Annotated in this window: 59 protein-coding genes and 1 tRNA gene (2 of these 60 cut by a window edge); 35 read left to right on the forward strand and 25 right to left on the reverse strand. The window is 70.9% G+C overall.

The genetic code is table 11. The features are described from left to right. From HD595_RS47105 to HD595_RS26805, 4 genes are all read left to right on the forward strand, one after another. Window positions 1-168, forward strand: partial view of a phosphotriesterase family protein gene (locus HD595_RS47105; RefSeq protein WP_337960024.1) — the 3' portion only. It extends 33 nt beyond the left edge of the window; the window shows 168 of its 201 coding nt (coding positions 34-201); its start codon lies beyond the left edge, outside the window; the stop codon is at window positions 166-168. A 41-nt stretch (window positions 169-209) separates the two neighbouring features. Next, a complete protein-coding gene (locus tag HD595_RS26795) occupies window positions 210-596 on the forward strand; it encodes an STAS domain-containing protein (protein WP_253773637.1) in 387 nt (128 codons plus the stop codon). Between the two features lie 10 nt (window positions 597-606). Next, window positions 607-1,521: a sigma-70 family RNA polymerase sigma factor gene (locus HD595_RS26800; protein ID WP_253773638.1), complete on the forward strand. Its 915-nt coding sequence runs from the start codon at window positions 607-609 to the stop codon at window positions 1,519-1,521. Between the two features lie 137 nt (window positions 1,522-1,658). Beyond that, complete coding sequence (locus HD595_RS26805) at window positions 1,659-2,078, forward strand: hypothetical protein (RefSeq protein ID WP_253773640.1); 420 nt, start codon at window positions 1,659-1,661, stop codon at window positions 2,076-2,078. A gap of 56 nt (window positions 2,079-2,134) precedes the next feature. Here HD595_RS26805 and HD595_RS26810 read toward each other — a convergent pair whose 3' ends face one another. Continuing rightward, a complete protein-coding gene (locus tag HD595_RS26810) occupies window positions 2,135-2,278 on the reverse strand; it encodes a hypothetical protein (RefSeq protein WP_217708112.1) in 144 nt (47 codons plus the stop codon). 52 nt (window positions 2,279-2,330) lie between these two features. Next, window positions 2,331-3,344 carry a hypothetical protein gene (locus HD595_RS26815; RefSeq protein ID WP_253781476.1) on the reverse strand — a complete coding sequence of 338 codons (1,014 nt, stop codon included), beginning with the start codon at window positions 3,342-3,344 and terminating at the stop codon, window positions 2,331-2,333. 98 nt (window positions 3,345-3,442) lie between these two features. Between HD595_RS26815 and HD595_RS26820 the strand changes: the two genes are divergently transcribed. Both HD595_RS26820 and HD595_RS26825 read left to right on the forward strand, forming a co-directional pair. Continuing rightward, window positions 3,443-4,288 carry an alpha/beta fold hydrolase gene (locus tag HD595_RS26820; RefSeq protein WP_253773642.1) on the forward strand — a complete coding sequence of 282 codons (846 nt, stop codon included), beginning with the start codon at window positions 3,443-3,445 and terminating at the stop codon, window positions 4,286-4,288. 23 nt (window positions 4,289-4,311) lie between these two features. Next, window positions 4,312-5,097 (forward strand): MerR family transcriptional regulator, encoded by a 786-nt coding sequence (locus HD595_RS26825; RefSeq protein ID WP_253773644.1) that lies wholly within the window; start codon window positions 4,312-4,314, stop codon window positions 5,095-5,097. On the opposite strand, the gene HD595_RS26830 is transcribed toward HD595_RS26825, so the two are convergent. Beyond that, window positions 5,087-5,983: an alpha/beta hydrolase gene (locus HD595_RS26830; protein ID WP_253773646.1), complete on the reverse strand. Its 897-nt coding sequence runs from the start codon at window positions 5,981-5,983 to the stop codon at window positions 5,087-5,089. The two genes, HD595_RS26825 and HD595_RS26830, sit on opposite strands and share 11 nt — an antisense overlap. A 50-nt stretch (window positions 5,984-6,033) precedes the next feature. Continuing rightward, on the reverse strand, window positions 6,034-6,615 hold the full coding sequence (locus HD595_RS26835) for a GNAT family N-acetyltransferase (RefSeq protein ID WP_253773648.1): 582 nt from the start codon (window positions 6,613-6,615) through the stop codon (window positions 6,034-6,036). Window positions 6,616-6,744: 129 nt separating this feature from the next. Between HD595_RS26835 and HD595_RS26840 the strand changes: the two genes are divergently transcribed. Beyond that, window positions 6,745-7,758, forward strand: a complete 1,014-nt coding sequence (locus tag HD595_RS26840; RefSeq protein ID WP_253773650.1) for a GntR family transcriptional regulator — start codon at window positions 6,745-6,747, stop codon at window positions 7,756-7,758. A gap of 130 nt (window positions 7,759-7,888) precedes the next feature. Here the strand turns inward: HD595_RS26840 and HD595_RS26845 are convergent, their stop codons facing one another. Next, window positions 7,889-10,450, reverse strand: a complete 2,562-nt coding sequence (locus HD595_RS26845; protein ID WP_253773652.1) for a Tex family protein — start codon at window positions 10,448-10,450, stop codon at window positions 7,889-7,891. Window positions 10,451-10,629: 179 nt separating this feature from the next. On the opposite strand from HD595_RS26845, the gene HD595_RS26850 reads away from it, so the two are divergent. The 8 genes from HD595_RS26850 (at window position 10,630) to HD595_RS26885 (ending at window position 18,902) form a co-directional block, all read left to right on the forward strand. Then, window positions 10,630-11,064 carry an RpiB/LacA/LacB family sugar-phosphate isomerase gene (locus tag HD595_RS26850; RefSeq protein WP_253773653.1) on the forward strand — a complete coding sequence of 145 codons (435 nt, stop codon included), beginning with the start codon at window positions 10,630-10,632 and terminating at the stop codon, window positions 11,062-11,064. Window positions 11,065-11,133: 69 nt separating this feature from the next. After that, complete coding sequence (locus HD595_RS26855) at window positions 11,134-12,204, forward strand: DUF917 domain-containing protein (protein WP_253773655.1); 1,071 nt, start codon at window positions 11,134-11,136, stop codon at window positions 12,202-12,204. After that, window positions 12,197-13,756 (forward strand): hydantoinase/oxoprolinase family protein, encoded by a 1,560-nt coding sequence (locus tag HD595_RS26860; RefSeq protein WP_253773657.1) that lies wholly within the window; start codon window positions 12,197-12,199, stop codon window positions 13,754-13,756. The genes HD595_RS26855 and HD595_RS26860 overlap by 8 nt, the downstream gene beginning before the upstream one ends. A gap of 25 nt (window positions 13,757-13,781) precedes the next feature. Next, the gene (locus HD595_RS26865) at window positions 13,782-15,419 is read left to right on the forward strand and encodes an ABC transporter substrate-binding protein (RefSeq protein ID WP_253773659.1); all 1,638 of its coding nucleotides are present in this window, start codon (window positions 13,782-13,784) and stop codon (window positions 15,417-15,419) included. A gap of 3 nt (window positions 15,420-15,422) precedes the next feature. Beyond that, window positions 15,423-16,439 (forward strand): ABC transporter permease, encoded by a 1,017-nt coding sequence (locus HD595_RS26870; protein ID WP_253773661.1) that lies wholly within the window; start codon window positions 15,423-15,425, stop codon window positions 16,437-16,439. Beyond that, window positions 16,436-17,287, forward strand: a complete 852-nt coding sequence (locus HD595_RS26875; RefSeq protein ID WP_253773663.1) for an ABC transporter permease — start codon at window positions 16,436-16,438, stop codon at window positions 17,285-17,287. The genes HD595_RS26870 and HD595_RS26875 overlap by 4 nt, the downstream gene beginning before the upstream one ends. Continuing rightward, window positions 17,284-18,021 carry an ATP-binding cassette domain-containing protein gene (locus HD595_RS26880; protein WP_253773665.1) on the forward strand — a complete coding sequence of 246 codons (738 nt, stop codon included), beginning with the start codon at window positions 17,284-17,286 and terminating at the stop codon, window positions 18,019-18,021. The genes HD595_RS26875 and HD595_RS26880 overlap by 4 nt, the downstream gene beginning before the upstream one ends. Next, window positions 18,018-18,902, forward strand: coding sequence for an ABC transporter ATP-binding protein (locus HD595_RS26885; protein ID WP_253773667.1), 885 nt, complete (start codon window positions 18,018-18,020; stop codon window positions 18,900-18,902). Before HD595_RS26880 ends, HD595_RS26885 begins: the two co-directional genes overlap by 4 nt. A 12-nt stretch (window positions 18,903-18,914) precedes the next feature. On the opposite strand, the gene HD595_RS26890 is transcribed toward HD595_RS26885, so the two are convergent. Then, a complete protein-coding gene (locus tag HD595_RS26890) occupies window positions 18,915-19,403 on the reverse strand; it encodes a MarR family winged helix-turn-helix transcriptional regulator (protein WP_253773668.1) in 489 nt (162 codons plus the stop codon). A 70-nt stretch (window positions 19,404-19,473) separates the two neighbouring features. Between HD595_RS26890 and HD595_RS26895 the strand changes: the two genes are divergently transcribed. Further along, the gene (locus HD595_RS26895) at window positions 19,474-20,880 is read left to right on the forward strand and encodes an MFS transporter (protein WP_253773670.1); all 1,407 of its coding nucleotides are present in this window, start codon (window positions 19,474-19,476) and stop codon (window positions 20,878-20,880) included. Here HD595_RS26895 and HD595_RS26900 read toward each other — a convergent pair. Both HD595_RS26900 and HD595_RS26905 read right to left on the reverse strand, forming a co-directional pair. Further along, window positions 20,858-21,214 carry a DUF742 domain-containing protein gene (locus HD595_RS26900; protein WP_253773672.1) on the reverse strand — a complete coding sequence of 119 codons (357 nt, stop codon included), beginning with the start codon at window positions 21,212-21,214 and terminating at the stop codon, window positions 20,858-20,860. The two genes, HD595_RS26895 and HD595_RS26900, sit on opposite strands and share 23 nt — an antisense overlap. Then, window positions 21,207-23,123: a sensor histidine kinase gene (locus tag HD595_RS26905; RefSeq protein WP_253773674.1), complete on the reverse strand. Its 1,917-nt coding sequence runs from the start codon at window positions 23,121-23,123 to the stop codon at window positions 21,207-21,209. Before HD595_RS26905 ends, HD595_RS26900 begins: the two co-directional genes overlap by 8 nt. Window positions 23,124-23,286: 163 nt before the next feature. Here HD595_RS26905 and HD595_RS26910 point away from each other — a divergent pair, with 163 nt between their 5' ends. Next, complete coding sequence (locus HD595_RS26910; RefSeq protein WP_253773676.1) at window positions 23,287-24,867, forward strand: ABC transporter substrate-binding protein; 1,581 nt, start codon at window positions 23,287-23,289, stop codon at window positions 24,865-24,867. 58 nt (window positions 24,868-24,925) lie between these two features. Here HD595_RS26910 and HD595_RS26915 read toward each other — a convergent pair whose 3' ends face one another. Then, entirely contained in the window at window positions 24,926-25,078 is a 153-nt protein-coding gene (locus HD595_RS26915; protein ID WP_253773678.1) for a hypothetical protein, read from the reverse strand. Between the two features lie 20 nt (window positions 25,079-25,098). Here HD595_RS26915 and HD595_RS26920 point away from each other — a divergent pair, with 20 nt between their 5' ends. Beyond that, the gene (locus tag HD595_RS26920) at window positions 25,099-25,740 is read left to right on the forward strand and encodes a hypothetical protein (protein ID WP_253781323.1); all 642 of its coding nucleotides are present in this window, start codon (window positions 25,099-25,101) and stop codon (window positions 25,738-25,740) included. A gap of 159 nt (window positions 25,741-25,899) precedes the next feature. Then, window positions 25,900-26,136, forward strand: a complete 237-nt coding sequence (locus HD595_RS26925; protein WP_253773680.1) for a hypothetical protein — start codon at window positions 25,900-25,902, stop codon at window positions 26,134-26,136. A 30-nt stretch (window positions 26,137-26,166) separates the two neighbouring features. Here the strand turns inward: HD595_RS26925 and HD595_RS26930 are convergent, their stop codons facing one another. Then, the gene (locus HD595_RS26930; protein WP_253773682.1) at window positions 26,167-27,117 is read right to left on the reverse strand and encodes a cobalamin biosynthesis protein; all 951 of its coding nucleotides are present in this window, start codon (window positions 27,115-27,117) and stop codon (window positions 26,167-26,169) included. Then, window positions 27,101-27,883 carry a phosphotransferase gene (locus HD595_RS26935; RefSeq protein WP_253773684.1) on the reverse strand — a complete coding sequence of 261 codons (783 nt, stop codon included), beginning with the start codon at window positions 27,881-27,883 and terminating at the stop codon, window positions 27,101-27,103. Before HD595_RS26935 ends, HD595_RS26930 begins: the two co-directional genes overlap by 17 nt. Before the next feature lie 142 nt (window positions 27,884-28,025). On the opposite strand from HD595_RS26935, the gene HD595_RS26940 reads away from it, so the two are divergent. Continuing rightward, window positions 28,026-28,099 (forward strand) — tRNA-Arg (locus HD595_RS26940). Window positions 28,100-28,321: 222 nt separating this feature from the next. Here HD595_RS26940 and HD595_RS26945 read toward each other — a convergent pair. The 6 genes from HD595_RS26945 to HD595_RS26970 form a co-directional block, all read right to left on the reverse strand. Then, window positions 28,322-29,704, reverse strand: a complete 1,383-nt coding sequence (locus tag HD595_RS26945; RefSeq protein WP_253773686.1) for a tyrosine-type recombinase/integrase — start codon at window positions 29,702-29,704, stop codon at window positions 28,322-28,324. Next, complete coding sequence (locus tag HD595_RS26950) at window positions 29,701-29,892, reverse strand: helix-turn-helix transcriptional regulator (protein ID WP_253773688.1); 192 nt, start codon at window positions 29,890-29,892, stop codon at window positions 29,701-29,703. The genes HD595_RS26945 and HD595_RS26950 overlap by 4 nt, the downstream gene beginning before the upstream one ends. Next, complete coding sequence (locus HD595_RS26955; protein ID WP_253773690.1) at window positions 29,889-31,490, reverse strand: helitron helicase-like domain-containing protein; 1,602 nt, start codon at window positions 31,488-31,490, stop codon at window positions 29,889-29,891. Before HD595_RS26955 ends, HD595_RS26950 begins: the two co-directional genes overlap by 4 nt. After that, on the reverse strand, window positions 31,487-32,941 hold the full coding sequence (locus HD595_RS26960) for an FtsK/SpoIIIE domain-containing protein (RefSeq protein WP_253773692.1): 1,455 nt from the start codon (window positions 32,939-32,941) through the stop codon (window positions 31,487-31,489). Before HD595_RS26960 ends, HD595_RS26955 begins: the two co-directional genes overlap by 4 nt. Before the next feature lie 86 nt (window positions 32,942-33,027). Beyond that, window positions 33,028-33,321 (reverse strand): hypothetical protein, encoded by a 294-nt coding sequence (locus HD595_RS26965; RefSeq protein WP_253773694.1) that lies wholly within the window; start codon window positions 33,319-33,321, stop codon window positions 33,028-33,030. Beyond that, a complete protein-coding gene (locus tag HD595_RS26970; RefSeq protein ID WP_253773695.1) occupies window positions 33,321-33,764 on the reverse strand; it encodes a plasmid replication, integration and excision activator in 444 nt (147 codons plus the stop codon). The genes HD595_RS26965 and HD595_RS26970 overlap by 1 nt, the downstream gene beginning before the upstream one ends. Before the next feature lie 200 nt (window positions 33,765-33,964). On the opposite strand from HD595_RS26970, the gene HD595_RS26975 reads away from it, so the two are divergent. Then, window positions 33,965-34,270, forward strand: coding sequence for a hypothetical protein (locus HD595_RS26975; RefSeq protein ID WP_253773697.1), 306 nt, complete (start codon window positions 33,965-33,967; stop codon window positions 34,268-34,270). A gap of 13 nt (window positions 34,271-34,283) precedes the next feature. On the opposite strand, the gene HD595_RS26980 is transcribed toward HD595_RS26975, so the two are convergent. Both HD595_RS26980 and HD595_RS26985 read right to left on the reverse strand, forming a co-directional pair. Next, a complete protein-coding gene (locus HD595_RS26980; protein WP_253773698.1) occupies window positions 34,284-35,015 on the reverse strand; it encodes a GntR family transcriptional regulator in 732 nt (243 codons plus the stop codon). Between the two features lie 257 nt (window positions 35,016-35,272). Continuing rightward, complete coding sequence (locus HD595_RS26985) at window positions 35,273-35,554, reverse strand: hypothetical protein (RefSeq protein ID WP_253773700.1); 282 nt, start codon at window positions 35,552-35,554, stop codon at window positions 35,273-35,275. Between the two features lie 347 nt (window positions 35,555-35,901). On the opposite strand from HD595_RS26985, the gene HD595_RS26990 reads away from it, so the two are divergent. From HD595_RS26990 to HD595_RS27000, 3 genes are read left to right on the forward strand one after another with little or no spacing between them, the layout of a single operon-like run. Next, window positions 35,902-37,365, forward strand: a complete 1,464-nt coding sequence (locus HD595_RS26990) for a helix-turn-helix transcriptional regulator (RefSeq protein WP_253773702.1) — start codon at window positions 35,902-35,904, stop codon at window positions 37,363-37,365. 37 nt (window positions 37,366-37,402) lie between these two features. After that, entirely contained in the window at window positions 37,403-38,092 is a 690-nt protein-coding gene (locus HD595_RS26995) for a RibD family protein (protein WP_253773704.1), read from the forward strand. Further along, entirely contained in the window at window positions 38,089-38,562 is a 474-nt protein-coding gene (locus HD595_RS27000) for a cytidine/deoxycytidylate deaminase family protein (RefSeq protein ID WP_253773706.1), read from the forward strand. The genes HD595_RS26995 and HD595_RS27000 overlap by 4 nt, the downstream gene beginning before the upstream one ends. A 140-nt stretch (window positions 38,563-38,702) precedes the next feature. Here the strand turns inward: HD595_RS27000 and HD595_RS27005 are convergent, their stop codons facing one another. After that, on the reverse strand, window positions 38,703-39,080 hold the full coding sequence (locus tag HD595_RS27005; protein WP_253773707.1) for a hypothetical protein: 378 nt from the start codon (window positions 39,078-39,080) through the stop codon (window positions 38,703-38,705). Between the two features lie 662 nt (window positions 39,081-39,742). Here HD595_RS27005 and HD595_RS27010 point away from each other — a divergent pair. The 7 genes from HD595_RS27010 to HD595_RS27040 all read left to right on the forward strand — a co-directional run bounded on the left by HD595_RS27010 (window position 39,743) and on the right by HD595_RS27040 (window position 46,260). Next, a complete protein-coding gene (locus HD595_RS27010; RefSeq protein WP_253773709.1) occupies window positions 39,743-39,997 on the forward strand; it encodes a hypothetical protein in 255 nt (84 codons plus the stop codon). Between the two features lie 1,062 nt (window positions 39,998-41,059). After that, window positions 41,060-41,572: a flavin reductase family protein gene (locus HD595_RS27015; protein ID WP_253773711.1), complete on the forward strand. Its 513-nt coding sequence runs from the start codon at window positions 41,060-41,062 to the stop codon at window positions 41,570-41,572. A 15-nt stretch (window positions 41,573-41,587) separates the two neighbouring features. Beyond that, complete coding sequence (locus HD595_RS27020) at window positions 41,588-42,499, forward strand: glutathione S-transferase C-terminal domain-containing protein (protein WP_253773713.1); 912 nt, start codon at window positions 41,588-41,590, stop codon at window positions 42,497-42,499. Further along, the gene (locus HD595_RS27025) at window positions 42,496-43,815 is read left to right on the forward strand and encodes an NtaA/DmoA family FMN-dependent monooxygenase (protein ID WP_253773715.1); all 1,320 of its coding nucleotides are present in this window, start codon (window positions 42,496-42,498) and stop codon (window positions 43,813-43,815) included. The genes HD595_RS27020 and HD595_RS27025 overlap by 4 nt, the downstream gene beginning before the upstream one ends. Then, entirely contained in the window at window positions 43,812-44,984 is a 1,173-nt protein-coding gene (locus tag HD595_RS27030; protein ID WP_253773717.1) for an LLM class flavin-dependent oxidoreductase, read from the forward strand. Before HD595_RS27025 ends, HD595_RS27030 begins: the two co-directional genes overlap by 4 nt. Continuing rightward, complete coding sequence (locus tag HD595_RS27035; protein WP_253773719.1) at window positions 44,981-45,175, forward strand: LLM class flavin-dependent oxidoreductase; 195 nt, start codon at window positions 44,981-44,983, stop codon at window positions 45,173-45,175. The genes HD595_RS27030 and HD595_RS27035 overlap by 4 nt, the downstream gene beginning before the upstream one ends. Next, window positions 45,172-46,260, forward strand: coding sequence for an MsnO8 family LLM class oxidoreductase (locus HD595_RS27040; RefSeq protein WP_253773721.1), 1,089 nt, complete (start codon window positions 45,172-45,174; stop codon window positions 46,258-46,260). Before HD595_RS27035 ends, HD595_RS27040 begins: the two co-directional genes overlap by 4 nt. A gap of 129 nt (window positions 46,261-46,389) precedes the next feature. On the opposite strand, the gene HD595_RS27045 is transcribed toward HD595_RS27040, so the two are convergent. The 3 genes from HD595_RS27045 to HD595_RS47275 form a co-directional block, all read right to left on the reverse strand. Next, window positions 46,390-47,409 carry an LLM class flavin-dependent oxidoreductase gene (locus HD595_RS27045; RefSeq protein ID WP_253773723.1) on the reverse strand — a complete coding sequence of 340 codons (1,020 nt, stop codon included), beginning with the start codon at window positions 47,407-47,409 and terminating at the stop codon, window positions 46,390-46,392. 287 nt (window positions 47,410-47,696) lie between these two features. After that, window positions 47,697-48,653 (reverse strand): TauD/TfdA dioxygenase family protein, encoded by a 957-nt coding sequence (locus HD595_RS27050; RefSeq protein ID WP_253773725.1) that lies wholly within the window; start codon window positions 48,651-48,653, stop codon window positions 47,697-47,699. Between the two features lie 65 nt (window positions 48,654-48,718). Continuing rightward, window positions 48,719-48,799, reverse strand: coding sequence for a putative leader peptide (locus HD595_RS47275; protein ID WP_355451062.1), 81 nt, complete (start codon window positions 48,797-48,799; stop codon window positions 48,719-48,721). Window positions 48,800-48,881: 82 nt separating this feature from the next. Between HD595_RS47275 and HD595_RS27055 the strand changes: the two genes are divergently transcribed. The 4 genes from HD595_RS27055 to HD595_RS27070 all read left to right on the forward strand — a co-directional run bounded on the left by HD595_RS27055 (window position 48,882) and on the right by HD595_RS27070 (window position 52,748). Beyond that, window positions 48,882-50,465, forward strand: a complete 1,584-nt coding sequence (locus tag HD595_RS27055; protein WP_253773727.1) for an FAD-dependent oxidoreductase — start codon at window positions 48,882-48,884, stop codon at window positions 50,463-50,465. Continuing rightward, window positions 50,462-50,806, forward strand: coding sequence for a 4Fe-4S binding protein (locus HD595_RS27060; RefSeq protein ID WP_253773729.1), 345 nt, complete (start codon window positions 50,462-50,464; stop codon window positions 50,804-50,806). Before HD595_RS27055 ends, HD595_RS27060 begins: the two co-directional genes overlap by 4 nt. A gap of 104 nt (window positions 50,807-50,910) precedes the next feature. Then, the gene (locus tag HD595_RS27065; protein ID WP_253773731.1) at window positions 50,911-52,023 is read left to right on the forward strand and encodes an LLM class flavin-dependent oxidoreductase; all 1,113 of its coding nucleotides are present in this window, start codon (window positions 50,911-50,913) and stop codon (window positions 52,021-52,023) included. Next, on the forward strand, window positions 52,020-52,748 hold the full coding sequence (locus HD595_RS27070) for a GNAT family N-acetyltransferase (protein WP_253773733.1): 729 nt from the start codon (window positions 52,020-52,022) through the stop codon (window positions 52,746-52,748). The genes HD595_RS27065 and HD595_RS27070 overlap by 4 nt, the downstream gene beginning before the upstream one ends. 100 nt (window positions 52,749-52,848) lie before the next feature. On the opposite strand, the gene HD595_RS27075 is transcribed toward HD595_RS27070, so the two are convergent. After that, on the reverse strand, window positions 52,849-53,103 hold the full coding sequence (locus tag HD595_RS27075) for a phosphatase PAP2 family protein (protein WP_253773735.1): 255 nt from the start codon (window positions 53,101-53,103) through the stop codon (window positions 52,849-52,851). Beyond that, window positions 53,100-53,842: the 3' portion of an LLM class flavin-dependent oxidoreductase gene (locus HD595_RS27080; RefSeq protein ID WP_253773737.1), read on the reverse strand. Its footprint extends 316 nt past the window's final position; 743 of the gene's 1,059 nt are visible here — the last part of the coding sequence; its start codon lies beyond the right edge, outside the window; it ends in the stop codon at window positions 53,100-53,102. The genes HD595_RS27075 and HD595_RS27080 overlap by 4 nt, the downstream gene beginning before the upstream one ends.

Consider the following 53,842-nt stretch of genomic DNA (forward strand, 5'->3'; position numbering starts at 1 on the left):
GTCAAGGACTACTTCGGCGGGGGGGATGACGCCCTCGCCGTCTTCGCGCCTGACTGGCGATACGATCACATTCACGACCAAGTCCTTGCAATGTTGCTCGATTCGGGCGTGGCGCAGGCGCATATCGACCAGATGCTGGTGTATAACCCGAGAAGCTACTTTGCGTAAAGTAGTGGGATCAGTACTGCAACACAGGTAGGTGGAGCTGGGTGACTTCGGAGCAAGCCTTGTCGATCAGCTTGGGGCTCCAGGGCCCGTGCGTCATCGCGAGGCTCACAGGAGACTTCGATTTCGCCTCAGCCGCCGAAGTGCGTGATCGCGTCACCAAGGCGCTCGATCTCACGCAGCCGCCCATGCTGGTCATCGACATGCAGGGCGTCGAGGTGTGCGACTCGTCGGGGCTGTCGGTGCTCGTGTACGTGCACAAGGCCGTCACCGCGTCCGGCGGCCGGCTGCTGCTCGCCGGGCTGAACGGCAGGTGCAAGCACCTGTTCGCGATCACCGCGCTGGACAAGTTCTTCGACATCCGCAGCACGGCCGAGCTGGCCATCGCCGAACTCTCCGAACCGGGGAATTCACCGCCGTTCCCGGGGTAGTCGCGAGGGCATGCCGGCTCACGAGCCCGACCTCCTGGGTGTCTACCTGAAGCAGATCGGCGACATCCCCCTGCTGTCCGCCGCCGACGAGGTGGAGCTCGCGCGGCGCGTCGAGGCCGGCCTGTACGCCGGCCACCTGATCGCCCGAGCCCCCGACGGCGACCGGGACGCGGCGAGCCTCGCCGAGCTGCGCGAGATCCGCGACGAGGGGCGGCGCGCCAAGGAGCTGCTCATCAGGTCGAACCTGCGCCTCGTGGTCTCCGCCGCCCGGCGCTACGCCCAGCGCGGGCTGCCTCTGCTCGACGTCATCCAGGAGGGCAACCTCGGGCTGATGCGGGCCGTGGAGAAGTTCGACTACAAGCGCGGCTACAAGTTCTCCACGTACGGGATGTGGTGGATCCGCCAGGCCATCGAGCGCGGCATCCACGACAAGAGCCGCACGGTGCGGCTGCCCACGCACGTCGGCGAGGAGCTGTCGCGCCTGGCCAGGACGGGCCGGCGGCTCGCCGCCGAGCTGGGCCGCGAGCCGCGCGACGCGGAGCTGGCCGAGGCGGCCGGGCGCACGGTCGCGGAGGTCACCGGGCTGCGCCGGCTCGCCCAGGACACGGTCAGCCTCGACCTGCCGGTCGGCGAGCACGGCGAGAGCAACCTCGGCGACCTGATCGCCGACGAGGACGGCCCGCAGGTGCACGAGCTCACCGAGCAGCGGGCCATGAGCGCCGAGCTGCGCGCGCTCGTCACCGGGCTCCCGCCGCGCGAGGCGTTCATCATCAGGCAGCGGTACGGCCTGGCGGGCCGCGAGGTCGCGACGTACGGGACGATCGCCGACCACATGGGCCTGACCCGCGAGCGCGTACGGCAACTGGAGCGGCAGGCGCTGAAGCGGCTCAGAGGCGGGACGCCGGTGGTGGCGTGGGCGTCCTGAGCCGTTGACCGGGCGGGGATCGTGACGGTTAATCGAAGAACCTGAGTCGCTTTCGAGGGGGGAAGCGAGGGTTCGTCGCCTTTGGGGGCATCATGGGTAACCGCCGCTCCGTCACGCCCTTACGCAGCTTGTCGGCCTTGTCCGTCGTCACGGCCACCGTCCTGGCCGCCACACCCCTCCCGGCCGTGGCCGCCGCACCGCTCCCGCCCGCGCCCGCCGTCATGGGGAAGCCGGCCGCCGCCGACGGCGCGCAGCTGATCCGCTACAAGATCGTCCTCGGTCGCTGCAAGGACACCTGCCGGATCAAGGTCAAGATCACCAACATCTCGCGCAAGACCCTGTACGACGTCTCGCTCAACGCCCGCCTCAAGGTCAACAGGACCAAGGCCGGATCGTGCTACGACTACGTGGGCACCATCCGGGCCAAGCGGCAGCGCTGGGCGGGTTGCACGGTGCGCTCCAGCAGGCTGGCGTCGCTGTGGAACCGGTGGCTCGACGGCGAGATCCGCTGGGACACCCACGTCAGCACGGTCGTCCACTACGAGTACTACCGCTGACCGTCACAGGAGAGCCAGGGGCGCGAGCGTCGCCGCCCGCCCCCTGGCCGCCGGCGTCAGGAAGTGACGAGAAGGGCCAGGCCGATCAGCACCACGATCGGTACCACCCAGACCACGGCCTCGGCAGCGAACTCCTTGTACATCTCGCGGATCTCCCTCGTCACGCCCCGGAGGGCGGCGTACACGTCACTGCGCAGCATAGCCGCCCGCGCCCGGCACTCCGTCCAGCCCCGGCCTCCCGTGGGGAGCGGCTCAGTCCTCGTCCGGGGAGTGGAGGCGGCTCAGGGCCAGGCGCTTGCCGAACCCGGCCAGCGACTCGTCGGCCATCAGCTCCGGCAGGCGAGGGGCGTCGGCGTCCACCTGGCGCAGCACGTCCGGGTCGGCGCCGGCGAAGCGGCTCCACGCGCGCACCACGTCCGGCATGGCGGAGATCGCCTCCGGCGACAGGACCGCCTCGCGGGGCAGCCACGACGTGAGGAACTGGGACACCCTCGCCGGGCTCCACCACAGAGGACGATCCCCGATGAACTCCGCCAGCTTCGCGAACGCCTCCTCCGCCCCCTCCGTGGCCGGCAGGTCGTGGAAGCGGGACAGCGTGTCGTCGGGGGCCGGCCGTACGGGATCGGGAACGGTCAGGGCGCGCGCCAGCGCGAACGGCCGCACGGCCGGGTACGTGTCGGCGACCGCCGCCCCCATGACGCGGTCGGTGAGCTCCAGGGCGTCCAGGATCCGCCCCGCCACCACCCGGGGCTCGGCCGCCTCCAGGCTCAGGTCGTCGAGGAACTTGGGCTCCTCCACCAGCGCGTCCACCGCCAGGCCGCCGTTGACCTGGTCGACGGCGACGATCAGGACATGCGGCTCCTTGCCGTCGCGATAGCGGAACGACAGGGCGGCGAGCGCCTGCTGCCCGTGGCGGTCGGCCTTGCCGTACCAGGCTCCGTCGCAGTCCACCTGCCCCATCCGCCGCACCCATACGGGCAACGCGTCCCGCGCCTCCGCGCCGTGAGCCGTGTAGAGGTCCGAGGGGACGTCGGCGTCAGGCTCCGTGCCCGCGGCCGTGGTGACGGCCAGGGCGGACAGGGCGGCCAGCGTGAGCCGGGTCTCGGGCCTGCCGGCCGCCACCAGCTCCTGGACGAACCCGCGCGCCTCCGCGGGTTCCAGCCCCGCCATGAGCCGTGACGCCCACAGCTCGGTGCGCAGAGGTGAACGCCACCTCAGCAGGTCGCGGGCCTGGGTGATCGCCGTCGTCAACGCTGGAGTGCTCACCCTCCGACCGTAGTCCACGAGGACCGGCGGGGCGCGCCGGTGACCCGCCCCCGCGGGGGTTGGCACTGACGCAGGGTCAACCTCCCAGCATGGACCGCATGACCACGAACACGCACGACGACGGCGAACGGCGCGACAGCACGTTGCGGCACTTCACGGTCCACCACGACGGCGTCACGATCCCGGTGTCCCGGGGCGGCCGGGGACGACCGCTCGTCCTCTGCCCGGGGCTGAGCTCCACGCAGGCCGATCTGCGCGAGCTGATCGAGCTGCTGCGGCGCGACCACGACGTGGTGACCTTCGACCTCAGGGGCCACGGCCTCACCTCGGCCGCCGACCGGTACTCCTTCGAGGCGTTCCTCGGCGATCTGGCCGCCGTGCTGGCGGAGGTGCGGCGCCTCGGCCCGCCCGCGCCTCCCGTGCTCGTGGGCTACTCGCTGGGCGCGGACCTGGCCCTGCACCACGCCTCGGAGCACCCGGGGACCGTCGCCGAGCTCGTGCTCGTCGACGGGGCGAACCCGGTGCCCGAACCGTTCGTCACGGAGGCCGACCTGGCGATGTTCCGCGCGATGTGGGAGGACCTGGCCGCCTCGCAGGAGGCCCTGCGCGGCACCGCGCGCCAGGTGTCGCTCACCGCCCGGGACATCCTCGACCTGAACGTCGAGATCGACCAGGCCCGCTCCGCGATCCTCGACCGGTACCGGACGATCGACTGCCCGATCCGCATGATCATGTCGACCGCGATGGCCGGCCGCGACGGCGAGGGGCCGGCGGCGCGGTTCAACCGCAACTGGCGTGCGGGCGTCGAGCGGCTCGTCCGCGAGCGGCCGCGCGTCTCCACGTCCTGGCTCGACGCCGACCATGGGCTGGTCTTCACCCACGCCGCACAGATCGCCGAGATCATCCGGCGTCCGCGGGACCCGGCCCGTCAGCCGGCCTCCTGAACGGCCCTTGGGAGACTGGTCCGATGCTGACCATCGGCGAGCTGGCGTCGTACGCCGGAGTGACGGTGCGCGCGGTGCGCCACTACCACGCCAAGGGACTGCTGCCGGAGCCGGAGCGCGACCCCCTCGGCTACCGCCGGTACGGCGGCGACGCCGTGATCGAGCTGATCAGGATCCGGACCCTCGCCGACGCCGGGGTCCCGCTGGCGCGGGTCCGGGAGCTGCTGCGGGCCGGCGAGGCGGAGTTCGCCGCCGCCGTCGCGGACATCGACCGGCGGCTGCGGGCCGAGATCCGGGAACGCGAGCGGAACCGGGAACGGATCGCCCGGCTCGCCGCCGGGGACGACCTCGCGCTGCCGCCCGAGGTGGTCGAGCTCCTGCACCGGCTGCGGGAGCTCGGGGTCGACGAACGGATCATCCGGGTCGAACGCGACGGCTGGATCCCGCTCGCCGCGCGCTCACCCGAACGGGTGCCGGAGTGGACGGCGCGCAAGCGGGAGCAGCTCGCCGACCCCCGGTTCGCCGGCTTCTACCTCACCCTCGGCCAGGCCCTCGACTGGACCGTCGACGACCCGCGCCTGGCCGGGCTGGCCGACGAGCTGGCCGCCTACCTCACGCGCATGGCCGACGAGCAGGGCGAGGACTCCATGGGAGACACCGGCGTCGAGCCGCGCTTCGCCGAGCTGATGGACGCCCTCGCGTTCGACACCGCGCCCCCGGCCCGCCGGCTGATCGAGCTGCTGGAGGAGCGCGGCTGGACCGGCTGGACCAGGCTCGAACGCGTCGGCCGGGGCCGGGTCAGCGGCTGAGCAGCTCGGCGAAAATGTCCACCACCTCGGGCCGGTCGAAGGGACCGACGTGGGGCGCCGCGACGCTGCGCACGTCGGTCGGGTTGTCCGGCGTCAGGCGGTCGGCCTCGGCGATGAACCGGTCCTGCAACGCCAGGGGGATCAGCCGGTCGAGGGTGAAACGGACATAGGTCCGGGGAACGCGGCCCCAGGTGCGCGCCTCGCCCCGGCCGTCGGCCAGCGGGATGCCGGCGCTCTCGTCCGGTTCGAGCATGGTGAGCAGCCGGCGCACCCCCTCGTCGGTGAAGTCGGCGGCCAGGCACTCCTTGACCGCGTGGAACACCGCCGGGTCGGCCGAGCGCCAGTTGACCCGGGTCACGCCCAGGGCCGCCGGGTCGGCGACCAGCGCCGCCTGGATCAGCGGGAGCAGGCTGTCGCCGTTCTCCGGCGTGGCGAGATAGGCGGCCAGGCTCGGCAGGTCCACGCAGCAGTACGCCGCGACGTAGACGACCCGGTCGAGCAGGTCCGGGACGGCGTTGCCGACCCTGCTCACGGTGACGCCGCCCTGGCTGGCGCCGGCCAGGATCACCGGCCCGTGGCGGCGGGCGCGCCGCACCACGTCCACCACGCGTTCGACGTAGTCGTCGATGGTGATGCCGGCGAGCGGCGACGGCTCGGTCGCCAGCGCCTGGAGGTCCTGCGGGTTCTGGTACGACCGGGGGTAGAACGCCTCCCGGCCGTGTCCGGGCAGGTCGACGGCCACGCATCGGTGGCCGCGCAGGGTGAGCTCGGTCATCAGCCCGGAGCCCCAGGCTGCCGAGGAGTTGGTGCCGTGGACGAACACCAGGGTCGGCGCTCGCCGGTCGCGGTCGGCTGCTGTGGGAGCGGGTTCGTGGGTCGTGGTCATCGTCGTGGTCTTCCTGTCGGTGTCTCGCTGGTGGGGTGGGTCGGCCGGGGTCAGCCGCGTGGGCGGCGCCACATCGGCCACAGGGGCGGGCCGCCGGCCACGCGGACCGGCTCGCCGAGATCCTCGAATCCGTGCCGCAGGTAGAGGGCGCGGCTCCGGGGCGAACTCGCCTCCAGGTAGGCGGGGAGCCCGCCGGAGTCCGCCCGCTCCAGACCGTGGCGCATCATCGCCGAGCCGAGCCCGGCGCCCTGCCGCCCGCCGACCACGCCCATGCACGGCAGGTAGAGGTGCGGTTCGCCGTCGGGGTGCCGCCGGGCCAGCGCCTCACCGAGAGCCCGCAACCGCGCGCCGCCCTGACCGGGGGCCTGCTCATGTGGCTGACCCGGGGCGGCGGCCAGGGTCAGCCACACCGCCGCGCCCTCGCGATCGCCGATCAGGTACGCCTCGGCGGCGGGGTGGTCGAGCAGGGAGCGGTAGAAGTGCCTCTGCCGCAGACCGCGCTCGCCCGGGCCGGGGTAGAGCCAGCAGACGAGGGGGTCGGTCATGAACGCCTCGGTGAGGATGTCCAGCACCGCGTTCCGGTCTGCGCCGTCCGCCTGCCGTACGGATGCGTACGGCGTATCAACTGTCATGCGTACAGAGTATTGAGATCCCCGATCCAGCAGCGCTTTCAGGAGGAAGAAGTGTACTGGTTCCGAGAGAAGTGAACTAGTACACTTGGCCGGCGGGAAACGATCTCATCCAGTGCATCGGGGGCTCTCATGGCGTCGGGGACACAGCGGCCGGATCCGCCGTACCAGCGGATCGTCGCGGAGATCCGCGCCCGGATCCTGACCGGCGAGCTGCGCCCCGGCGAGCGGATGCCGTCCGTCCGGCAGATCGCCCAACGCTGGGGCGTGGCGGTCGCCACCGCGACCAAGGTGATGGCGGCGCTGCGCGACGAGGGGCTGGTCGAGACGAAGGTCGGCTCGGGCGCGGTGGTCGGCGCCCACGCGAGTGCGGAGCGGCACCCGGTCGGCCCGGCCGCGTCCCCCGGGGTCGACCGGCCGTCGTTCAACGCCCGGCAGGCGCCGATCCCCACCAGGCAGGCGCCGGCCCCCGTCCGGCAGGCGTTGAACCGCGGGCAGGTGCTCCGCACCGCCATCGCGATCGCCGACGTCGAAGGGCTCGACGCCGTGTCCATGCGGCGGCTGGCGGCCGAGCTGGGCGTGGGTCCGATGTCCCTCTACCGGCACGTGGAGAACAAGGACGAACTGGTGACCCGGATGGTCGACGAGGTGTTCGGCCGTTTGGAGCTCCCTGTCCCGGGGCCGGAGGGGTGGCGGCCCAAGCTCGAACTGATCGCCCGCCGGCAATGGCGGCTCGGCCGTCAACACCTCTGGATGCCCAGGGCTGTCTCGTTCACCCGCCCGCTGCTGGTGCCGAACATGATGGCGCACACCGAATGGACCCTGCGCGCGCTCGACGGGCTGGGGCTGTCCATGGAGATCCGGATCCGCGAGGCGCTCACGCTGCACGCGCTCGTCGTCAACGCCGCGCTGTCCATGGCGGACGAGATCGAGGCGGAGCAGGAGACCGGGGTGACGCTCGACCGGTGGTGGCTGGCGCAGCGCGAGCGGGCCGGCGGGCTCCTCGACAGCGGACGGTTCCCGCTGCTGGCCGCGATTCCGGAGGAGGCGGTGTCGGACCTGGACGGGCTGTTCGAGTACAGCCTCGCGCGCCACCTCGACGGCTTCGCCGCCCTGGTGGAGGCGCACACCCGGACGCCCTCATGAGGGCCGCCCTCCGAGAAGGGGCCCGGCGCGGGCTCGGAGCGTACCCGAGCCCGACCCGGACCCCTGTCCGGCAGGACCTCGCCGGAGGTCTACCGCCGACGCCACCTCGGAGCGGAGCCCCAGCGCGACCTCAGCGGGAGTCGCCCGTGAGGCCCGCCTTGCGCAGGGCCTCGGCCATGGCGCCCGACGGGGCGGGGCGGTCCTGGCGCTGGCCGCCGCGGCCGCGCTGACCGGCGCCGTCGCGACCCCTCCCGCCGCCGTCACGAGCGTCACGAGCGTCACGACCACCCGCGCCACGCCCGCCGTCACCACGAGAGCCGTCACCACGAGAGCCGTCACCACGCGACCCGTCGCCACGGGAACCACGCGCGCCGTCGCCACGGGAACCACGCGCGCCGTCGCCACGGGAGCCGCGCCCGCCGTCACCCCGGCCCCGCTCGCCCCGCGCGCCGCCGCCGTCGCGGGCGCCCTCGGCGCGGCCCCGGCCGCCCCGCTCGCCGCCCTGGCGGGAGCCCCGCGCGTCACCGGAGCCCGAGCCGGAGCCGGAGGCGGTCGTCTCGTCCTCCAGCCGCAGCGTCAGCGAGATGCGCTTGCGCGGGATGTCCACGTCGAGCACCTTGACCCGCACGATGTCGCCCGGCTTGACCACGTCGCGCGGGTCCTTGACGAACGTGCGCGACATGGCCGAGACGTGGACCAGGCCGTCCTGGTGCACGCCGACGTCGACGAACGCGCCGAACGCCGCCACGTTGGTGACCACGCCCTCCAGGATCATGCCCGCCTGGAGGTCGGAGATCTTCTCGACGCCCTCCTTGAAGGTGGCCGTGCGGAAGGCCGGTCGCGGGTCGCGGCCGGGCTTCTCCAGCTCGCGCAGGATGTCGGTGACGGTCGGCAGGCCGAAGGTGTCGTCGGTGAACTCCTGCGGCTTGATCGAGCGCAGCACCGCCGTGTTGCCGATCAGCGACGGGAGGTCGGCCTGGACCGACCCGAGGATGCGCCGCACCACGGGGTAGGCCTCGGGGTGGACGCTGGAGGCGTCGAGCGGGTCGTCGCCCCCGGGGATGCGCAGGAAGCCGGCGCACTGCTCGAACGCCTTGGGCCCGAGGCGGGCGACGTCCTTCAGGGCCGTGCGGCTGCGGAAGGGGCCGTTGGCGTCGCGGTGGCGCACGATGCTCTCGGCCAGCGTGGAGCCGATGCCGGACACGCGGGTCAGCAGCGGCGCCGAGGCGGTGTTGACGTCGACGCCCACGGCGTTGACGCAGTCCTCGACGACCGCGTCGAGCGAGCGCGACAGCTTGGACTCGGCCAGGTCGTGCTGGTACTGGCCGACGCCGATCGACTTCGGGTCGATCTTGACCAGCTCGGCCAGCGGGTCCTGCAGGCGGCGGGCGATCGAGACGGCGCCGCGCAGCGAGACGTCGAGGTCGGGCAGCTCCTGCGAGGCGTACGCGGAGGCCGAGTAGACCGACGCGCCCGCCTCGGAGACCACGACCTTGGTCACCGACGGCATGTGCTTGACCAGCTCGCCGGCCAGCTTGTCGGTCTCGCGGGAGGCCGTGCCGTTGCCGATGGCGATGAGCTCGACGCCGTGGCGCTGCACCAGCGCGCCGAGCACCGCGAGCGACTGGTCCCACTGCCGCTTGGGCTCGTGCGGGTAGACGGTGGTGGTCTCGACGACCTTGCCGGTGGCGTCGACGACGGCGACCTTGACGCCGGTGCGCAGCCCCGGGTCGAGGCCCATCGTGGCGCGCGTGCCGGCGGGGGCGGCGAGCAGCAGGTCGCGCAGGTTGGCGGCGAACACCCGCACCGCCTCGTCCTCGGCCGCCTGCCACAGCCGCATCCGCAGGTCGAGGCCCAGGTGGACGAGGATGCGGGTGCGCCACGCCCAGCGCACGGTCTCGGCCAGCCAGCGGTCGGCCGGCCGGCCCTGGTCGGAGACGCCGAAGCGGGCGGCGATGCGCTCCTCGTAGGGGCCGTCGTCGGGCTCCAGCGTGACGCTGAGCACCTCCTCCTTCTCGCCCCGGAACATCGCGAGGATCCGGTGGGAGGGCAGCTTGGTGAACGGCTCGCCGAACTCGAAGTAGTCGGAGAACTTCGCCCCCGCCTCCTCCTTGCCCTCGCGGACCTTGGACACCAGCCGGCCACCGTTCCAGAGCTGCTCGCGCAGGGTGCCGATCAGGTCGGCGTCCTCGGCGAAGCGCTCGATCAGGATCGCCCGCGCGCCCTCCAGCGCCGCCCCGGCGTCGGCGACGCCCTCGGTGACGAACGCCTCGGCCTCGGCCGCCGGGTCGAGCGACGGGTCGCCGAGCAGCCGGTCGGCCAGCGGCTCCAGGCCCAGCTCGCGGGCGATCTGCGCCTTGGTGCGCCGCTTGGGCTTGTAGGGCAGATAGATGTCCTCGAGGCGGGCCTTGGTCTCGGCCGCCATGATCTGGGCGCGCAGCTCGTCGTCGAGCTTGCCCTGCGACTCGACGGACTCCAGGATGGCCGCCCGCCGCTCCTCCAGCTCGCGGAGGTAGCGCAGCCGCTCCTCCAGCGTGCGCAGCTGCGCGTCGTCGAGGGCGCCGGTGACCTCCTTGCGGTATCGGGCGATGAACGGCACCGTGGCGCCGCCGTCGAGCAGCTCGACGGCCGCGAGCACCTGCCCGTCGCGCACGCCGAGCTCAGCCGCGATCCGCTGGTGAATAGAGAGCACTTGCCTGCCTTTCGATGGTCCCGCCGGTCAATTGTGCAGGAACGGGCCGTCCCGCGAGACCGCGCGGGGCACTGGGGACACGCCGGTCGTCGTCCAGCACCCTAGAGGCAGGCACCGACGATTTCGCGCGGATCGGCGGTGAGCCGAATCGAAGGCGCCCGTGGTGGTAGACCTGGGGGATGCGGATCGCGGTGGCGGCGGACAGCCTGGACGGCGTGGCGGAGCGGGTGGTGGAGGAGCTGCGCGGGCGCGGGCACGAGGTGATCCTCCACGGGGCGCTCGACCCCACGGCGCGCGACGACTGGGCGTGGGCGTCGGAGGCGGCGGCCCGCGACGTCGGCGAGGGGCGGGCCGACCAGGCCGTGGTGTGCTGCTGGACCGGCACGGGCGCGTCCATCGCGGCCAACAAGGTGCCGGGCGTGCGGGCGGCGCTGTGCGCCGACGCGTACACCGCCGACGGGGCGCGCCGCTGGAACGACGCGAACGTGCTGGCCCTCAGCCTGCGCCTGACCTCCGAGGTGGTGCTCGGCGAGATCCTGGAGGCGTGGTTCGCGGGCGAGCCGAGCACGGACGACGCCGACCGCGCGAACGTCGCCCACCTCGACGCGATCTGAACAATCCTCACGGACAGGGCGATTCGGACTGGCGTCGGCGTGGCGGCATGTGCTTGGTTGTGACGCCATATGAAGATTCAAGCAAGCGATGTCGCCGCCCTCGCCCGGGGTTGCGCCGTGCTGGGCACCGGTGGCGGGGGCGACGTGCGCACCGGGGCGCTGGCGGCGCGGCGGGCCATCCAGGAGTACGGCGAGGTGCCGCTGGTCCGGCTGGCGGACTTACCCGGGGACGCGCTGGTGGTCCCGCTGTCCGGCATCGGCGCGCCCACGGTCAGCCACGAGATGATCCACGGCGAGGACGAGCCCAGGCGGATCGCCGAGGAGATCGAGCGGATCTTCGGCCGGCCGCCCTCGGCGGTCATGTCGTCGGAGATCGGCGGGGCGAACGGCGTCGCGCCCGTCGCCTGGGCCGCGCAGCTCGGGCTGCCGCTGCTCGACGCCGACGGCATGGGCCGGGCGTTCCCCGAGGTGCAGATGGTCTCGATGTACGTGGCCGGGCTGCCGGCCGACCTCGTGATCATGTCGGACGTCGCGGGCAACGTGGTCACGATCCGGCCAGTGGACGGCCTGTGGTCGGAGCGGCTCGCCCGGGCGGTGTGCGTCGCGGCCGGGTCGCACGCGCTCATGGCCGACTACGTGCTCACCGCCGCCGGGGCGCGGGGCGCGGTCATCGAGGGCACGGTCACGCGCGCCCTCGCCGTCGGCCGGGCCACGGAGGGCGCGGCCGACCCTCTCACAGCGCTCAGGACCGAGCTCGGCGCGTACGAGCTGATCACCGGCAAGCTGGCGGACGTGGAGCGGCGCACCACGGGCGGGTTCGTGCGGGGCACGGCGACGGTCGAGGGCACCGGGGCCGACAAAGGCAGGGTCTTGACCTTGGAGCTGCAGAACGAGAACCTCGTCGCCATGGCCGGCGGCCGGATCCTGGCCATGGTGCCCGACCTCATCACGGTGGTCGACACCGAGACGGCCGCCGCCATCCAGACCGAGAGCCTGCGGTACGGCCAGCGCGTCACGGCGCTGGCCTGGCCGTGCGACCCGCTCTGGCGCACGCCGAAGGGCCTGGAGACGGCGGGGCCGCGGGCCTTCGGCTACGACCTCGACTACGTCCCGGTGGAGGAGTTGGCCGCGCATGAGTGACAACGCCCTGAGGATCGGGATCGACGTGGGCGGGACGAACACCGACGCGGTGGTGCTCGACGCCGCCGACCGGGTCGTCGCCAAGGCCAAGCGGCCCACCACGCCCGACGTGACCGGCGGCCTGCTGGCGGCGCTCGGCGCGGTCCTGGCCGAGCTGGACCGTTCCGGCACGCCCCGGAACGTGTCCCGCGTCATGCTGGGCACCACGCACGCCACGAACGCCGTCCTGGAACGCCGCGGCCTCGGCCGGGTGGCCGTGCTGCGGCTCGGCGCGCCGGCCACGACGTCCGTGCCGCCGCTGTCCGACTGGCCGGCGAGCCTGCGCGCCGCCGTCTCCGCCGGCGAGGCCGTGCTGCCCGGCGGTCACTACGTGGACGGCCGGGAGATCGGCCCGCTCGACCGCGACGCGGTCCGCCGGTTCCTCGACGGGGTGGAGGCGGACGCGGTGGCGGTGACCGGCGTGTTCAGCCCGGCCACCGCCGAGCACGAGCGGGCGGTCGCCGAGCTGGTGGCGGGCGAGTACGGGCTGCCGGTGTCGGTCAGCCACGAGATCGGCTCGCTCGGCCTGCTGGAGCGCGAGAACGCGACCGTGCTCAACGCCGCCCTGTACGGCGTGGCCGGCAGCGTCACCGGGGCCCTGGCCGGGGCACTGGCCGAGCACGGGCTGACCGCGACGCCGTACCTCGCGCAGAACGACGGCACGCTCATGACGACGGAGCACGCGGCGCGCCTGCCGGTGTCGACCATCGGCTCCGGCCCGGCCAACTCGCTGCGCGGCGCCGCGTTCCTGTCGGGCGTGCCCGACGCGGTCGTGGCCGACGTCGGCGGCACGTCCACGGACCTCGGCGTGCTGACCGGCGGGTTCCCGAGGGAGTCGGCGGCGGCCGTGGAGATCGGCGGCGTGCTCACCAACTTCCGCATGCCCGACATCCTGGCCATCGCCCTGGGCGGCGGCACGGTGGTCAGGGAGCACGCGGTCGGTCCCGACTCCGTGGGATACCGCATCACCGAGGAGGCGCTGGTCTTCGGCGGGTCCACGGTGACGATGACCGACGCCGCGGTGGCCGCCGGGCGCGTGCCGCCGGGGGGCGAGGACTGGCGCGACAGGCTGGGCGACAGGTCGGAAGGTTTTCGCGACACCTTGGAAAGGGCCGTGGCGGCGGCCGACGCGATGCTCGCCGACGCCGTGGACCGCATGGCGCTGGGCCGCGCCGACCGGCCGCTGGTGGCGGTGGGGGGCGGCGCCTTCCTGCTGCCGCCGCGCGTCCCGGGCGTGAGCGGCGTGGTACGGCCCCGCCACGCCGAGGTGGCCAACGCCGTCGGGGCCGCGATCGCGCTGGCGAGCGGCAGAGTGGATACGATCTTGCCTGCGGGCGAAAGCCGGTCGAAGGCGATCGAAAGGGTCAAGGAGGAGGCTGCCGCGCGAGCCGTGGCCGCGGGCGCGGACTCCGCACAGGTCGAGATCGTGGACCTGCTGGAGGTGCCCCTGAGCTACCTCTCCGAACCCGCCGTGCGGGTACACGTCAAAGCCGCCGGACCTCTCGCCCGGTGACGTAACCGAAAGGAATCCCCCCACCATGCGCTGGCACAAGCGTCTGCTCGTCGCCGGAGTCGCCGGCGTCGTCGCCATGACAGCGTCCGCGTGCGCGGGCGGCCAGGTGCGCGGCGCCGGCCGGACCCCGCAGCCGAGCACCGATACCAGTACCGGCACCAGCACCGGCGCCGCCGAGGCGCCGGCCGCCAAGGCGAACGACGCCACCTTCGTCTACGCCCCCAACCTGGACGTGGTCACCGACTGGGACCCGGCGAGCTCGTACTCCAACGAGATCATCGCCATGTCCAACATCTACGAGGGCCTGACCCGCTACGACGCCGGGGCGCGCAAGCCGATGCCGCGCCTGGCCACGGAGTGGTCCTCGGCGGCCGGCGGCAAGGAGTGGACGTTCAAGCTGCGGCAGGGCGTGAAGTTCCACACCGGCGCGCCCCTCGACGCCGAGGCGGCCAAGAAGGCCATCGAGCGCACCATGAAGCTCAACGCCGGTGCCGCCTACATCTGGGGCGCGGTCAAGACGATCGAGGCGGTGGACGCCTCGACGCTGAAGTTCACGCTCAAGTACGCCGCCCCGCTCGACCTCGTCGCCTCCTCCGGCTACGCCGCCTACATCTACGACACGGCCGCCGCCGACAAGCTCAAGGACGGCGAGAGCGACGCCGGGACCGGCCCGTACACGATCGACACCTGGCAGAAGGGCAAGGAGACCGAGCTCACGCTCAAGGCGTTCGACGGCTACTGGGGCGGCTGGAAGCCCGAGCAGTACCGGAAGGTCGCCTTCCGCGTCACCCCGGAGATCACCACGGCGTGGCAGCTCCTGCAGAAGGGCGAGGTCAACTTCGTCCCGCGGCTCAACCCGCAGCTCTTCGCGCAGGCCGGCACGACCGAGGGCGTGCAGACCTCGCAGAAGCCGTCGTTCCAGAACCTGCTCGTGCTCTTCAACACCGCGACCGGCCCCACCAAGGACGTCAAGGTCCGGCAGGCGCTCCAGCTCGCGATCGACTACGACGGCCTGGTGGCCGCGCTCAAGGGCGCCGGCACGAAGGCGTCGGGCCTGGTGCCCGAGGGCCTGCTCGGCCACGTCCAGGGCATGGAGCCCAAGCAGGACCTGGCCCGGGCGGCGGAGCTGCTCAACGCCGCGGGCTACGGCCAGGACCTGGAGGAGCTCAAGCTCACGATGACGTACGCGCAGGGCGACGAGGACCAGAAGCTGCTGGTCACGCTGCTCAGCTCCACGCTCAAGAAGCTCAACGTCACCCTCCAGGCCAAGCCGATGGCCTGGAACGCCCAGTGGGACCTCGGCAAGAAGAAGGGCCAGGACATCTTCGTCATGTACTGGTACCCGGACTACCCCGACGCCTACTCGTGGTTCCTCAACGTGTTCAAGAGCGCCGACAAGCCGCAGTTCAACCTGTCGTACCTGAAGAACGCGGAGATCGACAAGGCCATCGACGCGCTGCCGCAGCTCTCGGCCACCGACGCGCTCGCCGCCGACCAGGCGTACGCCGACCTGCAGAAGAAGATCATCCAGGAGCAGGCCGCGGTGGCGGCCCCGTACGTGCAGACCTACCAGCGCGCGCTGTCGGCCACCGTGCAGGGCTACACGGACAACCCGGCCTACCCGAACGTGGTCTTCTTCTACGACCTCAAGCCCGCCGGCTGACCCGTGCCGCGCTACGTGGCCCGCCGGCTCGGCCAGGCGTTCCTGGTCGTGGCCGGCGTGGTCGTGCTCACCTTCGTCGTGACGCGGCTGCTGCCGGGCGACCCGGCGGTGGCGTTCGCCGGGCCGAAGGCGACGCCGCAGCAGCTCGCCGAGGCGCGGGCGCGCTTCGGCCTCGACGACCCGCTGCCGGTCCAGCTCTGGAACTACGTCAGGGACCTCCTGACGGGCGACTGGGGCACCAGCCTGCGGACGCGCCGGCCGGTGCTGTCCGACCTGTACCTGGCCTTCCCGGCCTCGCTGGAGCTGGTCGGGTCGGCGCTGCTGCTCGCCGTGCTCGCCGGGATCCCGGCGGGGGTGCTCGCCGCCCGCCACCGGACCCGGCTGCCCGACTTCGGGGTGCGGGTGGGCGGCATGCTGGCGGTCTCGGTGCCGGTGTTCTGGCTCGCGCTGGCGCTGCAGACGGTCTTCGCCGGCAACCTCGACTGGTTCCCGGTCGCGGGCGAGTACGACACGGCGCTGGACACCACCAGCCCGCTCACCCTCTGGACGAACATCACGCTCGTGGACGCGCTCATCACCGGCAACTGGCCCATCCTCACCAGCACCCTGCGGCACCTGGTGCTGCCGGCGATCGTCGTGGCCGCGTACCCGACGGGCGTGATCGCCCAGATGACGCGGGCCGCGCTGATCGAGGAGGCCGGCCAGGACCACATCCGGCTGGAGCGGGCGCTGGGCTTCGGCGAGACGTCCATCCTGGTCAGGTTCGCGCTGCGGCCGGCGCTCAACCCGCTGCTGTCGCTGATCGCGCTGGTCTTCGCGTACGCGATCGTCAACGGGTTCCTCGTCGAGGCGGTGTTCAACTGGCCCGGGCTCGGCCGCTACGCCGTGGACGCCATCAGCTACTCCGACGTCCCGGCCATCGCCGGGGTCGCGCTGCTCGTCGCGCTGGTGTACGTGCTGGCCAACCTCGTCGTGGACCTGCTCCAGGGCGTGGTGGACCCGAGGGCGAGACAGCGGTGACCGTCCTTCCCCTCAGCAGGCCCGTGCGGCGGCCGGGGCGGGTGGACCGGCTGGCGATGCTCGGCGGCGCGCTCATCGTGCTCGTGGCGCTGTCGGCCGTGCTCGCGCCGTGGCTGGCCCCGTACGAGGAGAACACGCCGGACCCCCTCCACAGCCTCGACCCGCCGAGCGGCGCGCACTGGTTCGGCACCGACCTCGCCGGCCGGGACGTGCTCACCCAGATCCTCTACGGCGGGCGGACCTCGCTGACCATCGTCGTCGCCGTGCTGACCGTCTCGTCGGTGATCGGGGTGACGCTGGGCGTCGTGGCCGGGTACGCGGGCGGCCCGGTCCGCGACGTGATCATGCGGATCACGGACGTGTTCCTCGCCTTCCCGGCGCTGCTGCTGTCGCTGGCCCTCGCGGTCGTGCTCGGGCCGAGCGTCACCACGGCGATCGTGGCCATCGCCGCCACCTGGTGGCCCTGGTACGCGCGGCTGGCCGCCTCCGTCGCCGCCTCGGTCGCCACCCGCCCGTACGTGGACGCCGCCCGCTGCCTGGGCGTGCCGGCGCCGCTCGTCGTGCTGCGGCACGTGCTGCCGAACTCCCTCACCCCCGTCCTGGTCCAGGTCTCGCTGGACGCGGGCGGCGTCATCCTCACCGCCGCCGCCCTGTCCTACCTGGGGCTCGGGGCGCGGGAGCCGGTGGCCGAGTGGGGGCTGATGGTGCAGCAGGGCCAGACGTACTTCACCACCAACTGGTGGGTCGTCACGTTCCCGGGGCTGGCGATCCTCGTGACGGCGTTCGCCTTCAACCTGCTGGGTGAGGGGCTGCGCGCGGCCCTGGATCCGCGAAGGGTGATCAAGTGATCGAGGTGCGGGACCTGCGGGTCAGGTACGGCACGCGCACCGTCGCCCACGTGCCGGAGCTGGACGTCGGGGCGGGGGAGTGCGTGGCCGTGGTGGGGGAGAGCGGGTCGGGGAAGTCCACGACGCTGATGGCGCTGCTCGGGCTGACCGAGGGCGCCGAGGTGTCCGGGTACGTCCGGGTCTGCGGGGTGGACGTGCTCACCGCCCCGGCGCGCCGGCTGCGGGAGATCCGGGGCGCCCGGGTGGCGCTCGTCATGCAGTCGCCGGAGGCCGCGCTCAGCCCCACCACGCGCCTGGGCGTCCTCATGCGGCGCGCGCTCGTCCTGCACGGCGTGGACGCGGGCGAGCGGGCCATGGCCGAGGCCGTCGAGGCCGTGCTGCTGGACCCGGCGATCCTGCGCCGCTACCCGCACGAGGTGTCGGGCGGGCAGGCGCAGCGGTTCGCGATCGCGCTGGCGCTGGCGCTGGGGGCCGAGGTGGTGCTGGCCGACGAGCCGACCAGCGCGCTGGACGTGACCGTGCAGGCCGAGGTGGTCGGCGTGCTGCGGCGGCTGCGCGCGGAGCGTGGGCTGGCGCTGCTGCTGGTCTCGCACGACCTGGCGCTGGTCTCCACGATCGCCGACCGGGTGCTGGTCATGAAGGACGGCGAGGTGGTGGAGAGCGGCCCGGCGGCCCGGGTGCTGGCCGAGCCCTCGCATCCGTACACGCGCGAGCTGCTGGAGGCACTGCCATGACCGTTCAGGCGCCGGTGCTGCGAGCCGAGCGGGTCACGCTCGGGTACGGCCGCACGGCCGTCGTCCACGACGTCAGCCTGGACGTCACCGAGGGCGGGGTGGGGCTGATCGGGGAGAGCGGGTCGGGCAAGACGACGCTGGCGCGCGCGTTCCTGGGCCTGCTCGCCCCGATGTCGGGAGCGATCTGGTACGGCGACCAAAACCTGAAAAAAGCGGATATGAGGCGCTTCAGGCGGGACGTCCAGCCGGTGTTCCAGGCCGAGGCCCTCGACCCCCGCATGACCGCCGGCGCCTCGGTCGCCGAGGCGCTGCCCCGCCGGGAGCGCGACCGCGTGCCCGCCCTGCTGGAGAAGGTCGGCCTGCCCGCCGAGGTGGCCGGCCGCAGGCCGCACCAGCTCTCCGGCGGCCAGCGCCAGCGCGTGGTGATCGCCCGCGCCCTGGCCGTCTCGCCCCGCCTGCTCATCCTCGACGAGCCGACCAGCGCCCTCGACGTGACCGTGCAGGCGCGCATCCTCGACCTGCTGGCCGGGCTCGGCACCGAGCGGCTGCTCATCACCCACAACCTCGCCGTGGTGGCCCGGCTCTGCCGCACCGCGCACGTGCTGTTCGCCGGCCGGGTCGTCGAGTCGGGGCCCACGGCCGAGCTGCTGGCCCGGCCCGCCCATCCGTACACGCTGGCCCTGCGCGACGCCGTGCCGAGGCTCGGCGGCGAGCCGCCCCCCGCGCGGGGGCGCACCGAGGCGCGACCGGCCGCGACCGGGTGCCCGTTCCGGCTGCGCTGCCCCATGGCCGTGGCCGCCTGCGAGCGGGCGCCCGAGCCGCGGGAGGTGGGGGAGGGGCGGCGGGCGGCCTGTCACCGCGCCGAGGAGCTGCCGGCCTGACCCGCCTGCCCGTCACCGCCGGGCCGCGGGCGCGGTGGGCTCCTCCTCCCGCAGCCGTACGTACACGTCCTCCGAGAGCCGCGAGATCAGCCGCGCCAGCTCGGCGCGGTCGGCCTCCGGCCAGTCGGCGAGCGCGTCGGTGAACCAGTCGAGGGTGACCTGGCGGCAGCTCTCTGCGGCCTTGACCCCGGCGGGCGTGAGCGCGATCCGCCAGGCCCGGCCGTCGTCGGGGTCGCGCACCCGCTCCAGCAGCCCGCGCTTCTCCAGCGCGGACACGTGCCGCGTCACGTGTGGGCTCTCCACCTGGAGCCCCTCGGCGATCGCGCCGATGCGGCGCGGCTCGCCCGCGTCCAGCAGGTAGGCGATGACCTGCACGTCCGGCCGGTCCAGACGCACGCCGGCGGCCGCGGTCAGCCGCTCGTGCGTCTTGGCGCGGTTGAGCGAGGTCACCAGCCGCCGGAACGACGCCACGGTCGTCTGCAGGTCTGTGTCCTTCGACATTTTACTTACCTAACTTACGTATGTATGATCGCTCCTCGGTTACTTACCTAAGTTATCCAAAGGAGCCCTCATGGCGACACTCGCCGCACCCCCGACCCCGGGGGAGACCACCGCGCGCAACCCGTGGCCCGCCGTGGTCTCGCTGGCCTTCGCGGCGTCCATCGCCGCGCTGCAGAACACCGCCGTCGTCCCGTTGCTGCCCGTGCTCCAGCGCGAGCTGCACGCCTCCCTGGCGGCCGTGAGCTGGACGTTGACGATCAGCCTGCTGGTGAGCGCGGTGGCCACGCCGTTGCTGTCCAGGTTCGGCGACATGTACGGCAGGCGGCCGATGATCCTCGGCGCGATCGCCCTGCTGGTGGCCGGGTCGGTGCTGGGAGCGCTGGCCACCTCGCTGCCCTGGCTGATCGTGGCCAGGATCCTCCAGGGCTCCGTGGCCGCGCTGGTGCCGCTGTCGATCGGGGTGGTGCGCGAGTCGTTGCCGCCGCGGCAGCTCGCCACCGGCATCGGCGTGCTGAGCGCCACCATGGGCTTCGGCAGCGGCGGCGGCATGATCCTGGCCGGGCTCGTGGCCGGCGACTACCACATGCTGTTCTGGGTGACGGGCGCGATCGCCGTGGTCGCCGGGGCGCTGGTGGCGCTCCTGGTGCGCGACCGCGCCCCCTCCGGCGGTGGGCGCCCCGACCTGCTCGGCGCCACGCTGCTGGCCGTGTGGCTGGTCGCGCTGCTGCTCGGCATCAGCCAGGGCGGCTCGTGGGGCTGGACCTCGCCGCGCGTGCTCGGGCTGTTCGCCGTCGCGCTGGTGACCGCCCTCACCTGGGTGGCCGTCGAGCGGCGCGTACGCGAGCCGCTGGTGGACATGGCGATGCTGGCCCAGCGCGGCACGGTCGGCGCGACCGTCGCCTCCACGCTGCTCGGCTTCTCGTTCTTCACCCTCATGACCGGCATCTCCGGCTTCACCCAGGCCCCCGGCGTCGGCTTCGGCGCCTCCACCCTGCAGGTCGGCCTCTACCTGCTGCCCAGCACGCTGTTCATGCTGGTGATCTCGCTGTTCGCCGGCCGCTTCATGCGCCGCTTCTCGGCCTCGTCGATGGTCTCCGCCGGCTCGGCGGCCGTGGCCGTGGCCGGGCTGTGGATGGCCGTGCGGCACGGCGCCCCCGCGGACGTCTATGTGGCCACCTCGCTGCTCGGTGTGGGGCTCGGCGTCGGCTACGCCGCCCTGGGCACGATGGCCGTGGAGCACGTGGACCCGGCGAAGACGGCCGCGGCGGCCGGGGTGAACGCGCTGGTGCGGATCGTCGGCGGCAGCACCGCGGGCGCGGTCATCGCCGCGATCCTGGGCGCGCTGCCCGGCGAGCACGGCTATCAGTGGGTGTTCGCCACCGCCGCCGCGGGGAGCCTGGTGGCGGCGGTCTTCGCGGCCGTGTTCGGCCGGCTCAACCGCCGGGGCACCAGGGTCACAGCGCCCGCAGGCCGTTGATGACCTCCAGCAGCACGCTGGCGTCCGGCGCGGGAGGCGGGTGCTCGACCTGCACGAGCTGCTGCGCGTGCAGATCGCCCACCAGGACGCGCACCACGCCGATGGGCAGGCCCAGCTCGGCCGCCACGTCCACGAGGCGGGTCGGCGTGGTGCACTTCTGCATGATGATCAGATGCTCGGGCCCGAGCCCGACGGGCGGGGTCAGGCCGCCGGCCGTGATGATGACCGCGATGAGGTCGATGGCCTCGCTCGCGGGCACGGTGCGGCCCTTGGTCAGCAGGTAGGCCGGGACGATCGGACCCGCGTCCTCGTCCAGCCAGCGCTCGTCACTCACCCTGCACCACCCGGATGGTACGAGCGCCTTCCTTGGCGGGTTCCTTGTCCGTGGCGCGCTCCTCCGGCTCGGCCGGCGGGTCGCTCACGTGTTCTGCCGGGATCAGCACGATGGCGGTGGTCCCTCCATATGGTGAACCGCGCAACGTCACGCGGATGTCATGCCTGGCGGCCAGGCGGGAAACGACGAAGAGGCCGAGCTGGTCGCTGTCGGCCAGGTCGAACTCGGGCGGGCTGGCGAGCCGCGCGTTGAGCTCGGCCATGACCTCCGGGGCGATGCCGAGACCGCGGTCCTCCACCTCCAGGGCGAAGCCGCGGGCCGCCACCTCGCCGCGCACCTGGACCGGCGTGTGCGGAGGGGAGTAGACGGTGGCGTTCTCGATGAGCTCGGCGATCAGGTGGATCACGTCGCCGACGACCGGGCCCGCGAGGCGCTGGCCGGGCATCGGCTCGACGATGACCCGCTGGTAGTCCTCGACCTCCGCCGCGGCGCCGCGCACGACGTCGAGCAGCGGCACGGGCTTGCTCCAGCCGCGGCCCGGCGTGGCGCCGGACAGGATGATCAGGCCCTCCGCGTGACGGCGCATGCGGGTGGTCAGGTGGTCGAGGCGGAACAGGTCGTCCAGGGCCTCCGGCTCGGTGGCCCGGTGCTGCATGTCCTCCAGCTGGATGCGCTGGCGGTGGAGCAGGGTCTGGCTGCGCCGGGCCAGGTTGCGGAAGACGTGGCCGACGCCGTCGCGCAGCTGCGCCTGGCCCACCGCGGCCTCCACGGCCGTCTGCTGCACCGTGGAGAACGCCTCGCCGACGTCGCCGATCTCGGTCGTGGTGCTGGTGACCGACAGCTCGGGCACCTCGACCTTCTCGCCGCGGCGCAGCTTCTCCACGACCTGCGGCAGCCGTTCCCTGGAGACCTCCAGGGCGGCCAGGCGCAGCGCGGCCAGCTCGCGCGAGAGCCGGTTGCCCATCCGCAGCGAGAACCCGATCGACACGATCACCAGCACGAAGCAGGTGCCGGCCAGCAGGAACGCCCGCCGCAGGACCGCGTCGGCGACCGGTTCGGCCCGCCCGGACAGCAGGGAGCTGGCCTGGAGCTGGGCGTCCAGGAACGACTTGTTGAGCGTCTCGGTGGCGCTCAGCCAGCCCGCCGGAGTGCCGCCCGCGATGATCTGGTCCTCCATGATCCGCATCCGCTGGTACGCGGGGGAGGTGATCAGGGAGACCTGGGTGTCGCGCAGGCCCGGGTCCAGCTCGCCGAGGGCCTGGTCGAGCAGGAAGCGGCGGTTGCCGACGATCTGGGTGAACAGCCGCCGCTCGGCGGCCGTCGTCGGACCGGCGGCGAGGGCCTGCTCCCGGGTCAGCAGTTCCCGGGCGTAGGAGACGTCCACGACGACGCGCGACTGCTCGTAGATCGGGATGTCGTCGATGAAGGCGACGTTGCGGTGCAGGCCGAACAGCGAGTCGGTGACCCCGTTGTACGTCTCGATCACGTGCAGCCGGGCGGCCAGCCCCGCGTCGATCTCGCCCCGGATCGGCTCCAGCCGCCCGAGCTGGGCGAGGACCGCGTCCACCTGGGCGTGGATCTGCTCGGAGGTGTGCATCGAGGCGGCCGAGAGCTGCTTGAACCGCTCCCTGGCCGCGTCGGTGCGCGCGCGCTGCGCGACCAGCTCGGACTCGTTGGTGTTGCTCTTGACGCGCAGCAGCCGGGCCGAGGCCAGGCGCTCCCGCTGGAGCTCGGTGGTGAGCTGGTAGGCCGGCAGACGCAGGTTGGTCCAGAGCGTCTTGTACTGCCGCAGTTCCAGGCTCTCGGTGGCGGTCACAGCGGTGATGACCCCCCACAACACCACCATCGAGGCGAGCGGAATCAGCAGCAGGCCGATGATCTTCACGCGGATCGTGCGACTGCGGCCCATGGCACCTCTTCCGGTCGGTCCCCTGCTGGTGAACCCCGGACGGGACAACGCACGAGAATAGCAATTCGATCTCTAGAAGTCCTAATTTTTCGGGACTTTTGGGCACCCTATGATGATCTTCCAGTAGGTTTTCGCGGTAGACCGGGTCACAGAGGGAGATGCGTTGCGCCGTCGTCTCGCAGCGGCCGCCGCCCTGCTGCTGTCCGTCGCGGCGTGCTCGACCCCGGACCCCGATCCGGGCGCGGTCGAGGTCCGGCAGACGCCGCGCGGCGAGTCGGCGTTCGTCCACGTCCAGAACCTCGACGTGATCACCGAGTGGGACCCGGCCAGCTCCTACTCCAACGAGATCATCGCGTTCCAGAACGTCTACGAGACGCTCACCATGTGGAACCCGGTGACCGCCAAGGCCGCCCCCCGCCTGGCCACCTCCTGGGTCTCCTCCGTGGACGGCCGGACCTGGACGTTCAAGCTGCGGCCCGGCGTGACCTTCCACACCGGCCGGCCCCTCGACGCGGCCGCCGTCAAGGCGTCCGTCGAGCGCACCATGAAGCTCGGCCAGGGCGCCTCCTACATCTGGGACGCCGTCCAGAGCATCACGGCCGACGACCCGCTGACCGTCACCTTCACCCTCAAGTACCCCGTGCCGCTCGACCTCGTCGCCTCCTCCGGCTACGCCGCCTACGTCTACGACACCAGGGCGGCGCCCGACCTGAGCGCCTGGCTGCGCTCCGGCAAGGACGCCGGTTCCGGCCCGTACACGATCAAGTCGTGGCAGAAGGGCAAGGAGGACGAGCTCACGCTCAGCGCGTACGACGGCTACTGGGGCGGCTGGACGGGCCCGCACTACCGCACGGTCAAGTACCGCGTCGTGCCCGACCTCGACCGGGCCTGGCGGATGCTGCTGCGCGGCGAGGCCAGCTTCGTCGAGCGGCTCGACCCCCGCATGTACGCCCGCGCCAGGACCACGCCCGGCGTGCGCACCTCCCGCAGCCCGTCGTTCCAGACCATGATGATGCTCTTCAACACCGCCGAGGGGCCGGCCGCCGACGTGCGGGTGCGGCGCGCCCTGCAGAAGGCCGTCGACTACCAGGGCATCATCCACGCGCTCAAAGGCGCCGGCTCACCGGCCAGCGGCATCGTCCCCGAGGGGCTGCCCGGGCACGTCCCCGGCCGCGAGCCCAGCCAGGACCTCCCAGGCGCCACCGAGCTGCTGCGCCAGGCCGGGTATGGCCCCGGCGGCCGGCCGCTGCGGCTCAAGCTCACCTACGCCGAGGGCGACGCCGACGAGAAGCTGCTGGCCACCCGGCTCGCCGCCACGCTCAAGCCGCTCAACGTGACCCTCGACGCCAGGGCCATGCAGTGGAACGCCCAGTGGGACCTCGGCAAGCGGCGCGGCCAGGACATCTTCGTCATGTACTGGTGGCCCGACTACGCCGACGGCTACTCGTGGTTCGGCAACGTCTTCCACAGCCAGAACCCCACCGTCTTCAACCTCACCTACCTGCACGACCGCGAGACCGACGAGCTGCTCGACACGCTGCCGCGGCTGACCGTCACCGACAAGACCGGCGCCGGGCGCGCCTTCCGGCAGGCGACTGCCCGCGTCCTCGACCGGCACGCCGCCGCCGCGCTGCCCTGGGTGGTCACCTACCAGCGCGCCTACCTCGGCGGCATCCAGGGCTACGACGACAACCCCGCCTACCCGGACGTGGTCTTCGTCCACGACCTGCGCCCCGCGGGCTGAGACCGCCTCCTGAGACCGCGGGCCGAGACCGCGGGCCGAGACCGCCTAATGAGGCCGCCTACGCCTTGGGCGTCTCGACGCGCTCGCGCAGCCGCTGCCTGATCTCCTCCGGGGTGTAGGCGCGGCGGCGCCGCTCCGCCCGCGCGATCGCCACGCCCGTGGCCGCGACGCCCGCGACCCCGGCCAGCCCGAGTATCTTCCACCAGCGCATGTGCCTAGGCTAGCGGTGTGCTGACTCTCGACGAGGCCGTCGACCTCACCCGGACCGGCGATCTGTGGGTCTTCCGCGGCCGGTCGGTGCCCGACCGCGCCATCCAGACCATGACCAACAGCCCCGTCAACCACGTCGGCATGGCGATCGTCGTGGAGGACATGCCGCCGATGATGTGGCACGCGGAGCTCGGCCGGTCGCTGCCCGACCTGTGGTCGGGCACCCACCAGCGCGGGGTGCAGCTGCACGACCTGCGCGACGCCGTCACCGTCTGGGCCGACAAGTACGGCCAGCGCGCCTGGCTGCGCCAGCTCGAACCCGAGGCGACGCCCGAGATGGAGGACGCGGCGCTGCGCGTGGTCGCGCGGCTGGACGGCACGCCGTTCCCCAGCACCGCCCGGCTCGCCGCCCGCTGGGCCCGTGGCCGCGTCCCCGACCTGCGCCGCCTCCTGCGGGAGCGGGCCGTGGGGGAGCGGGGGCTGGAGAGCGCGTACTGCGCCGAGGTGGTCGCGGTGACGTACGAGGAGATGGGGCTGCTGCCGGGCGGCAGGCGGCCGAACTGGTACGACCCGGGCAGGTTCTGGAGCGGCGACGACCTCGGTCTGCTCGGCGGGCACCGGCTCGGCAAGGAGATCACGATCGGCGTCGAGCGCTCCCGCTGAAACGCGTCTTTAATTCGGATATTGGATTACTTCCCAGGGCGCGTTATCCGAGTATTGTGGTGGCCACATGTGCGGGGGCATTTCTTCCGGGACCTTTCCCGGGGACTTCCTCGGGGCTTTCCCCGGAGGCTTTCCTCGGGCGCCGAGAGGAGCACCTGCGTGGACACTTCCGACGGCCGTGTCGTCCTCTTATTGATCATCATGGCGTTGGCCCTCTTCGTCGCGGGCCGCCGGTTCCAGTCGATGGTCTCCGCACGTCAGGCGTGGCGGAACTCGATGCGGGCCGTACCGGTGAGAAGGCAGTCGAACGGCGGCGCGCTGAAAGCGGTGATCGGCGTGGCGCTGATCCTGGCGGTGGCCTTCTGGTTCCTCACCAACGCGAGCCGCATGACCTGAACGGCTTTCGCTACGCCTGAACGGCTTTCGCTACGTCCTGAACGGCTTTCGCGACGCCCGGGCCGCAACGGCGGCGACGCAGAGGGCAGATGCGGCGAAACCGACCAAACGTGCGAGCCGGACGGCGGGCCGCACGTCACCCACCCCCGGCTTGCGCCCGTCGCCCATCGTGGGCCGGTGCTCGATCCGGCCGCCGTAGACGTTGGCGCCGCCGAGCGTGACGCCGAGCGCCCCGGCGAACGCCGCCTCGCAGCGTCCCGCGTTCGGGCTCGGATGCCGGTGCCCGTCCCGTACCAGGACGGCCAGGGCCCGTCGCGGGGCCGGGGCGGCGAGCACGGTCAGCATCCCCGTGATCCGCGCCGGGATGTAGTTGGCCACGTCGTCCAGCCGCGCCGCCGCCCACCCGAACCGCTCGTAGCGCGGCGACCGGTGCCCCACCATCGCGTCCAGCGTGTTGACCACCCGATAGGCCAGCAGCCCCGGCACGCCCGCCACCGCGCCCCAGAAGAGGGGGGCGACGACGGCGTCGGAGGTGTTCTCGGCCAGCGACTCGACCGTGGCGCGGGCCAGCTCGGGGGCCTCCAGGCTCGACGGGTCGCGCCCGCACAGGTGCGGCAGGCGCTCGCGGGCACGTTCCAGATCGCCGTCCTCCAGCGCCTCGGCCATGAGCTCGCCCTCGCGGGCCAGCGTCGTCCCGCCGAGCACGGCCCAGGTGGCGGCGGCCGTCAGGGCGGCGCGGGCGACCGGATGGGACACCCGCTCGGCCGCCACGCCGAGCGCGACGGCGCCGCCGACGCACACGGCGACGTGGACGACGCCGTTCACGCGCGCGTCACGGTAGAGGCGCCGCTCCAGCGCGGCGGCGGCCCGCCCGAACAGCGCGACGGGATGCCCGGCCCGCGGGTCGCCGACCGCGGCGTCGATCAGCAGACCGGCCACGATCCCGGCGACCCTGGGCCCGTTGCTACACCAGATGGCCACGGAGGGACTCCTCATGAGAGTCGAGCCAGGCTGCCGCCCGGCGGATGCGCTGCCCGGCCCCGCCGGCCCACATGCGCGCCCAGCCGCCGCCGGTGGCCGCGCGCGCCCGCATCACGTCGTACGAGCGGTGGAAGCGCAGCCGGGCGAGGTCAAGCAACCGCCGCCGGTCGCGGCCCTCCAGGCCGTACGCGTCGCAGAACAGCCGCAGCCGCGCGCCCACGTCGAGCCCGCGCAGCAGCACGGGACAGTCCACCGGGTCGGCGATGGGCGCCCAGTGGCGCAACGTGGTCACCACGTCGAACAGCCGTGTCGTCGGCCGCGCCAGATCGAAGTCGATGAACGCCCGCGGGGACCCGTCACGGAAGACCACGTTGTCCGGGGTCACGTCGCAGTGCCCGACGACCTCCGGCTCGGCGTCGTCGTTCGACCCCGCCTGCCAGCCACGCGTACCCAGCGGGAACCCGGCGGTCGCGTCATGCAGCCCCCGCAACAACCCGGCTACCTCGGCCAGGGCCGTGTCGGAGGCGGTCACGGCGTTCAGCCCGGTCGTACCCGGGACGTAGGTGAGGATCTCCCGCCCCAGCTCGTCCATGCCCACGACCCGCGGCGCCCCGTCGAATCCGGCGGCCTCAAGATGGCGCAGCAGGGAGTGGACGGCGGGGGTGAACGATCCGGCGGGCCTGCGCACGGTCTCCCCGACGCGCACCACTCCGTCGGTCACGTCCCCGCCCTGCAAGGGGATCTCGTGCAGGAGCGTCGCGACCATGCCACGACAGCTTAGACCCATATGTACGGCCCTCGCCCGGGATTTCGGACGGCAACATCCCGGGGGATCGTCAGGTTGGGTGGACGAACACGGGGAAAACGTGTGCATGAGAGGTCGCCGGATCATGCACAATAAGGCGGGAGCGCCCTTAGCTCAGCTGGATAGAGCACCGGACTTCTAATCCGACGGTCGCAGGTTCGAATCCTGCAGGGCGCGCAACTAAGACCAGCTCAAACCCTGTCTGAGCTGGTCTTTTGCATGATCGGCGTTGTTGGGCGGTAGGCAGCGGGAGGCCGCCGTGAGCAGCCCTGTGCCAGTGGTCGCGGAACATACGCGGAATGCTCGCAGGCGCGTTTCCCCAGGTCGGCGCGCCGGTTTCGGGCCCCGGAACGGCGAAAGGACCCCGAGGTGTCCCGGGGTCCTGCTGGGCGTGGTGGGTCACGCCGCGAGTGCTTCCAAGATGCGCCGGTTGGCGACGTCCCGCTGGCCGTCGATGCACTTGGCGTAGACGCGGAGCATCACGTCCACGCCGTGGCCTGCCCGTTCGGCCGCTTCGGGCGCGTGCACGCCCGCGTTCAGCCAGAGCGAGACGGCCGCGTGCCGAAGGTCGTACGGTCTGCCCGCCAGGGGAGAGGCGACCTGATCGGGCGTGAGGGCATACGTGCGAGCCTCCTGCCAGACCTTCGCGTACGCCGATCCCGAGATCACGCCGCCTGTGCGAGTGCGGAAGAGCCGGCCGTCGTCGCCGACCCCGAACGTATCGATGTGGTCGCGGAGCATGGCCACCAGCTCGGGCGGGATGGGGACGGTGCGTGTCTGTTTCACGTCCCGGTGCTTCAGCCCGCGCTCGTCATGGGCCTGCCCGGAGTCGGTGAACCGCTTGTTGCTCTGGGGCCTGGTTCTCTCCAGGGTGAGCAGGCCCCATCCCGTCTCGGGGAGATGACAGTCCTTTTGCCGAAGGCCCGCCGCTTCGGCCGGACGGAGGCCGCCGAAGTACATGCACGCGAACATCGCGGCCAGCATCGGCCCTCTCGACCGGCCCACGTAGGTCACTGCGGTCAGCAGCTCCCGCGCCTGCTTCGGGTTGACCACGGACCTCCGGTCAATCTCGCCGCTCACCTTGGCCTTGCGGAACTTGACCTTGTGCAGCGGATTTGCCGAAAGCTCTTCCAGCTCCACGGCGTATTCGAGGGCGTGGTGGAAGACGGCCCGCTTGCGGCGGTAGGTCGAGGTCGCCGCCGCCTTGCCGTCCAGGCACAGCGCCAGGGCTTCCAGGGCAGCACGAGCGTGCTTGGTCTCCTCCAGAGCGCTCAGGGGGAGCGATGCCGCCTCCAGCCAGCGCACGGCCTTAGCGATCTCCGGTGTGGGGGTTGGTCGGCGGTCCTCGGGCAGGAACGAGTATTCGCGCAGCACCCGCCGGATGACCTCGTCGGACGGTCGGCCGGGCGCGTCAGCGACCACTACGCGGGTGACGGTGGCGAGTGTGTCCGTCATGCCCTCGCGGGACTTGGCCGCCGCGTGCGGCCACCAGGCGTGGACGTACGCGACGGCGAAGGAGTACCAGGTGCGGGCGTCCTTGGCTTTGACCATCGAGGCCGGGAGGCCGCTGTCCAGGTCGAACGCCTCGCCCTTCTTGGCGGCCTGGCGGAGGTCGGACAGGAAGCTCTCGGCCAGGCCCTTGGTCTTGAAGGTCGAGGACTTCTCACGGTTGCCGACCGTCCAGCGGACGGTGTGGGAGACGATCCGGGGCTTCTTGCCGGTGTCGTCGGATCTGGTGTTGGTGCGGATGTCCCAGAACTTGACCTTGTAGGAAGTGGTCATGCTGCGCTCCTGAGGGATTCGAGCCAGGCTTCGAGGTCGCTGCGGTAGATGCGGAGTTCGCCGTTCGGGAGGCGGATGCCTTCGGGGGCTTTGCCGATCTCGCGCCAGCGGTAGAAGGTGCGGCGGGAGACGCCGCCGAGTTCGTCCAGGACCTGGGCGACGGTGAGGAGTTCGTCCCGCTTCCTCATGCCGCCCTCCCCTCGGTTGCCGAAGGGTCTTGGCCGTCTGCTTGGGCCTGGAGTTGGGCCATGTGGGTTCGCCAGCGTTGGCGTTCGGCGACCGATCGCAGGAGACGTACGGCGAGGGGCGAGACATTGGCGTCGCCGGCCGGGACGGGCTTCCAGACGTAGCGGTGTGGGTCGGTCGGTTCGTTGGGCTGGCCGAGAGCTTCCAGAACCCAGGTGCGGCGGTCCTGCTTGTGTTCCGCGAGGGTCTTGTTTGACCACTTGCGCGAGACCAGGACGCGACGGCCGGCATAACCCAGGTGATCGGGCTTGTGTGCCTTGCTGCGGCACTGGCCGGGTGTCATCCCAGCTCTGGCGCCCTTGGGCTGGATGCCATAGCGAAGCCAGTTCGGGCATGTGGGGGAGCAAGGTTCGTAGCGCAGGGCTTCGACCATGCGGGCGATGTGATCACGCTGCGCCTGACTGCCGAGGGCTTCGCCGAGGCTCTTGGTCAGGTACTTGGACAGGTAGCGGATGCACTGGTCGGTGTCCGGGGTTCCGGCGAGGACGCCCTTGACGTCGATCTGGTCGCCGAAGCGGATGACGTGCAGGGGCTCGGCGTTCTCGTCGGTGTCGAGTTGATCGAGGGCTTGGTCCCAGGTGGGTAGGACTTCGCCGGTGCTGGGGTTGAGGTAGCCGGCGCCGTCCTCCCAGACGGGCAGGTGGTTGCCCTCAAAGACGACGGTGTCGGCCGGTGGCCACCACACCTGGTGATAGGTGGCGGCAGCGATCTGCTTGACCTCCGCCCGCGGGAGTGTGCCACGAATTGCCATGTGCAGGTGCGGGGCGAGCCGCTTCTGTGGCTCCACCGTGGCGAAGTACTGCACGTCATAGCCCGCGACCCGGCGAAGGTTCTGCACGAAGCGATCGACCAGCTTGGAGAAGTGCAGGGCGTCACGGGCTGCCCTGGAGTAGTCGTAGGTCTCGGGATCGACCGGGACGCCGTTCCGTACCTTGCCGTAGGACGGGAGGGTCAGGGTGACGAACAGCGAGGGCCGGTAGACCTTGCCGTCCGAGGACTGGAAAGTCCGCCCGAGCGTGGTGTTGGCCATCTTGCGCTTGGGCAGGTTCGGAGCGTCCTGCCGCCGCCGGGTCGAACGCGTGCGCTTGGGGACCGTCCGGCCGAGGACACTGCCACGCATGCCCGCCTCGTTGATCTCGTTGTCGATGCCTTCGATGGCGGCGTCCCAGTCGGCGGTGTCCTCGCCGAGGGCGGCGGCCTGGTCCCGGCGGGCTTGCAGGTCGGCGCGGAACTCGACCAACCACCGCTGTTCCTCGTTCGGCTCGTTCGGGGCGATGGCCGGCTCTTGGTCGAGGTGCCAGCCCTCGCGGCACTGTGCCATGCGGAGCTGCCGGTTGCGCTTGGCGCAGGACGGGCACTTGGCGTCCATGGTGGCCCCGCACGGAACGTCCACGACCTCCCAACGGCCGGTTTCGACGTCCAGGCGCTTGAGCGGGACGGGCCGGATGCAGACGCCGTACTGCTTGGCGACCTCGACGGCGACCTCTCGGGCCTGTGGCATGGCCTGCCGGAGGGCGCGAGGTAGGGAGCGATCGGTCATGCAGCCCTCCCATCGTCGGCGGTCATGGGATACGGGTGGTCGGGTTCGTGCTGGTTGACCATGGCGCGGATGTCGGTGTCGGAGACGTAGGCCGCGCGGACTCGGACCGGGTCGGGCGAGGTCTCCAGCCGGACGTAACCGATGCCGGCGCCCCGTTCGGGGACGGGTGAGATGTGATCGGCGAGGGCTCCTCGGTCGCGCGCTCCGTCGCCGAGGACCATGTCCACCTGCTCGGACTCGTCCAACCGGAGGGCGATCTTGTCAGGGAACAGGTTGCGGATGTTCATGACCTCTTTGCGCGGGTCCTGGAGGGCGGCCATGACGCCGATGCCGACCGCTCGTCCTTGGGTGGTGAGCGTGGCCAGGGCGGCGGAGATGCGCTGCTTGAGCTGCCTGTCAGCCTGGTAGGCGGTCAGGAACGCCACCTCGTCGACGACCACCAGGACGAACGGGTCCTCCACGGTCGGAGTGTGTGAGCGCTGGAGGCCGGCGAATCGGGCGGCGCGTTCTTGCATGACGGTGACGGCCTGGTCGAGCAGGTCGGCGCACTCTTCCGGTGCGGCGGCGTACCGGTCACCGAACAGGGCGCGCCCGTATGACAGCTCCATCAGCTTGGGATCGAGCGCCCAGATCTCGACGAGGCCCGCGCGTACGGCGGGGAGGAGCCCGCGGATGGTGGACCAGATGATCGAGCCCTTGCCGGCTCCGGTGGCGCCCGCGACCAGGACGTGAGTGCCGTGAACCTTGAGCCGCCACGGCCGGCCGTCCTCCTGCTTGCCGATCTCGACCGGACCCACGGTTGGCTGTTGTGGGATCGGCAGCACTGGGATCGGTGTCGCCAGCGGGTCGCGTCTCGGGAAGGCGAGGGTGAGGCGTCCGGCTTTGGCGATGGTGACCCGGCAGGAGGGGGAGCCGAAGCCATGGGCGAGGTGGTCGGTGCGGTCGGTCCAGTCCTTGACGGCTTGGCCGTCGAGCATGCGGACGGTGACGGTGTCCGCCCAGGAGGTGCAGGTGATCTTGTCGAGGCGCGGCAGGTAGTCCCGGCCTCGCAGGTGCCGGCCAAGGCCGGAAATGACCATGACCGATTGCCAGTGGCGGCGATAGACCCAGATGAGGCGCCACCAGGCCAACAGTCGGTAGCCGATCCAGCGGGCGAAGGAAGAGCGGTCGGACAGCGCCCAGGCGACGAGTCCCACCGGGGCGGGCGTGACGAGCAGCAGAGCCGTTCGCCAGCCGTACATGACGGTGAGGACGGCCGGGATGCTGGCGATGGTGATCGCGATGGGGTGTCGCCAGATGGTGCGGGCGAGCCCGGCGAGCAGCCGCCAGGCGAGGATGACGATGGTGATGATGGCGGGTGTGGTGACGACGGCCGGGCGGAAGACGACGGCCGTGTCCGGCGTGGTGGTGACGAGGTTGCGTGCTTCGTCACCGGGCAGCCGCTTGAACATAAGCTTGGAACCTCTCGTGATGTGGAGTCGTGGGAGAAACCCGGGGCCGCCGGAAGTTGGCGCTTCTGGCGCCCCCGCCTTACGTTTCAGGCCGCCGTCTGGTCGGTGGCCGGCTGGTGGAGCGTGTGATTGGTCGGGTCGGTCGTGGCGTGGAAGGCGCGCTCCGTAGACCAGGCGAAGCGGGCGGCCTCGCGGGCGAGCTGGCGGGCGAACTCGAGGTCCTCGCCGGTCACCGGACCAGTGGTGGTGATCAGGACCGAGGTGGCGCCGAAGTCGAGCGCCAGCATGGGCTCAGGGCCGTAGGGGTGGCGTAGGGTGCGGGCGGTGTGTCCCGTGGTCAGCCGGATCACGCTGCGGCGCGGGGTGCGTCGGCGGGTCATCAGGCGGCGTCCTTTCCGGCCGGAGCCTTGCTCGGAGCGGGTGGAGTGGTCGGGGCGGGCTGGCTGCTTTGGCGGGGTGCGTGCATCTCGCGGACCTTGGTCGAGTAGGCGAGACGTCCGGCGGCGTTGACGTACGGGGTGACGGTGAGGCCGTCGAACTCGACCGGCGTGAACGGCAGGCCCGGCATCGGCGACGGCGGAACCGGCTGGACCGGAGCGAGGATCTTGACCGCGACGGTCTTCTGGGCGGGCTTGAGGGTCGGGTCACCGTCCATGACCGCGACCTGCCAGACCAGCTCTTGGGTCCGCTTGTCGCGGGCCTGCACGAATCGGCCGCCGGCGGAGGCGTCGAAGTCCTTGACGGGCTCGACCTCGCCGACGATGTAGCAGCCGTGCGGGAAGACCATGGCGAAGGTGACGGGGATGGGACCTTGCAGAGCCATGACGGCCCCCTTCTTGGGTGTCAGACACTTGACCTATCAAGTGATGCTCTGAGAGTAGGCCGCTCAAACTTGGTAGGTCAAGTACCCAGGAGAAGGTGACGGCGATCTAGCCAATCAGAGAGATCGCGATGTCATGTTGTGTCCCTGCTGGTACTGAAAGCTGCTGGCCGATCCAAACCCTCAGCAGGACAATCCAGATCATGAAACCGGATCCACCACCCAAGGACGCCGCCTGGCCATGGCTGCTGTTCCTCCTATGGATCCTGGGCACACCCCTCCTGGGAGTGCTGTGGTTCAGCTACGGCTTCGCCCTTGTCGGAGGGCAGGCAACGAACAGGCAGCTCTCCCAGATCTGCGGATACGCCATGCTGATCGTCGGATTCGGCGCACCCATGTTGGGGCTACTCCTCGCCCTCGCCTCCAGGCGGCGCAGCGCCACCATCGTCTTCACCCTGGCTCTACTCACGATGGCCGTTCTCTGGGCGCGGCTGGCGCTGCACAAGTAGCCGGAAGCGCCGGTCAGCCGATCGGGTAGGCGTCTTCCAGTTCGTGGCGATCGGCCGGAAGTAGCACCTCCACCACCACCAACGGTCGGCCCGAGGCATCGCGAACCGCGCCGAAGACGGCCAGCAGTGGCACGTTCTTCGGCATGCCGAGCTGCTTGACCTCCGCAGCGGTGGGCATGCGTGCGGTGATTTGCTCCACGATGTGATCAAAGCGCACGCCCTTGCGCGACTGGAGATGCTGCCGGATGCCCTGCGGCAACGGCTCACCGCTGGTCAGGTCGGTTCCCTCGGACAGTTCCAGAGGTAGCCACAGCGAGACCAGCTCACTCGGCTCGCCCTCACGGGTGATCAGCCGTCGGCGCAGGAACGCTTTGCTCTTGGGCTGCGCATCCAGGAGCGCCGCCACCCGGTTGGGCAGTGCCACCGCGCCGGCCTCGACCAAGTCGCCGGGGGAGTCTGTCTCGGGATTGGTCAGGTACGCCTGACCTGTGCGGTTGGACTCCACCGACGTCATCGCGGGACGGCCGCGCACGAAGCGGCCCTTGCCCTGCTGGGACTCGATCCAGCCCTGCTCACGCAGCACCCGAAGCGCCGCCACGACGGTGGGCCGGGAGACGCCGAACTCCTGGATGAGCTGGTGTTCGCTGGGGAGCATGGAGCCGGGCGGGTAAATTCCCGCCTCGATACGCCGTTGAAGGGCCTGCACAAGCTGCGCATACTTCGGCGGCACGGACTCAAGCGACATTATGACCGTCCAACACCCGACAGGTTGTTTTACCAAGTTTGAGAGTAACCTGGCCGAGCGCCGCCTGTCCACGCCACGGCGGCAAACGCGAGCCGTCCAGGAAAAGGCCCGGCAGGCAGCCAGGGGAGGGCTCGGGGGCGACCCTCCCAGGGCGTGGAAGTGACTACCTGCCGGGCGGGAAGACGCGACGAGGCGATGAGACGGCCCACCCTGGTCCCCTCCTGGCCAAGGCCGCCACCACCTCGCCGCGCCCGTCCTCACTTGGCGACGTACTCCGCCAAGACGTTCGCTGCCCCCTCCACGTCATCGACCGGATGACGCTGCTCAGCGCTCTGCCACGAGTAGTACGCGCCGCCGTACCCGACGAACACCCACACCGGCAACCCCGGCTCAGGCCGATGCACCATCAGGGCGGTGTTGTTATCGCGCAGCTCTGCATTGACACCACGACTCGCCAGCCGATCGCGCAACCGGATCAAGGCGTTCGCCTCGTCCTGCTGCCCGAGGCCGGCCATGGCCGCCTGCATGACCGAGTTCATCTCCCGCTCCCTTCGCCCTGGCCGTCGCCGAGGCAGTCGAGACACTTGCGCTCCTCACTGGGTTCCGCCTCCTCCCCGTCGGCGTCGATCAGGAGAGAGCGGCGCGAGCTCTTGAGCTTGAAACCGCGTCCCCGACACGCACGGCAGGGCCTTGCCTCGCTGTTCTCGTCTGGCCGGGTCACCGTCGCCATCTCCTCGCGAGTCGTCCGGTACTCCCTGCGGCGGGAGTCCGATTCACTTACGTTGTTGATTGATGGCAAGTCCACCGGCAAAGCAGAATGAGGGGACCCCCTAAGAAGGCCCCCTCATAGCCCCTTTCCAGTCGCCCACTAGAAAGAAGGTCGGATATGCCCAAAGCGGGGATGAATGTCCGCCTTCGAGACTGGCGCCAGAAGGCCGGTTTGACCCGGGCCGAAATGGCAAAAATGGTCAATCTCAGCGAGTCGGGCGTGAAGCACTCGCTGACGTGCGACGAGGAACGCATCCGGCGCTGGGAGGCAGGAGAGGTCTCCTGGCCGCGCGAGGAGTACCGGCTGGCACTGGCAGAGATCACGCGCCTGGCCCCGGAGGACCTGGGGTTCGTTCCGATCAGACGCAGTCGCGCCAGGGCCGCTCCCGCTGACGAGGCCGCCGACGAAACGATCTCCGCACAATCCGCCCACGATTTCCCTTTGTGGCAGGCGGGGCTCAATTTCCCACCCCTTCGGGACAAACAGGAGCTAGAGCTACAATTGCCGCCAGTGGCCGATGAGGAGACCCTTGTCGTGCCGGGTCGCGCGCCCGATGGGAGGATCGTCTTCTTGTCTGTATCCCGTCGCACATTTCTTCAAGGGCTGGGTATCGGCCTCGCGGGAATCACGCCGCCGCAAAGTCGATCGCCGTACATGTCACCCGCCCGACGCCTGGCCTCAGCCACGGGTGATGTGAACCCGATCGAGCACCTGTATCAGGTCCGTCAGGTCTTGATCGCCAACGACAATCTTCTCGGCCCCTTGAACGCGATCCCCGCAGTCCAGCAGCAGATCACCGCCATCCAGCAGCTCCGCCAGGAGACGCGCGGCGCTGACCGTCACCAGCTCCTCAAGCTCCAGGCCGAGTACAGCGAGTTCTGCGGCTGGCTCTACCACGACGCCGGCGACTTCCACACGGCCCAGTACTGGACAGACCGCGCCCTCGAACTGTCACACGCCATCGCCGACCGGGACATGACCGCCTACATCATGGCGCGCAAGAGCCAACTCGCCGGCGACATCGGAGACCCGGTCACCGCCGTCGACATGGCCGAGGCAGCGGGCAACCTCGCTCGTCCGGGCAGCCGCCTTCAGGCGCTCGCACCCACCTATGCCGGCTACGGCCACGCCCTCCACCGCGACGACGGCGCAGCCAGACACGAGCTGGACCGTGCACACCAACTACTCCTCGACATCGCCGACGACCCCGACTCGCCATGGGCCGTGTGGCTGGACGAGCCGTACCTTCAGGCCCAGCGAGCCCGCAGCAACGCCGCACTCGGCCGGTTCGGCGAAGCCGTCGAAGGCTTCCAGCAAGCGATCGCCGCCGTCCCACAGTCCTTCCGGCGCGACCGGGGCGTCTACCTGTCGCGTCAGGCCCTCGCTCACGCCGGCGCCGAGGAGCCCGAGCACGCCGCAGGTGTTGCCATGTCCGCCCTCTACATCGCGGAGGAGACCGGATCCGCGCGCATCATGAACGAACTCCTCAGGCTGGACAGGCACCTCGACCGATGGCGCAGCACGCCGCTAGTTGCCGAGTTCCACACGGCCTTGAGGAGTACCGTGGTGAAGCAAGCATGATCATGACTTGATCGGTTCTCCTCCTCCGGAAGGTCCCATGCGCCCCTACGTCCTGCTGAGCTGTGCCATGTCTGTGGACGGCTACATCGACGACACGACACCCGAACGGCTCCTGTTGTCCAACGCCGCGGACTTCGACCGTGTGGACCAGGTCCGGGCCGAGAGCGACGCCATCCTCATCGGTGCGACGACGATGCGCCGCGACAACCCCCGCCTCCTGGTCAACTCCGAGGCCCGTCGAGCCGAGCGTGCCGCCCACGGCCTTCCCGCGTACCCGCTCAAGGTCACTATCACCAACAGCGGAGACCTTGACCCCGACCTGAAGTTCTGGCACCACGGCGGCGAGAAGATCGTCTACTGCCCCGACTCCGCCACCGCAAAGCTACGCGAAGCCCTGGGCGAACTCGCCGGCGTGGTGAGCCTTGGCCCCACCGTGGATCTCGGTCGCATGCTTGACGATCTCGGCGAGCGCGGCATCCGCCGCCTCATGGTGGAGGGCGGTGGCACCATCCACACCCAGTTCCTCACCCAAGGGCTGGCGGACGAGATCCACCTCGCCATCGCTCCCATCTTCGTCGGCGACGGCAACGCGCCCCGCTTCGTCAACCCCGGCGACTTCCCGGGAGGCGCCGGCCACCGCATGGCACTTGCCGAAGTACGGGCCGTGGACGACGTCGTCCTCCTTCGCTACCTGCCGAAAGAATCCTCGGGTAGTAAGACCTCATGACCGGCACCAGCACCGAACAAGACCGCCGATGGCTGCTCACCGCGATCGACCTCTCCCACGAGTGCCCGCCATCGCAGACGGCCTTCTCAGTCGGTGCGGTCATCGTCGACGAGCACGGCAACGAGATCAGCCGCGGCTACTCCCGCGAGACGGACGACCACGTCCACGCGGAGGAGTCGGCCCTGTCCAAGCTCTCTGCCGACGACCCCCGCCTCAAGACGGCCACCCTCTACAGCTCCCTGGAGCCCTGCACCCAACGCCGGTCACGCCCGAGAACCTGCACACAGCTCATCCTTGACGCCGGCATCCCCCGCGTAGTGACGGCCTGGAAGGAACCGCCCACCTTCGTCATCGACGCCAACGGCACCGAAGCCCTGACCACCGCAGGAGTCACGGTCATCACACTGCCGGAACTCGCCGATGCCGCGCGTGCCGCCAATACGCATCTGCTCGGGGACCAGGGCTCATAGTGCCCGAGGGACTTGCCGAATTGTTCTCATAGGTGATCAAGGGCGGCGCTGCGCGCCGCCACGCGGCCCGCGCACGCCCGCACGCTGCGCGTGCGGCCTGGGGGCCGTTCTCGCGCGCGACGCGCGCGGGCCGCTCCAGCTCAACGGCGCCATCTCATCCACCACGGGGAAGGCTGCCCCGACTGCTGCTCTGTCTGCCGATACGCGTCCAGGACAGGAACGGCAGCAAACGCCGCTTCATACTGAGCCCGTTGGAACACGAACGGACCGATGCCATCGAGATCTTCGAGATCCACCTCATCCTGGTAGTCCACCTGCCAACCAAGGTCCTGCCAAACCACCTGATCAGAAGTGATGACCACGACGGCTGTCAGCGCACCACATCCAAGGTCACCGCACTCCGGGCACACATACAGCGGAACCCTGCCGTCATCCAGCGAAGAGGCAGCTCTGCCTTGCAATCGGTCAACCTCAAGCCCAAGCTCACTGCCAGCGGACAACCAGAGGACGGACGCCATGTCCCCGCTCCTCGGACTCCGCCGCGTCACTAGATCAAGCAGAGAACCGCCGTCGATCTCGAAGTCGAGAAAACTGCACTCTGATCGAAAGACTCCCTTTCCGAGCTGCTCATGGGGACGCAACCGCCGGACCAGTGACAACGTGTTGACCATGCCGTCCAGCGTTTCAGCATCAAGGTTGAGACACCAACCCCATACGCCTCCGGCGGGGGCGCTCCGGCTCCGGGATGATCGCCGCGTTGGGCCTGAGGACCGTAGATGGCTGAGATGGAGCCTGATCATCCCGCCCACCATCGATCCGGGACAAGCCGAGCAGACCAGGGCCACGGGGCCAAGGTCGTTCCTCCAGTAGGGGGCTCCACCTTGTCCCCGTGGCCCTGGCCCGCTTCCCCTTCGGGCGGGTCGACGGCAGACGGGATGATCAGGCGGGCAGGGTCCGCGCGTCGCGCGAGAAACACCAGGTCGCAGGCTGATCGCCGGGCCATTAGCGGGCCATTAACCAGGGTGACGAGGGGTCAACCACGGTCACTCACGACCAAGCCGGCAACCACTGCTACCAGGAACGCCCTGCTACGCGTACCGTGATCGGTGCAGTTCCCAAGCTGACAGCGCGGGTCCAGTTGTCTTTCCTTTCCACTTCCGACGCATGCAACCATGGCCAAATGTCGTCTCTACAACCGACGCGGGCCGATGTGGAAGCACAGTTCGTCGCACTGCTCAACGGGTCGTCAACTCGCGATGAGGTCGATCGATGGGCAGCGCAATGGGACGGTGCCGACATAGATGATGACCTCGTCTGGTGGGCGCTCGACAAGCTCCACGGCGTCGACATGGCGCACGGTCCGGGCGGACCCTACCTCCATGACGACGAGCAGATTGCGAGCTGGCTCGCCCTGTTTCGAAGTATGGCCAGCTGATGGCGTGCGACAAGATCCGGAACATGCGCGGAATGATCTTTCCGTCTCAACTGATCTCCTGAGACCATCCGCAGGTCAGTACGTTGCCTGAAGCAAGAGCAGAAATCCACTTCTAATCCGACGGTCGCAGGTTCGAATCCTGCAGGGCGCGCACTTCCCTACCAGGGAAAACCCCCGCTCTACCTGCGGTTATGCAGCGAGGCGGGGGTTTCCCATGTCCGGCTGTCCACGGCTGATGCCGATCATTGGCGGGTGCCTCTCCCCAATGCGTTCCCCGGATGGGGCAGAGGTAGCTAGCACCGCCCGGCAGGCCGCTACCCGGTCAACGCCTCCATCCGGATCGGCATGCGTAGTTCAGCCTTTGTAGACCTGGGCTCGGTGCCAGGCAAAGAAGGGCTCCCGGCTCTCCGACCACTGGCTGGACCTTCGCCCGTGCAGCCGTCGGCGGGTGTACTCGCCGAGAGTGGGATGCTCTGGCGATAGCCATAGGAGCCTCCAGGGCCGGTTCCGGGGGTTGTCGCAGGTCAGCGTCTAGATGCTAGGTCGCTGGTCGTGCCGCATTTTGGGGCCTAGAGGCGATCCCGGGGCTGTGAAGCGGCGCCGGAACTCCGGCTCTTGTCACGCTGGGTTACGGCGTCGAGGATGTCGTCACGGGCGATGCCGGCCGTGGCCGACCACCTTGACGCCGCCATGCAGCCATGCGGCTGTGCAAATAACCCTATAAACCAGTAGGAAATATTGACTTCTCGGGGATGGCGGCCTAGCGTCGTGAGCATGAGCCAGGGCTTCCTCCTGACCAGGCGCTCCCACGTGGATTTCGGCCACGTCGCCAGCGCACAGTGTCGTTGATCACGGACCCGTAGCCGCCGAATCTCACCCTCGTGCTCCGGTGTGGCCGCCGCCGTCCACGCCCTCGCCGACGACTCCTCTTTTCCTCCGCGCTCCCGACAGTCGCCGGGGCGCCGCGTGAGCATGCCTACTCCCGTGAGGAACTCTCGTGATCAAGCCATCAGTGACATCCGGACGCCCCGGCCACCGCCCGCACCGGACGGGGGTGCCCGCATGACCGACACGCTGCCCGACCGCGCCATCGCCACCGACCAGTTCAGGCAGGCGCTCGCCGTGCACGCCAGCGGCGTCGTGGTCGTCACCGCGCAGAACGACGGCATCCCCGTGGGCCTCACCGCCACCTCCTTCTCCTCCGTCAGCCTCGAACCGCCCCTGGTCTCCTTCTACGTGGACCGTTCCTCCACCACCTGGCCGCAGCTGGGCGCCGCCGACCATTTCGCGGTCAACATCCTGGCCAGCGACCAGGCCGAGTTGGCGGCTCGGTTCGCCCGCAAGAACATCGACCGGTTCGCCGCCCCGACCCGCTGGCGGCCCGGACCACTGGGGGCCCCGCTGTTGCAGGACGTCTCGGCGCACCTGATCTGCCTGCCCTACGAACGAGCCGAGGTCGGCGACCACCTCCTGGTGGTCGGCCTGGTCGCCGCGGCCGGCATACGGCACGCCGGCCGCCCGCTCCTCTACCACCAGGGACGCTTCGGCCGTTTCCTGGCCCACCCCGACTCCTGATCCCCGGAGCAGCTTGTGTCCACATCCACGCAGACGCCGGCCTACGCGAGCCCCGTCGACCACGCCGCGTACGGCCACTACGGTCCGGGGCGCCTGCACCTGTCCCCGGACTGGAACCGCCCGGTCTACCCCTTCCAGGGCAGGATCACCGCCAACGGTTCCAGCGGCTTCCGCGCCGAGCCCGGCCGCTACCACCTCTACGTCGCCTGGGTCTGCCCCTATGCCCACCGCGCCGCGATCGTCCGCAAGCTCAAGGGCCTGGAGGACGTCGTCTCCCTGTCCTATGTGGACGACGAGCGCGACGGCCGCGGCTGGGCGTTCAGGGAACGCCGCGGCCCGGACCCGATCAACCGCTTCACCCTGCTGGAGCAGGCCTACGACGCCACCGAGAAGGGATATGGCGGCCACATCTCGGTCCCCGTGCTCTGGGACCGGAAGACCGGCACGATCGTCAGCAACAACTTCCCCGACATCACGATCGACCTGGCCACCCAGTTCGAGCAATGGGCCGACACCTCGATCGATCTCTATCCGGACGCGCTACGCCCGGAGATCAACAAGCTGAACGGGTGGATCTACTACGACGTCAACGCGGGCGTTTCGCGGGTGGCCCGCGCCGCAACCGAGGAGGATCGCGAGCGAGAGCGCCACGTGGTCGTCTCGGCACTCGAACGCCTGGATGGGCGCCTGGCCGAGCAGCGTTTCCTGGCTGGTGACACGATCACCGAGGCCGACGTGCGGCTGTGGGTGACGCTGGCCAGGTTCGACGCCGACTACAACCGTGGCCACCTCGTCAGCGAGCGGGAGCTGAGCGACTTCGAACACCTGTGGCCCTACGCCCGCGACCTCTACCAGCGTCCCGCCTTCCGCGAGACCACCGAGGGCCTGCCCGACACCTGGGACGCGCCGCACGGGCGTGGCCGATGACACGCAAGCGGGTCCACCTGGCTGCCCACTTCCCCGGCGTGAACAACACGACAGTCTGGGCCGACCCCCGCTCCGGCAGCCAGATCGACTTCGCCTCGTTCGTCCATCTCGCGAAGACGGCCGAGCGTGGCAAGCTCGACTTCTTCTTCCTGGCCGAGGGTTTGCGGCTGCGCGAGCTCAAGGGCCGTATCCACGATCTCGACGTGGTGGGCCGGCCGGAGTCGCTCACCGTGCTGAGCGCGCTGGCCGCGGTGACCGACCGGCTCGGGCTGGCCGGGACCGTCAACGCGACCTTCAACGAGCCGTACGAGCTGGCCAGGCGCCTGTCCACGCTCGATCACCTGAGCGAAGGCCGGGCCGCCTGGAACGTGGTGACCACCTCCGACGCCTTCACCGGCGAGAACTTCCGCCGCGGCGGCTACCTGGACCGCGCCGACCGGTACGAGCGGGCAGCCGAGTTCGTCCGCCTGGCCCGCGAGCTGTGGGATTCCTGGCAGCGCGACGCCATCGCGACCGACGCGGCGGCAGGTACGTTCGTCCGTCCGGGCGCCATCGGCACGGTCGGACACCGGGGCAGGCACTTCTCGGTCGAGGGCCGCTTCACGCTGCCCCGCAGCCCGCAGGGCCACCCCGTGATCATCCAGGCGGGCGACTCCGACGAGGGCCGCGAGTTCGCCGCCGCCGACGCCGATGTGATCTTCACACCGCACGGCAGGCTGGAGGATGGCAAGCGCTTCTACGCCAACGTCAAGCGCCGCCTGGCCAGGTACGGTCGCGAGCCGCACCAGTTGAAGATCATGCCTGGCGTGACGTTCGCGCTGGGCGACACCGAGGAGGAGGCCGCGGAGAACGCCGCCCGCATCCGGCGTCAGCAGGTCGGGCCGCAGACGGCGATCGCGTTCCTGGAACAGGTGTGGGGTCGTGACATGTCGGCCTACGACCCGGAGGGCCCGCTGCCGGAGATCGAGCCGGACATGTCCGACGGCGTCTCCCAGGGACGGGTGCCGATCAAGGATCGCGCCGCCGTGGCCGCCAAGTGGCGGGCCCTGGCCGCGGAGAAGGGGCTGTCCATTCGTGACCTCGTCATCGAGGTGACCGGACGGCAGACCTTCATCGGCACCCCTGAAAGCGTGGCCCGGCAGATCGACGAGCATGTGCAGGCCGGCGCCGCCGACGGGTTCATCCTCGTGCCGCACCTGACGCCCGGTGGGCTGGACGAGTTCGTGGATCGGGTGGTGCCGGTGCTGCAGGAGCGCGGCGCCTTCCGTACCGAATACACCGGCACCACCCTTCGCGACCATCTGGAGCTCACATGACGTTGCACCTCGCCGTGGCACTGGATGGCGCGGGCTGGCACCCCGCCGCCTGGCGCTCGCTGGACTCCCCGGAGACGATCTTCTCGGCACGTCACTGGGCGGAGTTGGTGGCCGAGGCCGAGCGCGGGCTGCTCGACTTCGTCACCATCGAGGACGCGTTCGGGTTGCAGTCCACACTCGCCGACGCTACCGACGAGCGGACCGACCAGGTGCGGGGCCGGTTCGACGCGGTGCTGCTGGCGGCCCGGCTGGCCCCGCTCACCAGCCGGATCGGGCTGGTGCCCACGGCCACCACCACGCACACCGAGCCCTTCCACGTGGCCATCGGCATCGCCACGCTCGACCACATCAGCGGCGGTCGGGCCGGCTGGCGGCCGCAGATCTCCGCGCGGGCCGCCGAGGCGCGGCTCGTCGGCCGCCGGGAGTTCCCGCCGCTCGACCGCGTCCTGAATCGGCCGGGCGGCGTGGACCTGTCCGACGACCCGCATGTGCGCGATCTGTTCGCGGAGGCGGCGGACGTGGTGGAGGTGGCGCGGCGGCTCTGGGACAGCTGGGAGGACGACGCCGAGATCCGCGACGTGGCCACCGGCCGATTCATCGACCGGGACAAGCTCCATTACATCGACTTCGCCGGGCGGTTCTTCTCCGTGAAGGGGCCGTCGATCACGCCGCGGTCGCCGCAGGGGCAGCCCGTGGTGACCGCGCTGGCGCACGCGCGGCTGCCGTACGAGTTCGCCGCGGGCGGTGCCGACGTCGTGTATGTGACGCCGCGCTCGGCCGAGCAGGCCCGCGCCGTCGTCGAGGAGGTCAGGGGGCTGTCCGGCGAGCTGAAGATCTTCGCCGACCTGCTGGTGTTTCTGGGCGAGGGCGCGGCCGGGCGCAAGGCGCGGCTCGACGAACTGGATGGGGCCGAGCTCGTCTCCGACGCCGCGATCTTCACCGGCACCCCCGGTGAGCTGGCCGAGGTGCTGCTGGAGTGGCGGCGGGCCGGGATACAGGGGTTCCGGCTGCGGCCCGGCGCGGTGCCGTACGACCTGGAGCGGATCACCCGGGAACTGACGGCCGAGCTGCGGGGGCGCGGGGCGTTCCGGCACGAGTACGAAGCATCCACGTTGCGGGGGCTGCTCGGCCTGCCACGCCCGGTCAGCCGCTACGCGGAGGCGCCATGAGGTTCCTGCTCATCACGTTGATCGTGCACAACGGCGACCGATCGCCCACCGAGCGCTTACGCGAGGTCGTCGACAACGCGGTGCTGGCAGAGGAGCTCGGCTTCGACGGGTTCGGCGTGTTCCAAACCGAGATCGCGCCCGTGCTGCGCGCGGAGATCCCCAGCCGGCCTTTCCCCGGAGGTGTCTCGTGACACTGTCCATCCTGGACCTCGCCCCGATCGTCTCCGGGGGCAGCCCCGGCCAGGCGTTGCGCAACACCATCGACCTGGCCCGACGGGCCGAGGAGTTCGGCTACCGCCGGTACTGGCTGGCCGAGCACCACTTCGCGCCCGGTGTGGCCAGCTCGGCGCCCGCCGTGCTGATCGCCCTGGTTGCCGCGGCGACGACCGCGATCCGGGTGGGATCGGGGGCCGTGCAGCTCGGGCACCAGACGCCGCTGTCGGTGGTCGAGCAGTTCGGGCTCATTGACGCGCTCCACCCGGGCCGCATCGACCTGGGGATAGGCCGTTCGGGGCAGCGTCGCGCCGAGCTCGCCAAGGCCGCCTGGGAGCCCAGGCCCGCCAGGGTCGTGGACGGGCTGCTGATCCCGCCGCCGTTCGACTTCTCACAGCTGGCCAAGCACCCCCATCTCGCCCACTACGCGACGCTGCTCCAGCAGCCGGGCGCGCAGACGCCGGATTTCGCCGCCCAGATCGACGAGGTGCTGGCCTTCCTCAAGGGCACGCACGAGGCGCGGGCCGTTCCGGGCGAGGGCGCGGACGTGGAGGTGTGGATCCTCGGCAGCAGCGGCGGGCAGAGCGCGCAGGTGGCAGGGGAACGGGGACTGCCGTTCGCGGCCAACTACCACGTCAGCCCGTCCAGCGTGCTGGAGGCCGTGGAGGCCTACCGGGAGGCATTCAAGCCGTCCGACGCGCTGGCCGAGCCGTATGTCGTCGTCTCGGCGGACGCGGTGGTCGCCGAGGACGAGGCGAAGGCCCGCGAGCTGGCCAAAGGCTACGGCCTTTGGGTGCGCAGCATCAGGACCGGCGCAGGCGCGATGCGGTACCCCACCGGTGAGGAGGCCGACGCGCACGCCTGGACCGACGCCGACCGCGAGCTCGTCAAGGACCGCGTCGACACCCAGTTCGTCGGCACGCCCGATCAAGTGGCCGAGCGGCTGCGCGTGCTGCGCCGCGTGACCGGGGCCGACGAGCTGCTGGTCACCACCATCACCCACGATCATCGCGACCGCGTGCGCTCGTACGAGCTGCTCGCAGAAGCATGGAAACGCCCGTGAAGCGGCCGCCCCCTCCACTCCTCGACGCTCAAGGAGCCGGACGGGCTGTTCCTCGCCCGCACTACCTGAGAGTCGCCTGGTGGGAGGCGCTCCTTCCCGGCCTGGCGATTGTCCGTCTACTGGCGCCGTCTAGTGCCGGGGCCGCCAGCCGAGTGTGGGACCGAGCTCGGTGGCGATGTCGGTGAGAATCTGCACATAGTCCTCGTGATCGAACGTGAACGGCAGCGCGAACGCGACCTCGTCGATCTCCCGGAAGGCGGCATGCTCGTAGAGCCGCTCGGCGATCTCGCTCGAGCTGCCGACGAGGTCGGGCGCGAACATCATCCGCGCCGGTCCCTGGGGCGCGGCGGCCCGGGGCGTGCGCTTGTCGGCATACTCCTTGTACTTGGCCCGTTGCTCCGCTGAGGCCGTGTCTGTGGGGATGACGACCAGGCCCTGGGAGACGCGGGCGCGGTCGCCGTCGGGGTGGTGCGCCCGGAACTCCCGTACGTGGGAGAGCTGGATCTCGGCGAAATCCTCCGACTCCTCTGCCTTCACGACACTGCTGGTCAGGAAGTTCATGGCGTGTTCGCCTGCCCACCGGGCCGAGCGCAGGCTTCCGCCGCCGTACCACATGCGGCTGCCGAGGCCGGGGGAGTGGGGCTGGACCCGGTCGGAGAAGATCTCGAAGCCTTCGGCGCCGTGGAAGTCGGTGGCCGGCTCGCCGCGGACGAAGTCCAGGAGCCGTCGTACGCGTTCGTGGCTGAAGTCCTCGAGGTCGCCTGTGTCCGGGTAGAGGGCGTCCTTGACCTGGTCGTAGTGGAACGGCGGGCCGACGCTGACGCCAGGATTGAGGCGGCCTCCGGACAAGACGTCCACCGTCGCCAGGTCTTCGGCGAGCCGCAGCGGATTCTCCCAGCCCAAGGGGATGACCGCCGTGCCCAGTTCGATGCGGCTGGTGCGCTGGGAGGCCGCCGCCAGGACGGCGACGGGGGAGGAGATGCCGTACTGCAGATGGCGGTGCCGCACCCACGCGCTGTCGAAACCCAGCTGCTCGCCCAGCCGGATGATCTCGAGTGTCGACTCATGGCCCCGGCGTGGGTCGGCCTCGTCGAACAACCCGATGGTCAAGAAGCCCAGCTTTCGCAGCGGTTGCGAGGACAGCGGCATCTATCCCTCCTTATTCCTTCCAGGGTTGCGATGGCGACATCCGGAGATGAGCCGCTGGTCGCGGCGGACGACCACCACGCCCGGCCCGAAGGACGCAGGGTGCGGCGTTCGAGTGGCGAGCGCGGTTTGACCTGGTCGAGGTGCCGGACGCCGTTCGCGTGACGACGGGTTCGACAAGCCAGAGCGGCGGCCGGCGCTCCCGCTCTGCGGCGATCTCCGGCTGGGGGTGCCGCGCACGCCGCGGTGCGGGCGGAGATCCCCGACCCCGCCCGCACGATCTCGGGTCGTCAGGCGACGACGAGGGCCTCGGCCCTGAACTCGCGGCCGGCGACGATTTCGGAGACGAACCCGTCGGGGCCGACGGGGCGGTCGCCGATCAGGGTGACCCGGTGCAGCGTGCGCTGGACGTCGAGGTGGTCGAGGTCGGACGGGGCGAGGTGGGCGGTGGCCCGGTTGTCCCAGAAGGCGACGCTACCCGGCTGCCAGCGGAAGCGGACGGTGTACTCGGGACGGGTGATCTGCTCGTACAGCAACTCCAGGACGCGACGGCTCTCCCGAGCCGAGAGGCCGACGATGTGGTCGGTGAAGCCCGGGTTGACGAACAGCGCCCGCTCACCGGTCTCGGGATGCACCCGCACCACCGGATGCACGGAGACCAGCAGATTGTCGTTGATCCGCTTGACCAGTTCGCCGTCCTCGTCGGTGGTCTGGTAGCCGGCGAGGAAGCGGTGCTCGGCGCGCAGGCCGTCCACGAAGTCGCGTAGGGGCGCCGACAAGCCCTCGTAGGCGGCGACCAGGTTGGTCCACTGGGTGTCACCGCCGAACTCGGGGACGGTCTCGGCGCGCAGGATCGAGGCGGCGGGCGGGTTGACGGCGGCGGTGACGTCGGTGTGCCAGCCGGAGTAGTAGGAGTACTGCCGCTTGCGGTACAGCTCGCGGTAGTTCGCGCCGTAGCGTTCCTCGTAGCGGCGCGGGTCGATGGTGAGGATCTGCGGGAACTCCTCCGGCGGGGCGTCCTCGTGCGGGTGGGCGTGGGTGAGCTCGCCGAACTGGCGGGCGAAGGCGATCTGGGCGGCGTGGTCGAGGTTCTGTCCGCGGAAGAAGACCACCTTGTGGGCGAGCAGGGCCTGGCGGATCTCCTCGACCGCGGTGGGGTCGAGGGGGTGGGCGAGATCGACGCCGGTGATCTCGGCGCCGATGTGCCCGGCGACGCGTTTGACGGCGAGGATGGACGAGGATGACATGGTGAAGCGCTCCCTGAAGCTTTGACGGATGTTCGAGCGGAAACGGGGATGGCGGGACCCGGAGGTCACCGCATGGCACAGAGCGCGCTCGCCTGCCGTCTGAGATCGACGTGGAGACGGGCCACCAGAAGCTCGCTGCTCTTCACAAGCCAGATCGTGCGCGCGGAAATCCATGTATGTCAAGTAGGAAATGTTGACTTTAGGGGTCCCTGCTCTTAGCTTCATGGCATGACCGATCTCGATGTCACGGCCGACGTCCTGGTCGCGGGCGGCGGGCCCGCGGGCGCGTGGGCCGCGATCAAGGCCGCCGAGGCGGGTGCCGACGTCGTCCTGGTGGACAAGGGCTATCTCGGCACGAGCGGTGCCACGGCCGCCGCCGGCACCGGCGTGTGGTACGTCGATCCCGACCCCGCGGCGCGGGAGGAGGCGATGGCCTCCAGGGAGGCCCTGGGCGGCTACCTCGCCGCCCGGAGCTGGATGGCCCGCGTCCTCGACCAGACCTACGCCAACATGAACGAGCTGGCCGAGGTGAGCCGCTACCCCTTCCCCGTGGGCGATGACGGCCGTCAGATCAGGCGCGGCCTGCAGGGCCCCGAGTACATGCGCCGCATGCGCATCCGCGCACGCCGCTCGGGGGTGCGCGTGCTCGATCACAGCCCCATTACCGAGCTGCTGGTGGACGCGGAGGGCGCGGTTGCGGGCGCGGCCGGTTACCGCAGGCAGCACGACCGGTCCTATGGGGTACGCGCGGGCGCGGTGGTGCTGGCCACCGGCGGCTGCGCCTTCCTCAGCAAGGCACTCGGCTGCGACGTCAACACCGGTGACGGAGCGCTGTTCGCCGCGGAGACCGGGGCCGAACTGTCCGGCATGGAGTTCTCCAACGCCTACGCCATCGCCCCCGAGTTCACCTCCGTGACCAAGACCGCCTTCTACTCCTACGCCACCTTCTACCACGCCGATGGAAGTGTCCTGGAAGGCGCGGGCAGCACGCGCGGCCGGTCCGTGATCGCGCGAACGCTGCTGTCCGAGCGCGTCTTCTGCCGACTCGACCAGGCCGGGGAAGAGATCAGACAGGCGATGCGGCTGGCCCAGCCCAACTTCTTCCTCCCCTTCGACCGCCAGGGCATCGACCCCTTCGCCGAGCTGTTCCCCGTCACGCTGCTGGCCGAGGGCACCGTGCGCGGGACCGGCGGCATCCGCCTCACCGGCTACGACTGCGCGACCTCCGTCCCCGGACTGTACGCCGCCGGTGACGCTGCCACCAGGGAGCCGATCTGCGGCGGCTTCACCGGCGGCGGCAGCCACAACGCGGCGTGGGCCATGTCGTCCGGCACCTGGGCGGGGCAGGCCGCCGCCCGTCACGCCCGCACGTTGGGCCCCCGCGCGGCCAGGCGCGCAGTGACCGGGGCCGGCGGCGCCGGGCTGCGGCCGACCGGCGCCGGCCGGGCCGGGCACCGCGAGATCGTCGAGGCGGTCCAGGCCGAGGTGCTGCCGTACGAGAAGAACTACCTGCGCCACGGCGACCGGCTCGCGCCCGCGCTGGCCTCGCTCGATGAGACCTGGACGCGGGCCAGGCAGGCCCTGCGCGCGGATGGCCCCGACGTCGTACGTGCCCGCTCGGCGGCCGCGATGGCGGCCCACGCCCGCTGGATGTACGCCAGCGCGCTGGCCAGGACCGAGAGCCGCGGCATGCACAAGCGCGAGGACTACCCGGGTTCCGACCCGGCCCAGCACCACCGGCTGAGCTGCGGCGGGCTCGACGAGGTGTGGGTCGCGCCCGAGACCGGGCGGCCCCTGGCGGTGGCGTCGTGATCGAGATCGTGGCGCGCGACCGGTGCATCGCCTGCGACAAGTGCATACAGGTCTGCCCGACGGACGTCTTCGAACGAGGGGATGACGGGGTGCCGCTGATTGCGCGGCAGGGCGACTGCCAGACGTGCTTCATGTGCGAGGCGTACTGCCCGGTGGACGCCCTCTACGTGGCGCCGGTCGCGCACCCGCTCCCGGAGCCGCCCGATGTGACGGAACTGGCCGAGCGGGGACTGCTGGGCGGTTACCGCGCGCAGATCGGCTGGGGGTACGGGCGCACTCCGGGTGCGCGGCGGGCGATCGGGCCGGTGCTCCCCGCGGCGTCGCAGGTGATCATCTCGTGACGGGGCGGCGTCCACGCCGTAGCTGTGTCCTTGGACAGAGTGCCGCCCTTCCGGCCACGCACGACAAGACCATTCGCTGATGAACATCGGAAAGGTTTTGGCTCATGCCTGTGGAGTTTCTCGGGATCGGCGGGACCAATGACGGCTCGGAGACCTCTCCGCGCTCGGGTTCCTCCTTCGACAAGCAGTACACGCTGCGGCTCGCGCGCGCCCACCAGGAGTACGGCTGGGATCGGGTGCTGTTCGCCTACGGCTCGGGCTCGCCCGATCCGGCTCAGGTGGCCGCCTACGTGGCGACCAGGGTCGAGGACCTGCAGATCCTGCTGGCGCACCGGCCGAACGTGTCCTACCCGACGTACGCGCTCAAGACCTTCGCCACCCTCGACCAGATCAGCGACGGGCGGCTGACGGTGCACTTCATCACCGGCGGCAACGACCACGAGCAGGGCAGGGAGGGCGACGTCCTGACCAAGGACGAGCGTTACTCCCGGACCAGGGAGTACATCCAGATCGTCAAGAAGGGCTGGACGTCGAGGGAGCCGTTCGACCACGAGGGCGAGCACTACTCGTTCAGGGATTTCGTCTCGGACGTGTTCCCGCTGCAGCAGCCCCGGCCCAGGGTGTCCTTCGGTGGATCGTCGGAGGCCGCCTACGCGGCGGGCGGGGCGGAGGCCGACATCTACTGCCTGTGGGGGGAGCCGCTGGCCGAGACGGCACAGCAGATCGCCTCGGTGAAGCAGGCGGCGTTGCGAGCGGGGCGAAGTGACGTGCCCAAGTTCCAGGTGGCGTTCCGGCCGATCATAGCGCCGACCGAGGAGCTGGCCTGGGAGAAGGCCCGGCGCATCCTGGGGGATCTGCACCGGGTGGGGGCGAACCGGCGCCGGTTGTCCGGCCCGCCGCAGAACGCCGGCTCGCAGCGGCTGCTCGAGGTCGCGGCCAAGGGGGAACGGCACGACCGCGCGTTGTGGACGCCGACCGCCGCGGCCACGGGAGGCGCGGGCAACTCGACGGCGCTCGTGGGCACCCCCGAGATCATCGCCGAGGCCCTGCTGGACTACTACGACCTGGGCGTCGAGATCCTCTCGGCCCGTGGCTACGACATCCTGGACGACGCCATCGACTTCGGGCGGCATGTGATCCCGCTGGTCCGTGAGGGGGTCGCCGAACGGGACCGGCAGCGGGCGGCACAGGCGCCGCTGAGCCGGGTCGCGCCATGACCGCGCCCGCCCCCTCGACCGTCCTGGACGATCCGGTACGGGCCTCGCTCCTCGGGGCGCACGCCCGTCTCGCCGAGCGGCGGGGCCGCGTGCTGCGTTATCCCCCCGACGTCTCCGCGTTCCTGTCGATGCCGCCCGCGCCGGGTCCGGCCGACTGGGCCGATGTCGCCGCGCTGGTGGGACCCGGCGGGCACGTGGCCCTGACCGGCCCGATGCCGGCGGCTCCGGTCGGCTGGGAGGAAGTGATGGACGTTCCGGGCGTCCAGCTCACCGGTGAGCATGTTGCCGGTGCGGACGACGCCGACGTGGTCCGGCTGGGCCCGGAGGACGTGCCGGAGATGCTGGATCTCGTCGAGCGGACGAAGCCGGGCCCGTTCCTGCCGCGGACCATCGAACTCGGCGTCTACCTCGGCCTCAGGTTCGGCGGCGTGCTGGTGGCGATGGCCGGCGAACGCCTGCACCCGCCGGGCTGGACCGAGATCAGCGCCGTCTGCACCGCCCCCGACCACCGAGGCCGCGGACTGGCGACCAGGCTGGTGCTGGCCGTCGCCGCGGGCATCCGGAACCGGGGCGAGACGCCGTTCCTGCACGCGGCGGCCGCCAATACCGGCGCGATCCGCCTGTACGAGCGGCTCGGCTTCCGCCTGCGCCGCACCCCGGACTTCCGCGCCGTACGTGTTCCGGCGCTGGATCCGTCCCTGGGCACCCCGGTGCCGATCACATGACCGACGCGAGGGTCGCAGCGCGACCACGGCCGTCGGCACCAGCCGCCCGTTGTTTCGGCCCTGTCCGGAAGAACAAGGAACGGGGTCTTCCTGGTACGACCTACGAGAACAGTCGTGCGGCGTGACGTAGAGCGTAGGACGCGACCTGGCGGCCAAGCCTCACCCCGGCCCGGTCGGTGGGGCGGGTGTGGACACCCGACCAGACCCGGGCGTCGACGTTCTCGTCGGTCAGGACCTTCCACGCGGCGTAGGTGCGAGTGACCCCGGGCGCGGTCGGGCTCGTGAGCTCGAACGGTTCGCGGGAGTGGGAGCCGACCAGCGCGTTCAGCACCTGCTCGGCGGCACCGGCGCTCATCCGCGCAACAGCGGTAGGAGCCGGTCGCCCTGACGCTTGATCTCCGGCAGATAGGGGGTGTCGGAGAGCACGAAGTGGGTGATGCCGAGGGCCTGGTACCTGCGCAGCGACTTCGCCACGTCCTCGGCCGAGCCGACCAGCCAGGTCGTGCCCGCGCCGCCGCCGCCGAACTTACCTGGGGTGGTGTAGAGGTTGTCGTCGAGCACCTCTCCGCGTGCGGCCAGGTCGAGCAGCCGTTGCTGGCCGACGGCGGTGAACCGGTTGGGGTCGCGGGAGATGCCGCCGTTCGCCATCTGCACGACCTTGGCCTCGGCGTCGGCCCAGGCCTGTTCGGTGGTGTCCCGCACCAGTGTGGTGACCCGCAGCCCGAACTCCAGTGGAGGGTGCTCGCGTCCGAGCTTCTCGCTGAGCTCCTTGAGCCGCTCGATCCGCTCCCCGATGCCGTCGAGCGGCTCGCCCCAGAAGAGCTGGACGTCGGCCTCCGTGGCGGCCACCTTCTCGGCGGTTTCCGAGGCGCCGCCGAAGTAGAGCCGGGGGTGCCGGCGCTCGCCCCGGACGACTGTGCGCGGCACGACGGTGGAGTCGGTGACGGTGAAGTGCTCGCCGTGGTAGGTGACGTTCTCCTCGGTCCACAGCTTGCGCACGAGCTGGAGGAACTCCTTGGTGCGGGCGTAGCGGTGAGCCTGGTCGCCTTCGCTGTCGCCGTACGCCGCGAGGTTGTCCTTGCCCGACACGATGT

It is taken from the genome of Nonomuraea roseoviolacea subsp. carminata, from assembly GCF_024172185.1.
In the GTDB taxonomy this organism is placed as follows: domain Bacteria; phylum Actinomycetota; class Actinomycetes; order Streptosporangiales; family Streptosporangiaceae; genus Nonomuraea; species Nonomuraea roseoviolacea.

Bases quoted from the DNA above. Each gene is read 5' to 3' on its own strand.
- HD595_RS26800 (WP_253773638.1), top strand. From the start codon at position 607: ATGCCGGCTCACGAGCCCGACCTCCTGGGTGTCTACCTGAAGCAGATC.
- HD595_RS26810 (WP_217708112.1), bottom strand. From the start codon at position 2,278: ATGCTGCGCAGTGACGTGTACGCCGCCCTCCGGGGCGTGACGAGGGAG.
- HD595_RS26820 (WP_253773642.1), top strand. From the start codon at position 3,443: ATGACCACGAACACGCACGACGACGGCGAACGGCGCGACAGCACGTTG.
- HD595_RS26825 (WP_253773644.1), top strand. From the start codon at position 4,312: ATGCTGACCATCGGCGAGCTGGCGTCGTACGCCGGAGTGACGGTGCGC.
- HD595_RS26830 (WP_253773646.1), bottom strand. From the start codon at position 5,983: ATGACCACGACCCACGAACCCGCTCCCACAGCAGCCGACCGCGACCGG.
- HD595_RS26835 (WP_253773648.1), bottom strand. From the start codon at position 6,615: ATGACAGTTGATACGCCGTACGCATCCGTACGGCAGGCGGACGGCGCA.
- HD595_RS26840 (WP_253773650.1), top strand. From the start codon at position 6,745: ATGGCGTCGGGGACACAGCGGCCGGATCCGCCGTACCAGCGGATCGTC.
- HD595_RS26850 (WP_253773653.1), top strand. From the start codon at position 10,630: ATGCGGATCGCGGTGGCGGCGGACAGCCTGGACGGCGTGGCGGAGCGG.
- HD595_RS26855 (WP_253773655.1), top strand. From the start codon at position 11,134: ATGAAGATTCAAGCAAGCGATGTCGCCGCCCTCGCCCGGGGTTGCGCC.
- HD595_RS26860 (WP_253773657.1), top strand. From the start codon at position 12,197: ATGAGTGACAACGCCCTGAGGATCGGGATCGACGTGGGCGGGACGAAC.
- HD595_RS26865 (WP_253773659.1), top strand. From the start codon at position 13,782: ATGCGCTGGCACAAGCGTCTGCTCGTCGCCGGAGTCGCCGGCGTCGTC.
- HD595_RS26885 (WP_253773667.1), top strand. From the start codon at position 18,018: ATGACCGTTCAGGCGCCGGTGCTGCGAGCCGAGCGGGTCACGCTCGGG.
- HD595_RS26890 (WP_253773668.1), bottom strand. From the start codon at position 19,403: ATGTCGAAGGACACAGACCTGCAGACGACCGTGGCGTCGTTCCGGCGG.
- HD595_RS26895 (WP_253773670.1), top strand. From the start codon at position 19,474: ATGGCGACACTCGCCGCACCCCCGACCCCGGGGGAGACCACCGCGCGC.
- HD595_RS26905 (WP_253773674.1), bottom strand. From the start codon at position 23,123: ATGGGCCGCAGTCGCACGATCCGCGTGAAGATCATCGGCCTGCTGCTG.
- HD595_RS26915 (WP_253773678.1), bottom strand. From the start codon at position 25,078: ATGCGCTGGTGGAAGATACTCGGGCTGGCCGGGGTCGCGGGCGTCGCG.
- HD595_RS26935 (WP_253773684.1), bottom strand. From the start codon at position 27,883: ATGGTCGCGACGCTCCTGCACGAGATCCCCTTGCAGGGCGGGGACGTG.
- HD595_RS26945 (WP_253773686.1), bottom strand. From the start codon at position 29,704: ATGACCACTTCCTACAAGGTCAAGTTCTGGGACATCCGCACCAACACC.
- HD595_RS26950 (WP_253773688.1), bottom strand. From the start codon at position 29,892: ATGAGGAAGCGGGACGAACTCCTCACCGTCGCCCAGGTCCTGGACGAA.
- HD595_RS26955 (WP_253773690.1), bottom strand. From the start codon at position 31,490: ATGACCGATCGCTCCCTACCTCGCGCCCTCCGGCAGGCCATGCCACAG.
- HD595_RS26960 (WP_253773692.1), bottom strand. From the start codon at position 32,941: ATGTTCAAGCGGCTGCCCGGTGACGAAGCACGCAACCTCGTCACCACC.
- HD595_RS26965 (WP_253773694.1), bottom strand. From the start codon at position 33,321: ATGACCCGCCGACGCACCCCGCGCCGCAGCGTGATCCGGCTGACCACG.
- HD595_RS26970 (WP_253773695.1), bottom strand. From the start codon at position 33,764: ATGGCTCTGCAAGGTCCCATCCCCGTCACCTTCGCCATGGTCTTCCCG.
- HD595_RS26975 (WP_253773697.1), top strand. From the start codon at position 33,965: ATGAAACCGGATCCACCACCCAAGGACGCCGCCTGGCCATGGCTGCTG.
- HD595_RS26980 (WP_253773698.1), bottom strand. From the start codon at position 35,015: ATGTCGCTTGAGTCCGTGCCGCCGAAGTATGCGCAGCTTGTGCAGGCC.
- HD595_RS26985 (WP_253773700.1), bottom strand. From the start codon at position 35,554: ATGAACTCGGTCATGCAGGCGGCCATGGCCGGCCTCGGGCAGCAGGAC.
- HD595_RS26990 (WP_253773702.1), top strand. From the start codon at position 35,902: ATGCCCAAAGCGGGGATGAATGTCCGCCTTCGAGACTGGCGCCAGAAG.
- HD595_RS26995 (WP_253773704.1), top strand. From the start codon at position 37,403: ATGCGCCCCTACGTCCTGCTGAGCTGTGCCATGTCTGTGGACGGCTAC.
- HD595_RS27000 (WP_253773706.1), top strand. From the start codon at position 38,089: ATGACCGGCACCAGCACCGAACAAGACCGCCGATGGCTGCTCACCGCG.
- HD595_RS27005 (WP_253773707.1), bottom strand. From the start codon at position 39,080: ATGGCGTCCGTCCTCTGGTTGTCCGCTGGCAGTGAGCTTGGGCTTGAG.
- HD595_RS27010 (WP_253773709.1), top strand. From the start codon at position 39,743: ATGTCGTCTCTACAACCGACGCGGGCCGATGTGGAAGCACAGTTCGTC.
- HD595_RS27015 (WP_253773711.1), top strand. From the start codon at position 41,060: ATGACCGACACGCTGCCCGACCGCGCCATCGCCACCGACCAGTTCAGG.
- HD595_RS27025 (WP_253773715.1), top strand. From the start codon at position 42,496: ATGACACGCAAGCGGGTCCACCTGGCTGCCCACTTCCCCGGCGTGAAC.
- HD595_RS27030 (WP_253773717.1), top strand. From the start codon at position 43,812: ATGACGTTGCACCTCGCCGTGGCACTGGATGGCGCGGGCTGGCACCCC.
- HD595_RS27035 (WP_253773719.1), top strand. From the start codon at position 44,981: ATGAGGTTCCTGCTCATCACGTTGATCGTGCACAACGGCGACCGATCG.
- HD595_RS27045 (WP_253773723.1), bottom strand. From the start codon at position 47,409: ATGCCGCTGTCCTCGCAACCGCTGCGAAAGCTGGGCTTCTTGACCATC.
- HD595_RS27050 (WP_253773725.1), bottom strand. From the start codon at position 48,653: ATGTCATCCTCGTCCATCCTCGCCGTCAAACGCGTCGCCGGGCACATC.
- HD595_RS27055 (WP_253773727.1), top strand. From the start codon at position 48,882: ATGACCGATCTCGATGTCACGGCCGACGTCCTGGTCGCGGGCGGCGGG.
- HD595_RS27065 (WP_253773731.1), top strand. From the start codon at position 50,911: ATGCCTGTGGAGTTTCTCGGGATCGGCGGGACCAATGACGGCTCGGAG.
- HD595_RS27070 (WP_253773733.1), top strand. From the start codon at position 52,020: ATGACCGCGCCCGCCCCCTCGACCGTCCTGGACGATCCGGTACGGGCC.
- HD595_RS27075 (WP_253773735.1), bottom strand. From the start codon at position 53,103: ATGAGCGCCGGTGCCGCCGAGCAGGTGCTGAACGCGCTGGTCGGCTCC.